The organism is Micromonospora sp. WMMD1274, from assembly GCF_049179035.1.
GTDB lineage: Bacteria > Actinomycetota > Actinomycetes > Mycobacteriales > Micromonosporaceae > Micromonospora > Micromonospora tulbaghiae.
In genome coordinates, this window is record NZ_JBMHMG010000001.1 from 6,986,032 (window position 1) to 7,041,796 (window position 55,765).

A 55,765-nucleotide genomic window follows, 5' to 3' on the forward strand; every position below is an offset into this window, starting at 1 on the left:
CCGCGTGGTACGGATCCGCGTCGTCGAACAGCGCCCGGGCCTGTTCAGTCCGAAGGCGACGGAGAAGGTCGTCGTTCACTCGCCGAGGCTACGAGACTCGCCGGCACCGTGGTGGGTGAGGAGGACACGGTCGCGCGGGGAGCGCGTTCCGGGTGGCGGCTCGCGGATCGCAGCGAGTCCACGCGGTGGCCGATCTCAGCCGGCGTGCGCCACCGGGTGGCGCCGCATCTCCTCCATGAACGGGTAGCGCGCGGTCAGCTCGGCCAGCGTGATGCCGACCCGCCACGCGGCGGCGACCTGCGCGACCTGGAGCAGGTCGGTGGCGTCGCCCCGGGCCTGGACGTCGCCGTCCACCCGAAGGTCGATCATGAAGTAGCGGGCCTGGGAGCCGAGGCTGACACAGACGACGCCCCGGGCGGAGGTCATCTCGGCGCAGGTGAACCGGCTGCGCCCCTGCTCGGGCGCGGTCACCTCGCCGACGTCGAGCTGGTGCGCGGCGGCGGTCGCCACGAGCGCGGGGGCGAGACCGCCGGGCTCGACCAGGTCCGGGTAGAGGCGCACACCCAGTGCGGCCGACACGTCGCTCATGACTGACTCCCACTTCCTCGTGACAGAGACCAGCAGCGCGCAGGTTACGGGTGTGTTTCCGGCACGCACGGCCATCTTTTCCCGTGCGACCGTCCCGGGGCAATAGGAACGCCCGCATCGAACCCCTCCGAGGTAGGCTGCCGCCTCATGGCGCTGATCCGGTGTGACTTCTTCTCCGAGGCGCTCGGCATGGGCACGTCGATGACGGTGCTGCTGCCCGATCGCGGCGCGGCCGGGATCGGCGTGCCGGGCACGGCCGCCGACGGTGACCCGCCGGTGCTCTACCTGTTGCACGGCCTGACCGACGACGACACGGTGTGGACCCGGCGCACCTCGATCGAGCGGTACGTGGCGCCGCTGGGGCTGGCCGTGGTGATGCCGCAGGTGCAGCGCAGTTTCTACTGCGACGAGGCGCACGGCAACCGGTACTGGACGTTCCTCAGCGAGGAGCTGCCCGAGGTGTGCCGGTCGTTCTTCCGGCTGTCCAGCCGCCGGGAGGAAACGTTCGTCGCGGGCCTGTCGATGGGCGGCTACGGGGCGGTGAAGTGGGCGCTGCGCCACCCGGACCGGTTCGCGGCGGCGGCCAGCCTGTCCGGCGCGCTGGACGTGACGCGCCGCCGCCACCATCCGACCCATCCGGTCGACCCGGCGGTGTGGCACACCGTCTGGGGTGACGGCCCGGTGCCCGCCGACGACGACACGGTGGGGCTGCTGGAGCGCTCCGGCGACGACCGGCCGGCGCTCTACGTCGCCTGCGGCACCGAGGACTTCCTGTACGAGGACAGCATGCGGTTCCTCGACGTGGCCCGGAAACGCGACGTGCCGGTCACCGTCGACTTCGGTCCGGGCGACCACGACTGGGCGTACTGGGACGCGCGGATCCAGGACGTCCTGGCCTGGCTGCCGCTGCGCACGCGCTGACCGGTGTGCGCGGGCGCTGAGTTGGCTCAGACGCCGACGGTGCCGTCGATCGCCTCGCGGATCAGGTCGGCGTGCCCGTTGTGGCGGGCGTACTCGTGCAGCATGTGCAGCATGACCAGGCGCAGCGAGACGTCCTCGCCCCAGCGTGCCTGGTGACCTGTCACGTCGAGCGACTCGGCCTCCCGCTCGATGCGCCGGGCGTGCTCGATCTCGCGCTGCCACGCCTCGAACGCCTCCGCCGCGTCGGCGTCGCGGGCGTCGTACGCCTGCTGGAAGTCGCCGCTGTCCGACCACACCAGCGGCACGTCCTCGGCGGCGATGACCCGGCGGAACCAGGTGCGCTCCACCTCCGCCATGTGCCGGACCAGACCGAGCAGCGACAGCGTGGACGGCGGCGACGCCGGCCGGCGCAGCTGCTCGTCGGTCAGCCCCTCGCACTTGAGGGCCAGCGTCGCCCGGTGGAAGTCGAGGAAGGCGCGCAGCGACTCCCGCTCGCCGGCGAGCAGCGGCGGGCCGATCCGTTCGGTCTCCATGAGCGCCGAGCCTAGCCGCAATCGATCATGGTGGAACGACCGCGTCACCGCAGCGACGAACCGGCCACCGGGAAGTCGAACCAGGTGTCCGGGTACGGCTCGTCGACGTACCGGTAGTGCCACCACTCCAGCGGATAGTTCTCGAAGCCCTGCGCGGACATCAGCCGGCGCAGCAGGTCCCGGTTGCTCCGGGCGGTGTCGCTGATCCGTGCGTCGGCGGTGTGGGCGCGCGGGTCGAAGCAGTCGAACCCGGTGCCCATGTCGATCGAGTCGTCGGCGAAGCGGCGGCCGGCCGGATCGGTGCACGGCACGAGCGGCCGGCCGGGCGTGTACGCGGGCTGCGCGGCGGCGGAGACCGGGACCAGGGTCAGGTCGACGGTGCTGCCCCGGCTGTGCGCGGTGGGGGCGCCGATGTAGCCGTCGGCGAACAGCCGGTCCTTGGGTACGCCGGGGTAGAACTCCCCCTTCATCCGCTGCTCGGCGGGGAGTTTCGCCCAGGCGACGAAGTCGTCCGCCGCGCGCTGCGGGCGGTAGCAGTCGTACACCTTGAGGCTGTGCCCGCCGGCGAGCGCGGCGGTCTGCACCCGGTGCAGCGCCTGCGCGGCCGGGCGGGTGAGCAGGCAGCGCGGTTCGGCGTACCCGTCGATCGGGCGGCCGACGAAGTTGTGCGGGCCCGCGTACCGGATGTCGGTGCGGACGGTGGGGTCGACGGTGGTGAGGTCCACGAAGTCCGCCGGGGCGCGCGGGCCGGTCGGCGTGGGTGACGGCGGCGCGGACGGCGACGGGGACGGCGCGGGCCGCTGGCAGGCGGCGGCGAGCAACGCGGCCGCGACGGCCAGGACCGCCGTCGCGCGTCTGCCGGTGCCCACCCGCCGTGTCTACCAGCCCGGGCGGGCCGGCATCGGCGGAACCGGTGGTCAGCCGCCCAGCACGGTACGGAGGAAGTCGACAGCGGCGGCGTCGTCGTCGATGCCGCCCGCCTCGTGGCCGTTGAACCGCCACACCGTCAGGTCCTTGTCGCCCCGGTACTCGTGGTAGGCGGCGTAGACGGTGGACGGCGGCGTGATCTCGTCCATCAGCGCGACGGAGAACCGGGCCGGCACCGTGGCGCGGCGGGCGAACGCGACGCCGTCGACGTAGCCGAGCGTGCGCAGCGCCTGCTCCTCGCGGTCCCGGTGCACGGCGAGGTAGTCGCGGATCTCCCGGTACGGCGTGGCGTCGGTGATCGTGATCGCGCGCGGGATGTCGCAGAGGAACGGCACGAGCGCCACCGCCGCGCGCACCCTCGGCGCCAGCGCGGCGGCGGCGAGCGCGGCGGCGCCGCCCTGGCTGTGACCGAGCACGGCGATCCGGTCCGGGTCGACCGCCGGCAGCTCGCACGCGGCGTCCACGGCGCGGACCGCGTCGGTGAGGAAGCGCCGGTAGTAGTACCGGTTCGGGTCCTCGATGCCCCGGGTGGCCATGCCCGGCGCCTGCGGTCCGCCGGCGGCGACGTCGGGTGTGTCGCCGCGGCTCCACCCCGAGCCCTGCCCGCGCGTGTCCATCTGGAGGTGGGCGAAGCCGGCCGCGGACCAGAGCAGGTTCTCCAGCGCGTGGCCGCGCCCGCCGCCGTACCCGACGTACTGCACGATCGTGGGCAGCGGTCCGGCGGCGCCGCGCGGCACCCGCAGCCAGGCGCGGATCGGCTGTCCGGCGAAGCCGGGGAACGTCACGTCGAAGACGTCTACCCCGGTCAGCGGCGTCGGCAGCGGGGTCGCCGACACGGGGTCGCCGCACGAGCGCGCCTGTGCCAGAGTGTCAGCCCAGAAGGCGTCGAAGTCCGGAGGCTCGTGCAGGTCGCTGCGGTGGGTACGGAGTTCGGCCTCGGTCAGGTCGGTGAACACGCCTCGGATTCCTCGTCCTTCGTCGGGGGTGGACGGCGAGCCGTCGAAGATGGCGGGCGTATTTCCGGAAGGTTTCCGCAACTCGTGCGAACGCTAGGGCCGGTCCGGCCTGTCGTCAAGCCCTCGGCGTACGGCAAGATGTGCGTGGGGCGGGACGGTCTACCGGTCGGTTCCGGCAGCCGGCGAAGGGAACACGGGTGAGCGCGGACGACGAGCGCAGGGTGACCATCACCGCGATCGCACGGGAGGCCGGCGTCTCGGTCCCGACCGTGTCGCGCGTGCTCAACGGGCGTTCCGACGTCGCGCCGGACACCCGGGAACGGGTCGAGGAGCTGCTGCGCCACCACGGCTACCGGCGCCGGGGCAGTCGTACGGTGCGCCGGGCGGACCTGGTCGACCTGGTCTTCAACGACCTGGACAGCCCGTGGGCGGTGGAGATCATCCGCGGCGTGGAGGACGTCAGCCACGCCGCCGGGGTTGGCACCGTCGTCTCGGCGATCCACCGCGAGTCCAGCTCCACCCGGCAGTGGCTGCACAACCTGCGCGCCCGCGCGTCCGACGGCGTGATCGTGGTGACCTCGCACCTGAGCCCGGCCGTGCAGGCCCAGCTGCGGCGCCTCAACGTGCCGGTGGTGGTGGTCGACCCGGCGGCCGGCGTGGCCGCCACGGACGTGCCGGCGATCGGCGCCACCAACTGGACCGGCGGCCTGGCCGCCACCGAGCACCTGCTCAAGCTCGGCCACCGCCGGATCGGTTTCGTGGCCGGCCCGCCGCACCTGCTGTGCAGCCGGGCCCGGCTGGACGGCTACCGGGCCGCGCTGGCCGCCGCCGGAGTCGCCGCCGACGACCGGCTGGTGCAGCCCGGCGACTTCTACCACGCGTCCGGCTTCACCGCCGGTGGCGCGCTGCTCGACCTCGACGACCCGCCGACGGCCATCTTCGCCGCCAGCGACCAGATGGCGTTCGGGGTGTACGAGGCGGTGCGCCGCCGCGGGCTGCGGGTCTGCGACGACGTGAGCGTGGTCGGCTTCGACGACCTGCCCGAGGCGCGGTGGGCGTCACCGCCGCTGACCACTGTGCGCCAGCCGCTGGTGGAGATGGGCCGGCTCGCCGCGCGCACCGTGCTGCGGCTGGCCCAGGGCGACGAGATCGACTCGCCCCGGGTCGAATTGGCCACCGAACTCGTCGTACGGGACAGCACCGCCGGGCCCGCCTGCCGCTGATCCGGGCCGCTCCTTTCAATCCTGTTCCGGAATTTCCGGCTCCCGCAGGACCGACCCCGTCGACATGGCGACGGCGGCGGCGTGGCGGCGACGCCGGGCCAGCAGCAGCGCTCCCCCGGCCGTCAGCACCACGCCCACCGCCACAGTCACGCCCGCGCCCGGCCGCGGCCCGGGTGCCGCCCCGCCGCCGGTCAGACCGGCACGCCCGGCCAGGGCCGAGGCCGCCCCGCCCGCCGGAGGCGCGGACCGGTCCAGCTCCCCCGGCTCGACCAGCCGTCCCACCGAGGCGTCGCGGGGCTGCGCGAACCCCCAGTCCAGCAGCGCCGCGCCCTGCTGCCAGCCCCGCTGCGTGGTCACCTCGGCGCCCAGCAGCGTGACCACCAGGCGCCGTCCGCCGCGCTCGGCCGCCCCGACGTACGTGTGCCGGGCCAGGTCGGTGAAGCCGGTCTTACCGCCGAGCGCGCCCGGATAGTGCTCCAGCAGCATGTTGTCGTTGGCGATGGCGAACGCCTTCGCCCGCTGCGCCGGCTGGGCCGGTATCTGCGCGGACCGGGTGGCGGCGTACCTGCGGAACGCCGGGTCGGCGAAGCACGCCCGCGCGATGAGCGCCAGGTCGTACGCGCTGGTGAACTGCCCCGGCCCGTCCAGCCCGGACGGGGTGACCGCGTGCGTCTGCCGGGCGCCGAGCCGGTGCGCCTCCTCGTTCATCGCCCGTATCCCGCCGGGCAGCCCGTCCGGGCCGCCGCCGAGCCGGGCGAGCGCGTTGGCCGCCTCGTTGCCGGAGCGCAGCAGCAGGCCGAGCCAGATCGTCTCGATCCGGTAGCGCCCGCCCTCGACCAGCCCGGCCGCCGAGCTGCCCGGTTCGACAGCCAGGTCCCCGGCGGTCACCGTGACCTCCCGGTTCGGGTCCAGCCGGGGCAGCATGGTGGCGGCAAGCAGCAGCTTCTGCACGCTCGCCGGTACGCCGTACTCGTGCGGGCCGCAGCCGCCGAGCACCGCGCCGCTGTCCAGGTCCGCGACCACCCAGGAGGTGGCGGTCACCGCCGGTGGCGCGCTCGACGCGGGCGGGACGACCAGCCCGGCGGTGTCCAGCGCCGCGCCGCCGACGGCCCGCGCGGCCGGGTCGGGCGCCGGCGGCGGCTGCGGCGGCCGGGTCGACGGGGCCGGCACGTTCGGGCAGGGCGGCGCGGCCGGCAGCCGGCGTACGGGCGCGCGGACGGCGGCCGCCGCCGGTGTCGCCGGCGCCGGCAGCAGCAGGGCGGCGGCCAGCGCCACGAAGGGTCCCCAGGTCCTCATGACCCGGACGGTAGCCACGCCGACCCGAACGGGTCACCGGCTCCGGGATTCGCGTTCCGGCGCCGGGACCGCGCGGTAGGGTGCCGCCCGCTCAGGCGCGGCGGCGTCCCCGCCTGCGGGCGCGGCCCCGGCGGGCGGCGAGCACCGCCGCCACCCCGCCCACGGTGAGCGCGAGCAGGCCGGCGACCGGCACGATCACCCGCCAGTCCCCGTCGCCGATGCGTTGCAGCGCCGTCCCGGCCGGCCCCCGCCACGGCGGGGAGGTGGTACGGGTGGGCTCGGCGGCCGCCGCCTGCCGGGGCTGCGCCGCCTCGGCGTCCCGCTCGCCCGGCTCGACCAGCCGGCCGACCGAGGCGTCCCGGGGCAGCCGGAAGCCCCAGTCGAGCAGCTGGGCGCCCTGCTGCCAGCCGCGTACCGGGCGGGCCTCGGCGCCGAGCAGCGTCACCACGAGACGGCGTCCGTCCCGCTGCGCGGCACCGACGTAGCTGTGCCGGGCCAGCTCGGTGAAGCCGGTCTTGCCGCCGAGCGCGCCGGGATAGCGGTAGATGAGCTGGTTCTCGTTCTGGATCTGGAACCCGCCCTTCTTCAGCGCGGGCTGGGCCGGGATCTGCGTGCGCTCGGTGAGCGCGTACCGGCGGAACGCGGCGTCGGCGAAGCAGGCCCGCGCGATGAGCGCCAGGTCGTACGCGCTGGTGAACTGGCCGGGACCGTCCAGGCCGGACGGTGTGACCGCGTGCGTCTGCCCGGCGCCGAGCCGGCGGGCCTGCTCGTTCATCTCGGCGACGCCGGCCTGTGCGCTGCCGGCGCCGAGGCGGGCCAGCATGTTCGCGGCGTCGTTGCCGGACTGGAGCAGCAGGCCCAGCCACAGCGTCGCCACGCTGTAGCGGCCGCCGACGAGCAGGCCGACGGCCGAGCTGCCCGGCTCGATGTCCAGGTCGGCGCGGGTGGCGACGGCGACCTGCTGGGGGTCCAGCCGGCTCAGCATGGTGGCGGCCAGCAGCAGTTTCTGGGTGCTGGCCGGGGTGCCGGGGACGTGTGGGCCGCACGCGCCGAGGACCGCGCCGGTGTCCAGGTCCGCCACCAGCCAGGTGGTGGCGGTGACCGCCGGGGGCGCAGGGCTGCCGGGTGGCATGACCAGCCCGGTGCCGGCCAGCGCCTCGCCGCCCACCGCCGCCTGTTCGGGTGTCGTGGCCGGCGGCGTCGGGCGGGGCGGCCGGCTGACCTTCGGCGCGGGCAGGCGCGGGCAGGGCGCGGTCGCGGGCGCGGCGGGGGCGGCGGGTGTGGTGGCCGGGGCGGCGGCGGCCGGGGCGGGTGCCCCGGCGGCGAGCAGGGTGACGGCGGTGGCGGCGGCCAGGACCCGGGCTCTCATGAGAAGGCACCCTACCGAGCCCGATGATCAGGTCCGGACGGCTCACCGGTGTCGTGACGCCGTGCCGATCGGGCGGTCCCGTTCGGTGACCGGCGCGGGTGTCAGCGCACGCCGCGCAGCCACCACCGCTGCCACGGTGTCTCCACCGCGCGCCGGTGATAGTGGGACCGGACCCAGGCCACCGCCCGCGCCGGCGGCAGCCCGTCCAGGACGGCGAGCGCGGCCAGCGCGGTGCCGGTGCGCCCGACGCCGCCGTGACAGGCCACCTCGACCCGCTCCCCCGCGTACGCGCGCCGCCGCGCCTCCCGCAGCGCGTCCAGGGCGTCGGCGCGGTCGGACGGGATCCAGAAGTCGGGCCAGCGGACCCGCCGGGCCGGCCACTCCGGCTCGGGACCGGGCGCCAGCAGCAGCGCGAAGTCGGCGGGCGAGGCGGGCGCGGCGACCTTGCGCCCGCGGACGGTGGCGCCCCCGGGCAGCGTGAGCAGGCCGGCCTGATCGGTCCACGGTGTCGCGTCCATGGCTCATTGTGTCGTGTCGCCCGGACACGTGAGTGCCCGCCGGACGAGGTCCGGCGGGCACTCACGATCGAGCCGGGTCGTCCCCGGCGCGCCCCGGATCAGCCGAGGCGACGGCGGCGCCAGGCCATGGAGGCCAGCAGCAGCACCGCACCGGCGGCGGCGAGGCCCCCACCGAGCTTCAGCGGCGTGCCGATGCTGTCACCGGTCACCGGCAGACCGCCGTGGTGCGGCGACTTGGTCGGCCGCGGCGGCAGGACGGTGCCGGTGGCGCTCGCGATCCGCCCGGACGTCAGGCCGGTGGCGGTGAACGTGTACCGACCCGGCCGGGTCGGCCGGTAGGTGACGGTGAAGTTGCCGTTGGCGTCGGCCGTCACGGTGAACGTGGTCGGCGCCGGCTGCGGCTGGGCGCGGTTGGGCGTGTAGGCGACCGGCGCCATCGCCACCGTGCTGCCGTCGCTGCGCCGCGCGGTCCCCTCGGCCGGGGCGGCCGCGGGCAGACCCGAGATCGCCACGTCGATCCGCACCGTCTCGTTCGGCGCGAAGTTCGAGCCCCGCAGGGTGAACGTCTCGCCGAGCCGGATGGTGGTCGGTGAGACGGTCAGCGACGCGACCTCGGGCGGGTAGACCGGGGGCTGCGGCTGCGCCGCCCCGGCCGCGGTCGGCACGGCCGCTACGGCCAGGCCCACCGTGAGCGCCATGATGATGCGGGATAGCCGCATGATGGATTCCCTCCTACTGTTCACAGCTTGGTGCGTTGACTACTTGGGTGGTCCATGGGGTGACGGTGGGCGTGTGCACCAGCTCGGCCGTCCCGGCGCCGGTCTTGCCGGTGAGCACCGTGACGTCGAGCGTCCGGGTCTGTCCCGGGCGGGCCTCGACCTTCGCGACCGCCACCTGGCGGCGGCCGTCGGTGCCGCTGCCCATCGCGGTGTCCTGTCCGTCCAGCCGGCCGGTGAGGACGGCGCCGCCGGTGGGCGTGTGCACGGAGACGAAGGTGCGTGCGGTGTACTTGTCGCCGGCCAGAGCCAGTCCGGTGACCGACTTGCTCAGGCCCGACTTCGGGGCGGTGGAGTGCACCGTGACCTTCAGCCGCAGCTCGCGGCGTCCGTCCGGGTGGCATTCGCCGACCGTCACGGTGGCCGAGAACCTGAGGTAGTAGCCGAGCTTCGCGCCGCTGCCGTCGTTGAGGAACACGCCGACGGTCGGCACGGTGTCCTTCTCCGGAAGCTGACCGGCCAGCCGGCTGCCGGCCAGTGCGCGTTGCTCCTCAGATCGGACACTCCAGAACAATATCCGACGCTCATTGATTGAACGGGTAAAAACGGTCAAAAGTGCGCGTGGGTCTACCGTCTTGGTGAACAGGGTGTCGAAGACGCCCGAGGCCGCCTTGGTGAAGTACTCGTCCTGGTCCTTCGTGTCCAGGTCCCGGTACGAGTCACTGAGGAGCGTGCGGACGGCGGTGGCGGCGCCGAGCGCCGGCCCGTCCGGCACGTTCACCGGACCCACGACGCCGAGCAGGTACGACAGGACCACCGGGTCCACAGCCAGCACCCCGTCCACAGTGGTGCCGGTCCGGCGACGCACCATGTCCCGGTAGAGCGCGGCGGCGGCCGGGAAGTCCGGGTTGAGGTTCACATCCGCCGGATAGATGCCCGGCAGATCGCCCCAGAGCCGCTTCGCCTCCGCGTCGATCTTGAGTGGCGGGTCGAAGAACCGCAGGTCGGACGAACTGCCCTGCTTCACGAGGCGGATCCGTCCACCCTCGGCGCGCAGGACGGCGTACGCGCCGAACATGCCGCCCGTGGCGCGCAGCTCGGCCGGGTTCTGCGAGACCAGCAGATAGCTGCGCGGTCCGTCCGCGCCGAGAAGTGGCGGCAGCAGCCGCGCGCCGCGATCAGCCGCGGAGGTCAGCTCGCCGAGCTGGTCCAGCTCCGCGCGCAGCGCGGTGACCGCGTCGCGTACCTGCGTCACGAGGTCGCCGGTGGGCACCTTCCGCAGCCGGTCGGCGGTCGTGCGCACCGCCTGGTCGGCGGCGGAGACCTCGGCCGAGACGGCGCGCAGGCGGGCCAGGTCCAGCTTGCCCTGCTTCGGCACCAGCGAGGCGAGGTCGACGCGCAGCAGCGTGGGGAACGCGAGCCGGGCGAGGTCGTCCACCGCCACCGAGATCTGCCGTACCGCGGCCAGGTTGTCCCCCGCGTACGGGGTCTGCTGGCCCACCCACCACACCGGATCCCCGGTCTCGCCGCGGGCGGCGGCGGCCTGCTCCTGCAACGCGGCGAGCGTGCGCTGGGCCCGGGCCACGTCGCCGTCGAGCACCTGGGCGCTGAGCTCCCGGGCCAGTCCGGCGGCGTTGACCAGGTGGGCGCGGGCCTGCCAGCCCCGGAACGCCACCCAGCCGCCGGCGCTGAGCAGCACCGATACGACGACCAGCCCGGTCAGCAGGATCCGGCGGACCCGGGCGCGCCGGCGCCGACGCGAGCGACGCCGCCGGACGGGCGTGGCACCAGGTCCGGTCACGGATTCCCCCTACCAGTCGGTCGAATCGGACACAATTCGCGATCGAGTGCTTTTTAGCACGGGAAAGTGCCTGTTCGAGGTGTTATCCGACTCTCTGATGAATTAGCCGCTGTGTGCGAGTTTTGTTCGGTTCGACGTCCGCTCGGCCGCCTCGTGCAGCAGCGCCTCGATCCGGTCCACACCGGCCCGCATCGACATGTCCCGCAGGTACGCGTCGCGGCCCCGCCGGCCCATGTCGATCCGGGCGGCCGGCGGGATGGCGGCGGCCAGCCAGAAGCGGTCGGCCAGCGCCGCCCAGTCCTCCGGCGGGCAGGACAGACCGGCGCGCGCCCGCTCCACCACCTCCGCCGTCTCCCCCGCCGCGGAGGCGACCACCGGCGCGGCGCAGGACAGCGCGGCCTGGAGCTTGTCGGGCACCCGGCCACGCAGCTCCGGCAGGTCGCGCTGGGCCACGAGCTGGTAGTCGGCGGCGGCGTAGAGCTGCGGCATGTCCACGGCGGACCGTCGTTCCAGGAACCGGACGTTGTCCGCGCCGAGGTCGGCGGCGAGCCCCCGGACCCGCCGCTCCTGCGGGCCCGATCCCACGAGCACCAGGTCCATCCGGTCGCCGAGCGCCGCCGCCGCGCGGACCGCCGTCTCCAGATCCTGGCGGGCGCCGATCGTGCCGGCGTGCATCACCACGCAGCGGTCGTCCCGGCGGACCAGCCGCCGCACCGCCGGGCCGGCCTGGGTGGGGCGGAAGATGCGCTCGTCGGTCCAGTTCGGCGCCGTGCGCACCCGGCCCGGGTCGGCCCCGCCGGCACGGACCAGATCCGCCATGGACGGCGAGCCGACCGCCACCACCGCCGCCTCCCGGTAGAGGCGACGGGTCGCGGCCTCCAGCCGCGCCGGCCGCCCGCCGTCCCGCTCGGCGCGCCCGTCCCGCCCGGTCCACACGTCCTGCACGTGCAGCACGGTGGGCGTACGGCCGAGCAGCCGCAGCAGCCCGGTGGCGGCGAACGTGACCGCCGGGTGGCCGTAGACGTAGAGCACGTCGACGTCGCGCAGCAGTCCCCGGCCGGCGAGCGCGGCACTGCCGGCGAAGGACAGCCAGCTCGTGGTGCGGGCGCGGGCGGAATCGTCGCCCGCGGCGTACCGGGGCACCCGGCGCACGGTGAGCCGCTCGCTGTGCGTCTGGTGCCGCCAGCGCTGCCGCCAGCCGGGATAGACGTGGCCGCCCGGGTAGTCCGGGAAACCGGTGAGCACCCGTACCTCGTGGCCCCGGGCCACCAGTTCCTCGGCCAGGCTGCCCGGGACGAACGCCGGCTCCGGCGGGAAGTGGTAGGTGAGGATGCCGACCCTCATGGCCGCCCTCCCGGCGCGGCTTTCCGGACGGCCGGGCGCCGCACCGCGTACGATTCCCGCATCCCCTCTGCGTCCGGCCGCGACCGCCGGAAGAACGCCGTCGCGGCACCCTCCGTCGCGACCGTGCCGACGAGAGGGGTGCAGATGGTCGACGAGGTGCTCTTCGTCTGCCACGCGAACATGTGCCGGTCACCGATGGCGGAGTTCATCGCCCGCCGGATGCTGGCCGGCCTGCCGCTGGCGGTGGCCAGCGCGGGGACCGACGCGATCGACGGGGCCGCGATGCACCCGTACGCGGTCGAGGTGACAGCGGCCACCGGCGCGGACCCGGCCGCCTTCCGGACCCGCCGGCTGCGCCCGGAGCACCTGACCGGAGCGGCGCTGGTGCTGACCGCGACCCGCCGGCAACGCTCGGCCTGCACCGCGCTGGCGCCGGCCGCGCTGACCCGGACGTTCACGCTGCGGCAGTTCGCCCGGCTGGCGGCCGAGGCCCGCCCCGCCGAGGCGGAGGCGGACGCGGGCACGCCGTTGCGGGCGGCGGTGTCGGCCGCGGTCCGCGCCCGGGGGCGGCTGCAACCCGCCGCCCCCGACGCGGAGGACCTGCGCGACCCGATCGGCGGCTCGCCGGCCGACTTCCGGCGCTGCGCCGAGGAGATCGAACGGTCGATCCGGCCCGTGCTCGCGCTCATCGCGAAAGCCGGGTGAGTTCCTGCGTCCGGTCGCCCACGGCCTTCGCGCCCCGCCGGGAGCCGGCCCGGTCGGCCGGCACGGACGGCGCCGCGGGCGGCACGACCACCTTGTACGCCTCGTACTGGTAGGCGTCCGACTTGGCCACCTTGGCCATGTTGAGCACGCAGCCGAGCAGGCGTACCGAGACCGAGCTGAGCGCGTGCGCCGCCGCCGCGACCTGGCTGCGGGAGGTACGCCCCTGCTGGGTGACCAGGAGCGCGCCGTCGGCCTGCACGGCCACCACCACTCCGTCGGTGACCGCCAGCAGCGGCGCGGTGTCGATGACCACGATGTCCGCCGAGTCCCGCAGCGCGACCAGCAGGTCCGCCATGGACTTGGAGCCGAGCAGCTCGCTCGGGTTGGGCGGGGTGGCGCCGCTGGGCAGCACCAGCAGGGACTTCTCGCCCCAGCGCTGCACCACGTCACCGACCTGGACGTCACCGACGAGCACGTCGGTGAGGCCGACGCCGCCGTCGAGCCCGAGGTAGTCGGCGACCTTGGGGCGGCGCAGGTCGGCGTCGATCAGCAGCACCCGCCAGCCCGCCTCGGCCAGCGCGATGGCGGTGTTGCAGGCCATCGTGGTCTTGCCCTCGCCCTGCAGCGCGCTGGTGACCGCGATGACCCGGGCCGGCTCGTGCACGTCCACGAAGCGCAGGTTGGTGCGCAGCTTGCGGACCGCCTCGGCCCGGGCGGAGGTGGCCGCGTCGCCGACGATCAGCGGCGCCGACCGCGCGCCGGTCTCGTACGGGATCTCGCCGAGCAGCGGACTGCCGGTCACCCGTTGCAGCCCGGCGCCGTCGCGCATCCGGACGTCGGCCACGCCGCGCAGCACGGCCAGCCCGACGCCGGCGAGCAGGCCGAGCAGGCCGCCCAGGACCAGGTTGCGGGTGGGCTGGGGCGAGACCGGGTTGGAGGTGACCCGGGGACCGCTGACCACCTCGATCTTGATCGGCGGGGACTTGCCGTCCGGCGGCGTCTCGACCTTGCGTACCAGCTCGGTGAACTTGGTCGCGAGCATCTCGGTGGTCTTCAGCGCCCGGGTCTGGTCGGTGTCGGTGATCGTCGCCTTGAGCAGGACCGTGCCGGTCGTGGCGGTGGTGTGGATCCGGCTGCGCACCTGGTCGGCGGTGAGGCCGAGCGGCGCGTCGGCCACCACGCTCTGCGCCAGCCGGTCGCTGGTGAGCAGGTCACCGTAGGACTTCACCCGCTGCTGGAGGAAGAGGCTGCCCTGGTAGGCGTCGGTGACCCCCTGGCTGGGCGTGGTGACGAAGAACGTCACCGAGGCCTCGTACCGAGGCGCCGTCCGGACCGTCACCAGCGCGGCGGTGCCCAGGCCGAGCATCACCGTCACCAGCACTATCCACCAGTGGCGTCGGACCAGGCGCAGGTAGCCGAGAACGTCCATCACGCTCCCCCTCGCGACACGCCGGTCTGCCGATGAAACTGCACGAAAGCCCCCTAAAAACCCCAGTCGCCGTGCCAGGATCGAATCGCCTATTCACGACGTTACGTGACTGGACGACAGTAAACGACCGAACAGGCACAGACGGTCTAATCCTTTCAATACGGATAGGACACAGAGGGCAGCCCATGGATCGTGACGCGATCACAGCCGTTCGACCCCCCGGCCGGATCACCCACCGCGCCGCCACCCTTTCCCTGTTAACGCTGGACACGGCCGCGTGGTGCGGAGGTTTTCTCGGCGCGGCCTGGACGCGGTACGAGTTCGACCTCACCGCCGCCGCCAGCGCCCGTACGCTCGGCCTGGCACTGGCCTGCGCCGCGCTGTACGCCGCGCTCACGCTGCTGCGGTCCCGGCTCTACGGCCGGTATCCGATCGGCAGCGCCGGCGACGCCCAGGGCCTGGCCGTCACCGTCGCGCTCGTCACCGCCGTCGGCTTCGTCGCCGTCCTGCCGTGGACGCAGCACCCGGTCCCGGCCAGCACGCCGCTGGTCGGCGGTGCGGTGGCACTCGTGGTGATGGCGGCCGCCCGGGGACTCTGGCGGGCCCACGCCGACCGCCGGCCGCCCGCCGCCCGGCACGCCGAGCGCTGCCTGATCTACGGCGTGGACGCCGCGAGCGAGCGGCTCGTCCGGGTGCTGCTGCACGACCCGGACAGCAGCTACCGGCCGGTGGGCCTGCTCGACGACGCGCCCGACAGCCGCGGCCTGCGGCTCGAGCGGCTGCGCGTGCTCGGCGGCCGGGAGCAGATCGCCGCCGCCGTCCGGGCCACCCGGGCGAGCACCGTCATCTTCTCGATGAGCGGCTCCGACCCGCAGCTGCTGCGCGACGTGCGCACCCGCACGCTGGAGGCCGGGGCGGCGTTCAAGGTCCTGCCGCCGGTACGCGAGGTGCTCGACCGTCCGGTGGCCGCCACCGACGTCCGCGACCTCCAGCTCACCGACCTGCTGGGCCGCGCGCACCGGGTGGCCGAGCTGAGCGTCGAGCGCGGCGGGCTGGCCGGACGCCGGGTGCTCGTCACCGGCGCGGGTGGCTCGATCGGCTCGGAACTGTGCCGCCAGATCGCCCGCTGCGAGCCGGACGAGCTGATGATGCTCGACCGGGACGAGTCCGCGCTGCACGCCCTGCAGATGTCCCTGTACGGGCGCGCGCTGCTGGACGGGCCGGAGCTGATCCTGGCGGACATCCGCGACGCCGAGGGCATCGCCCGGGTGATCGCCGACCGGCAGCCCGACGTGGTGTTCCACGCCGCGGCGCTCAAGCACCTCACGCTGCTCCAGCGCCACCCGGGCGAGGCGATCAAGACCAACATCCTGGGTACGCTGAACGTGCTGGAGGCGTGCCGGGACGTCGCCGAGTTCGTGAACATCTCCACCGACAAGGCGGCCAACCCGGCGAGCGTCCTCGGCTACTCCAAGCGGATCACCGAGCGGCTCACCGCGTACCAGGCGCAGCGGCTCAACGGCCGGTACCTGAGCGTCCGGTTCGGCAACGTGCTCAGCAGCCGCGGCTCGGTGCTCACCGCGTTCCAGGCGCAGATCCGGGCCGGGGTGCCGATCACCGTCACCCACCCCGACGTGACGCGGTACTTCATGACCGTGCAGGAGGCGGTGCACCTCGTTCTCCAGGCCGCGACGATCGGCCGGGGCGGCGAGGCGCTGGTGCTCGACATGGGCGAGCCGGTCCGGATCGCCGACGTGGCACGCCGGCTGGCCGCCGAGGCGGACCGCCCGGTGGAGATCGTCTTCACCGGTCTGCGCCCGGGCGAGAAGCTGCACGAGCACCTGTTCGGCGCCGACGAGGTGGACAGCCGGCCGCTGCACCCGCTGATCTCCCACGTCCCGGTGCCCGAGCTGGACCCGGACGAGATCCGCGGGCTCGACCCGTACGCCGACCCGGACGAGCTGATCAAGCGGATGGCCGCGTTCTGCGACCCGGCCGGGGTGTCCCTGCCGGCGCTGCCCGGACAACGCTGACGCGCCGGCCGATGGGACGCCCCACCCAGGTGGTGAGACGGGCGTCCCATCGGTCGGCTCGGCTCGCCGCCGGTGGCGGCACCCGTTAGGGTTGGTTCCGGTGTGCCGGGAAGCCTGGTCGGCGATTGTTCCGCCGACCCCAGCTTCCGAACGGACGCCGCATGCCCCAGCACCCCCCGCACCGGTCCCGCCTGCTCTCCCGCCGCTCCTGGCCGGAGGCCCGCTTCCTGGCCGACGTGCTGCGCACCGAGACGGTCGGCGGCGGCCTGCTGCTGCTCGGTGCGGTGCTCGCCCTGATCTGGGCCAACTCGCCGTGGCGCGCCGCGTACGCCGAACTGAGCCACTGGGTGCCCTGGCCCGGCGGCGCCGGCCTGCACCTGGACCTGGACCTGCGCACCTGGGCCGCCGACGGGCTGCTGGCGATCTTCTTCTTCGTGGTCGGGCTGGAACTCAAGCGCGAGTTCGTCGCCGGTGACCTGCGCGACCCCCGGCGGGCCGCGCTGCCCGTGATCGCCGCGCTCGGCGGCATGATCGCGCCCGCGTTGATCTACCTGGCGGTGACGCTCGGCGCCGGCGGCGCCGGCCTGCGCGGATGGGCCATCCCCACCGCCACCGACATCGCCTTCGCGCTCGCCGTGCTCGCCGTGGTCAGCTCCCACCTGCCGCAGGGGCTGCGCGCGTTCCTGCTCACCCTCGCGGTGGTCGACGACCTGTTCGCGATCACCATCATCGCGGTGTTCTACACCGCCGACTTCCAGCCGCTGCCGCTGCTCGGCGCGCTGTTGCCGATCGCCGCGTTCGGGCTGCTCGTGCAGCGCCGGCGGACCTGGTGGTGGGCGCTGATCCCGCTGGCGGTGGTCGCCTGGACGCTGGTGCACGCCTCCGGCGTGCACGCCACCGTGGCGGGCGTGCTGCTCGGTTTCACGGTGCCGGTGCTGCGCGGCCGCGACGGCGCGCCCGGCCTGGCCGAGCGGCTGGAGCACCGCTGGCGGCCGGTCTCCGCCGGCCTGGCCGTGCCGGTGTTCGCCTTCTTCGCCGCCGGGGTGACGCTGGTCGGCGTGGACGTGGGCGGCGTGCTGACCAACCCGGTGGTGATCGCGGTGGCCGCCGGGCTGGTGCTCGGCAAGGTGATCGGCGTGTTCGGGTCGACGTACCTGCTCGCCCGGTTCACCCGGGCCGAGCTGGACGAGGAGATCACCTGGGCCGACCTGCTCGGCCTGGCGCTGCTGGCCGGCATCGGCTTCACCGTGTCGCTGCTCATCGGCGAGCTGGCGTTCGGCGCCGGCAGCCCGGAGGAGGACGGCGTCAAGGTGGCCGTGCTGCTCGGCTCGTTGATCTCCGCCCTGCTCGCCTCGGTGGTGCTGGTCCGCCGCAACCGGGTCTACCGGCGGATCAGCGAACGGGAGAGCCGGGACGCCGACGGTGACGGCATCCCGGACGTCTACCAGGAGGGCCCGGCCTGAAGCCGGCGCGGCGGGTGCGACCAGCCGGTCACACCCGCCGCACCTGCCACGCGGTTACGCCTCAGCTCCGGCGCTCGGCCGGGCGCGGCTCGCGCTTGCGCTCCGGTTCCTCGAGCGCCTCGGCGGCCGGGCCGGTGAGGTCGTCGCCGGGCACGGCCACCTGCTCGGCGCGGTCCTGCTCGTCCTCGCGCCCGCCCGGCGGCGGCTCCGGCGCGGTGGCGCCCCCGGCGAAGCCGTACTCGTTGGGCTCGTCGTGCCTGCTCATGGGCGGAACCTCCCGGTCGTGCCGATTCGTCCTCCGCCGGGCGGTCACCGCCACGGCGCTCACCCGGCTACTTACCCACCGAAGCGGTCTCCGATCATCGGGCGCGGCCGCGGTCGGCTCAGGTCAGCTCGGAGACCGCCTCGAAGATCAGCCAGAGGCCGCAGATGGCGAACAGCACCGCCGCGCCGTAGCGGATGGTCCGCTCCGGCAGGTGCCGGCCGAGCATCCGGCCCACCAGGATCGCCAGCGCGTCCGCGGCCACCATGCCGAGCGTCGACCCGAGCCAGGTGCCGAACCAGCCGTACTTGGTGGCCAGCGTGATGGTGGCGAGCATGGTCTTGTCGCCCAGCTCGGCCAGGAAGAACGCCACACCCACGGCGATGACCGCGGACCGGCCGCCGCGCTCGGCCTTGCGCTTCTCCTCCTCGGTCAGCCTGTCGCCGCGCAGCGTCCACGCGCCGAAGCCGAGGAACGCCAGACCGGCGATCAGCGAGATCCAGTCGGTGGGCAGGGCGGCGTTCAGGCCGTACCCGATGGCCACCGAGGCCAGGTGGACGACGGCGGTGGCGATCGTGATGCCGATGAGCACCGGCACCGGTTTGAACCGCGTGGCGAACGTCAGTGCCATGAGCTGGGACTTGTCGCCCAGCTCGGCGACGAAGATGACGCCGAAGCTGACCACCAGCGCGACGAGGAAACCCTCCATGTGAACCTTCCCGATCAAGCCGGGAGGAGGAACGGGGGCGCCCTCGACCCGGCTGCGACAGCCTGAGTCGAAGGTCTCGCCCGCCCCGGAGACCGGGGCCGCGTGGCCGGATGCGGAACGCACCAGTGTGTCGACCACGACATTGGGGGCTACTCCCCTTCGCGCCGCCCAGCCTAGCCGATCATCGGCGGGCCCGGTCACCAGGTGTGGGCGGGGCCACGGCGGCGCTCAGTCGGCCCGCGCCAGGCTCACCCCGAACAGCCCGTCCGGGTCGGTCCAGAACGCCCGCCGGTCGAACCCGGCGGCGGTCAGCTCGGCCGCGATGCCCTCCGGCCGGAACTTGGCCGACACCTCGGTCCGCAGCTCCTCACCGGCGGCGAACGCCACGTCGGTGTCCAGGACCCGCACCCGGGTCGGGTGCTCGGCGCGCAACCGCATCTCGATCCACTCCCGCCGCGGATCCCAGACCGCCACGTGCCGGAACGCGTCGACGTCGAAGTCCGCGCCCAGCTCGCGGTTGATCACCCGGAGCACGTTGCGGTTGAACTCGGCGGTCACGCCCGCCGCGTCGTCGTACGCGGGCACGATCACGCCCGGGTCCTTGACCAGGTCGGTGCCGACCAGCAGCCAGTCGCCGGTCTCCAGCGCCGCGCGCATCGCGGTGAGGAACTCGGCCCGCTCCACCGGCAGCAGGTTGCCGATCGTGCCGCCGAGGAACGCCACCAGCCGTCGGCCGCCGGTGGGCAACCGGTCCAGGTGGCGGGTGAAGTCGCCGACGATCCCCCGCACCCGCAGCCCCGGGTACGCGGCGGCGATCTGCTCGGTGGACGACCGCAACGCGCTCACCGAGACGTCCAGCGGCACGAACGTGCCCAGGTCACCGTGGCGGGTGAACGCGTCGAGCAGCAGCCGGGTCTTCTCCGACGAGCCCGAGCCCAGCTCGATCAGCGTCTTCGCGCCGGTCATGGTGGCGACGTCGTCGGCGTGCGCGGCCAGCACCGCCCGCTCGGCCCGGGTCGGGTAGTACTCCGGCAGGCGGGTGATTTCCTCGAACAGCTCGCTGCCCCGGGCGTCGTAGAACCACTTCGGCGGCAGCCACTTCGGCGTCGCGGCCAGCCCGACCCGTACGTCCTCCCGCAACCCACGGTCGAGGTCCTGCTGCTCCAGGTGGATCTCCAGCGGCTCCGCGCTCATCGAGTGTCCTCTCTTGCGGTGGGTACGGATCGTCAGGCGGCGCTCGTCTCCCGCACGTCGAGCCCGCCCGTGGTCGCCACCACGAGCCGGCCGTCCGGCACGGCCCGCCAGGCCGGGTCGTCGTCGAACGGTTCGGACGCCAGCAGCACCGAGTCCGGGCCGCGGCGCACCGACAGCGCGTGCCCGGCCGTGCTCGCCACCACCGTCGTACCGTCGGTGAGCAGCAGGTTCAGCCGCGAGCCGGGAGCGGCGGCGGCGACCGCCGCGACGGTGTCCGCCACCGCCTCGTCCGGCGGCGCGCCGGCCCGCAGCCGGTGCCGGACCAGCGCCCACAGCAGCGCCGAGTCGGTCGGCACGTCGAGCGTGATCAGGTCGCGGACGGGCAGGCCGGCGGCGAGCGGGACCAGGCTGTCCGGCCAGCCCCGCACCACGCCGTTGTGGCTGAACAGCCACCGCCCCTCGGCGAAGGGCGCCGCGGCGGTCTCGTGCAGCGGCATGCCGACCGTGGCGGAACGGACCGCAGCCAGCACCGCCCGCACCCGCGTCACGGCGGCCAACTCCGGCAGCGTCGTGTCGCTCCACATCGGCTGGGCCCGCCGGTAGCGGACCGGGTCGCCGTCGTCCGGGTACCAGGCGACGCCGAAGCCGTCAGCGTTCATCGTGCCGCCGCCGCGCATGTCACGCGGCGCCCACGACTGGCGCAGCAGCCCGTACGGCGGGTCGAACAGCAGGCTGCCCAGGAGCACAGGTGGACCGAGGTACGCGAGGTGACGGCACATCGGGCCGGCTCACTCCTCCGGGCCGGCGTCACGGGCGCAGCGGAACCCGCTGAAGATCTGTCGCCGGATCGGGTAGTCCCAGTTGCGGAACGTGCCCCGGCAGGCGGACCGGTCGGTGCCGAACGAGCCGCCCCGCAGCACCCGGTGGTCGTCGCCGAAGAAGACCTCCGAGTACTCCCGGTACGGGAACGCGGTGAAGCCCGGGTGGCCCCGGAACGGCGAGGAGGTCCACTCCCACACGTCGCCGACGAGCTGGTGGACGCCCAGCGGCGAGGCACCGGCCGGGTACGCGCCCACCGGCGCCGGCCACAGGTGCCGCTGCCCCAGGTTGGCGTGCTCGGTGGTGGGGTCCTCGTCACCCCACGGGTAGCGCCGGGACCGGCCGGTCGCCGGATCCCAGCGGGCCGCCTTCTCCCACTCCGCCTCGGTGGGCAGGCGCTTGCCGGCCCACGCCGCGTACGCCTGCGCCTCGTACCAGCAGACGTGCACCACCGGCTCGTCGTCGCGTACCGGCGACCAGCGGCCGAACCGGCGGTACGCCCAGCCGTCCCCGTCGCGCCGCCAGTGCATCGGCGCGCTCAGGTCCGCCTCGACGCGGTGCCGCCAGCCCGCCTCGCTCCACCAGCGCGGCTCGTCGTACCCGCCGTCGGCGATGAACGCCCGGTACTGACCGTTCGTCACCGGGGCGGCGTCGATGACGTACGCGGGCAGGTCGACGGTGTGGGCCGGGCGCTCGTTGTCCAGCGCCCACGGGTCGGTGGAGGTGCCCATGGTGAACGGCCCGGCCGGCACCCGTACCTCCCCGCCGACCCGGGCGCGGGGCTCCGGCGGGGGCGGCGCGTCGAGCACCGGGGCGCCCGCGCGCAGCTGGTGGGTGGCGAGCATGGTCTCGTCGTGCTGCTGCTCGTGCTGCACGATCATGCCGAACGCGAACCCGTCGGCGACCAGGGGACGCTCGGTGAAGCGGATGCCGTCGAGCAGGTCGAACACCTTGTCCCGCACCGTGCGCACGTACGCGCGGGCCTCGGCCGGCGGCAGCAGCGGCAGCGCCGGCCGGTCCTTGCGCGGCTGCTTGAACGCGTCGTAGAGGTCGTCGATGTCGTGGCGCACCGGGTCACGGCCGCCGACGTCGCGGACCAGCCACAGCTCCTCCTGGTTGCCGACGTGCGCCAGGTCCCAGACCAGCGGCGACATCAGCGTGGAGTGCTGCCGGACCAGGTCGTCGTCGTCCACCGCGTCGGTCAGCAGCGCGGTACGGGCCCGGGTGCGCTCCAGTTCCGCGGCGATCCGGTCGCGTAGTCGCTCGGTGGTGGTCACCGGTGTCCCCTCTCCGCGGCGGCGCGGTGCCGCCGGATCGCTCTCCGGGTCTCGTCGTGGATGCCGGCCGGCAGGCCGAGCCGGGGCAGGGCCGTCAGGGCCAGGTCGAACAGCGCCGCCGCGGCGGTCGCCAGCGGGCGCTCGGCGAGCCCGCACCGGGCCGCCGCGCGCCACCGGTCGGCGACCGGTGCGGCAGCCGCCAGCGCGTCCCGGGTGGTGGCCGGGTCGGCGAAGATCGCCGCCAGCACCGCCAGCGGCACCGTCCACTCCGGGCCGGGCTGGGTGTCCAGGTAGCGCAGTTCGAGGTAGCCGCGCGGGCGTACCGGCGGGAACAGCGTGCTGAGGTGGTAGTCCAGGTCGTCGGTGGTGGGCGGGCGGGGCAGCGCCCCGGCCAGCCAGTCGGCGAACGTGACACCGGGCGGCGCGGTCCAGTCCGGGCCGTCGTCGCGGACGCAGAGCAGCGGCGCGGCGAGCGCGTACCCGGTCCAGGCCGCCACCGGGTCCTCGCCGGCGCGCTCGGGCGACCAGACCGGACGGGTGCGGGCCGGGTCGATGGCCAGCCAGGTGGCCATCCGGGCGGAGGCCCAGCCGGTACGGCGCCCCGCGTGCCGGTCGGCGGTGGCGAAGGCGGCGAGCAGCGGCGGGCCGACGGCGTGTGCGGTGGCCCACCGCTGCGCCAGATGGTCCGGCTCGCCCGCGTCCAGGCAGACCTGGAGGCCGGCGGTGCTGTACATCATCGCCCGTCCCGCCGGGCCGCGGCGGTCGAAGGCGCATCGCATGGCCCGGTAGCGCGGGGTCTCCACGACCGGCCGGGGGAGGCGCCACGGGTCGATGCCGCTGCGGCCGAGCACCAGGCCGGCGGCGTCCAGGCGGGCCCGCAGCTCGGCGACGTCGGCCTCGGTGGCCAGGATGAGCGCGGCGACCGACGATCGCGGTGTCGCGGAGATCTCCACCTGCCCGCCGGGCTCCACGGTCACGGCGCCGCCGCGCCGGAGCTCGTCGGCCGGGCTGGTGGGGTCGAGGGTCACGGGGCTGTGCCGCCCCAGCGCCTCGCGTAGTCGCTCGCGGTCGACCGGCCGGGCCGGGTCCGCGGCGTCGTGCACGGTCCATTCCAGTTCGACGCCGACGAGTGCGGGTGGCCCGGTCTTGAAGCAGATCCGGGCCAGGTGGCCCCGGGCTGCCTCCTCGTCTCCCAGGACGACTGCCCGGTCCAGATCCGGCGACATCACCATGGGACGGCTCCTCCTCGGCGATGGGCGACGACGTCGTCGCGACGCGCCCGGCCGGGACGGCACGGGACGCCGCCCCACCATCCTCTGTCTAGCAGACGAGTTCCGCTTGCCCGGAGAGATGAATTTTTGTCCGGAATCTGATTGCGCGGTGGCGGTCAGTCGTCCGTCCGCGGACCCGGGCGCTCGGGCTCCGGGTCGTCGTGCGGGTCGTCCGCCGGAGCGCCGACCAGGTTCCGGCAGTAGCTCTCCACCTGCTCGGGGCCGCCCGCGGCGGCCACCAGGTCGGCGAAGCCCGGCTTGGTGAGCGCCTTCTCCCGCTGCCGCTCCGACTTGGCCAGGTAGGCACGGCAGTGGCCGGCCATGCTCGCCCCGCCGGCCGGGGGTGCGGACGGCCGGGCCTTGGCGCTCGGCGTACCGGAGGGCACCGGCGTCGGCGCCGGTGGCGACGCCGCTCCGGACGCGTCGCCGGCGGGGGTGCTCGGTGCCGGCCGCGACGGCCCGGTGACGGCGGGGCCGGTGGGTCCGGCTGTCGTCGCGGGCGGGAGCACCGGCTCGGGGTTGCTGTCCAGGCGTACGGCGGCGAACGCCACCCCGGCGACCGCCGTGGCGGCCAGCCCGGACAGCGCGGCGGCGATCCGCAGGCGCCGGCGCGGGCGCGGCGCGGCCACCGCTGCCGCCGCCGGTGCGGCCCCGGCCGCCGCGCGGGCCGCCCGGAAGGCGGCGAGCGCCCGCTCCTCCCCGGCGACCTCGCCGGGGGCCGCCGGTCCGGCGGCGGCGGACAGCAGCCGGCTCAGCGGGTCGGCGTCGGCCCCCGGCGGCGTGCCGGCGCGCGCGGCGTCGAGCAGGCGGTCGGACTCCGCCCGGTCGGCGTGCCCGCCGGACCGGCGAGCGTGCATGCCGTCGTCTCCCCTCACGTCAGCCCTCCGCCGGCTCGGCCTCGGGCGCGTGCGGCACCTGGCGGTCGGTACGGGGACGCGGCGCGACGGCGTCCCGGGCGTCGTCCGGCGCGGCCTGCGCCGCCGAGCGCTCCAGCATCGCGGCCAGCCGGCGCAGGCCCCGGTGTGCGGCGGTACGCACCGCGCCGGCCCGCCGGCCCAGCACCCGCCCGGCGGTCTCCGCGTCCAGGCCGATGACGGCCCGCAGCATCACCGCCTCGGCCTCGGCCGGCGGCAGCGTACGGATCAGCGCCAGCGCGCTCTCGGTGGCGATGGCCTCACCCGCCCGGTCGGCGGTGTCGACGTCGGCGGCCAGGTCGTTGAGCGCCTGCACGGGCACCGGCACGGAGGGACGCCGCCGCTGCCGGCGCAGATGGTCCATGGCCCGGTTGCGGGCGATCGTGACCACCCAGGCGCGGAACTCGCCGCCGGTGAACGACGGCAGGTCACGCGAGATCTGGAGCCACGCCTCCGAGGCCACGTCCTCGGCGTCGGCGCCGACGAGCGCGGTCAGGTAGCGCAGCAGCGCGGGTTGCAGGCTGCGGTAGAGGAACCGGAACGCCTCCTCGTCGCCCGCCTGCGCCCCGGCGACCGCCTCGTTCAGCTCGGCCGTCACGCTCGCCGTCCCGTGACGGCCCGGCGCCGGACGTCGACGGGCGTCGGTGACCACACCGCCATCCGCACTCGGCCCCCCGGTGAGCTGATCAGGCACGCGCACGAGGGTGCGGTGCCCCTTGGACACTGCCGCGCGGCATCGGGCGTCGGCGGGACATACCGTACCGGCGTCCGGGGGCGGCCGGGAGTCGGGCCGACACGGGGACCGGCGAGCTGCGTCGGCAAGCCGTCGGAGGCCGGAAAAACAGAGAGAAATGTCTACCCCTGGCACCGGCGTGTCGGGGTAACACTCAGGACGACCTCGACGCTCCCCCGGACGGATCACCGCCGGCACGGCGGACCGGGAGCGCGGGGGCGCGTGACTTCCTGGCCGATCGTACCGGGTCGATCACGATCAGCCGATCGGCGTCCCGGCTGCCGCACACCCGGCCGAACGGCCCGCCGAACCGGCCCCGGATATCGCGGGAAATACTTCGCGCCCGCAGTGGGTACGGTATGGGGGTGCTGTCCTCAGACGTCGTACTCAGCGGTCGGTACCGCCTGGATGACCGTGTCGCCACCGGCGGCATGGGCGACGTCTGGCGTGCCACCGACCTGGTCCTCGGTCGCCCGGTCGCGGTGAAGGTACTGCTTCCCGCCCTGGTGTCCGACCCCGACTTCATCGCCCGGTTCCGTTCCGAGGCCCGGATCATGGCCTCCCTGCGCCACCCCGGCGTGGTCCAGGTCTTCGACTGCGGCGAGGACGACCTGCCCGGCGGCGGCCGGGCCGACTACCTGGTGATGGAGTTCGTCGCCGGTGAGCCGCTGTCGCGGCGGATCGAAACCGCCGGGCAGCTCGAGGTCGCCGAGACCATGTCGATCGTGGCCCAGGTGGCGCAGGCGCTGCACGCGGCGCACGGCCGGGGCATCGTCCACCGGGACGTGAAGCCGAGCAACCTGCTCGTGCAGGACGACGGCACCGTGGTCCTGGTCGACTTCGGCGTGGCCCGCTCGACCAACGTCACGAGCATCACCAGCACGAACGCGGTGCCCGGCACCGCCCTCTACATGGCGCCGGAGCAGGCCGCCGGCCGGCCCGTCTCGGGTGCCACCGACGTGTACGCGCTCGGTGCCGTCGCGTACTGCTGCCTCACCGGCAGCCCGCCGTTCACCGGCGACAACCCGCTCCAGGTGGCCGTACGCCATCTCGACGACGAGCCGCCGGAGCTGCCGGCGGAGATCCCGGCGTCGGTGCGGGAGCTGGTGTCGCGGGCGCTGGCGAAGGATCCGGCCGACCGCTACCCGAGCGCGGCGGCGATGGCCGACGCGGCGCGGGCCGCGCGTACCGACTCGCCGACGGCGACGGTGGCGCTGCGCGGCGCGGCGGGTCCGGCGCGGTCGAGGGACGACCAGCCGGCGGTCCGCCCGGGCGCCGCGGTGGCGACGTCGCGGCGGCGGAGCCGGCGCGGCACGCTCGTCGGGGCGCTGGGCGCGGTGCTGGTGGCGATGGGGGCGCTGGGCGCTCTGGTGGCGGCCGCGAACGACACCGCCGAACCGGCCACGAAGATCGACAAGACCGCCCCGGCGGTGGCGCCGAGCGAGCAGGCCGCCGAGCCGGTCGTCGACGAGCCGTCGGCGGACGACGACTACACCTACCGACCGGTCGGTCCCGGCGACAGGCCGTCGGCCACGCCCTCGGTGACGCCGAGCTCCTCCCCGACCCCGTCGGCGCAGCCGAGCGTGACCGACGAGCCGGCCCCGACGGACGAGCCGAGCAGCACGCCGTCCAGCGCGCCGACGACGACGGCGCCCACCACGCCGCCGGCGCCCGACCCGACCACCGCCGACCCCGGCACCGGCACCGGCGGCGGGGACACCGGCGGGCAGCCGGTCACCCAGCCCTGACCCACGGCATCCACGAGCCGGCCCCGCCCACGGCGGAGCCGGCTCGTGCGTGTCCGGGACCGGGCGGTCAGTCCGCGCCGAGCGACGCCACGACCGGCCGGGCCAGGGCGCGGCGGGCCGGCAGGACCGAGGCGAGCAGCGCGGCCACCACCGCCACGGCGACGATCAGCCCGATCCGTCCCCAGGGCAGCACCAGCGTGAAGTCACCGCCGATGCGGGCGACCACGGCCGTCGCCCCGGCCGCCGTCCCGGTGCCGAGCGCGATGCCGAGCAGCGTGCCGACGAGCGCGGTGAGCACCGCCTCGACCGCGAGCACGCCCCGCATCCCGGCCCGGCTCAGTCCGACCGCGCGCAGCACCGCCGTCTCCCGGGTGCGTTCCACCACGGACAGGCTGAGCGTGTTGGCGACCCCGACCAGCGAGATCACCACGGCCAGGCCGAGCAGCGCGGTGACGAACCCCAGCACCAGGTCGACGGTGCCGGTGAGCATCTTCTTGTACGCGGCCTGGTCCATCACGTTCACCGTCGGGTAGCGGGCCAGCACCGACTCGACGGCGGCCCGGGCCGCGTCGACGCTCACCCCGGCGGCCGGGTCCACCTCGGCCAGGTAGCCGCGCTCGGCCGGGAACATGGCGGTGAAGTCGGCGTCCAGCACGTCCACCAGATGCCCGGCGGGCACCGGGCTGCCGGCCAGGACCGGCTCCTCGTCGGCCACCACCGCGGCGATCCGGAACGGCCGCCCGGCGAGCGTGATCGTGGAGCCGGCCGTCCAGCCCCGGGCGGCGGCCAGTTCGCGGTGCACCAGCACCGCTCCCGGCCCCAGATCCGCCGGGTCACCGGCGTCCACGGCGGACAGCGTCCGCCGGACCAGCGCCGGATGCGCGGCGCGCAGCTGCATGTCGCCGACCACCCGGCTGCGCTGCTCGTGCACCACGCCCAGCTCCGGGCGGGCGGCCAGTTCGCCGGCGACCGTGGCCGGCAGGTCACCGCCGATGCCGGTGACGAGGAAGTCCACGCCGATCCGGGCGTCCACCGCGCGTTCGATGCCGGACTTGACACTCGCCGCGCCGACCACGAAGGCCGAGACCAGCCCGATGCCGATCACCATGGCCGTCGCGGTGGCGGCGACCCGGCGCGGGTTACGCACCGCGTTCGACACCGCCAGCCCGCCGGTGGCGCCGAACGCCGCGCGGAACGGCCCGCCGAGCACCCGTACCAGCGCCGGCACCAGCACCGGGCCGAACGCCACGATGCCGCCGAAGGCCAGCAGCCCGCCCGCCGCGACCAGCACCACCTGGCCGGTGGCGCCGGCGCCGGCCAGCGCCGCCACACCGGCGGCGAGCGCCAGCACGCCGACCGCCAGCCGGATCCGACGGGCCGGGCGGACCGGGTCGACCGCCGCGTCGGTGAGCGCCGCCACCGGCGCGACCCGGGTGCCCTGCCAGGCCGGCAGCGCGGCCGACGCCACCGTGAGCAGCGTCCCCAGCCCCAGCGAGACCAGCAGCGTACGCGGGGTCAGCGTGAGCCCGCTGCCCAGCGGCACGCCGGTGCCGGCGAGCAGGAGGCCGAGGCCGCCGGCCACCGCCGCGCCGGCCAGCACTCCGACCACGGAGGCGAGCAGGCCGGTCACCGCCGCCTCGGACAGCGTGGCCCGGTAGATCTGCCCCCGGGTGGCGCCGACCAGGCGCAGCAGCGCGGTACGCCGGGAGCGCTGGGCGAGCACGATGGCGAAGGTGTTGGCGATCACGAAGCCGGCCACCACCACGGCGACCGCCGCGAACGTGCCCAGCAGCATCCCGAACTGCCGCAGGTCGCGTACCGCGTCGTCGACTGCCGCGTCGAGGACGGCGTCCCGGTCCCGGACCGTCACGTCCGGCCCCACCACGGCGCGGATCCGGTCGGCCAGCGCCGCCGCGTCGGCACCGGGCCGCGCCGCCACCATGATCCGGCCGTAGCCCTTCTCGCCGCTGACGGTGAGCGCGTCCGGGCCGGTCAGCCCGATGTACGGGCCGCCGACGTCGCGGGAGCTGCCGTCCACGTCGACGGTGCCGACCAGGGTGTACGGGCGGGCCGCGCCGTCCCGCCCGCCGATCGACACCGGTCCGCCCAGTGTGAAGCGCTGCTCGGCGACGGTCCCGTCGTCCAGCACCACCTCGCCGGGGCGCTGCGGCAGCCGCCCGGCCACCACGTCGTAGGACTGGAGGTCCGCCTCGGTGGGGATCGCGGCGAGCACCGCGTACCCGAGCACGGGACGGCCGTCGGTGCCGACCACGCCGGCGGAGCCGGTGAGCTCGCCCGCGGCGGCGGCCACCCCGTCGACGGCGCGTACCCGGTCCACGAGCGCCGGGGGCAGCGGTTCGGTCCCGGCGTACGCGGCCAGGTCGGTGTGTCTGTCGAACTCACCGGCCCGCTCGTACGCCCCGGCGCGCATGCCGTCGACGAACATCAGCGTGCCGGCGACGAACGCGACGCCGAGCACGATCGCCAGCGAGGACAGCAGCAGGCGCAGGCCGTCGGCGCGGACCTGGCGCAGGGTCAGGCGCAGCATCCCGCTCACCGCCCCGCCGGCGCCACGGCCGGGTCGAGCCGGCTGAGCGCGTCCCGGACGTCACCGACTGTCGGCTCGTGCAGCTCGTCGACCAGCCGGCCGTCGGCGAGGAAGACCACCCGGTCGGCGTGCGCGGCGGCGGCCGGGTCGTGGGTGACCATGACGACGGTCTGGCCGAGCGTGTCCACCGCCTCGCGCAGCAGCCGCAGCACCTCCGCGCCGGAGCGCGAGTCGAGGTTGCCGGTCGGCTCGTCGGCGAAGATCACCCACGGCCGGGTGATCAGGGCGCGGGCCACCGCGACGCGCTGCTGCTGCCCGCCGGACAACTCGGCCGGGCGGTGCCCGAGGCGGTCGGTCAGGCCCACCGCGGCGACCACCTGACGCAGCCACGTCGCGTCCGGCCGGCGGCCGGCGATCGCCAGCGGGAGGACGATGTTCTCCTCGGCGGTGAGCGTGGGCAGCAGGTTGAACTTCTGGAAGACGAAACCGATCCGGTCCCGGCGCAGCCGGGTGAGCCGCCGGTCGTCCAGGCGCGTCAGGTCGGCGTCACCGATGTGGACCGCCCCGGCGGTCGGCCGGTCGAGGCCGGCGAGGCAGTGCAGCAGCGTGGACTTGCCGGAGCCGGACGGGCCCATGACGGCGGTGAACCGGGCGGCGGCCAGGTCGAGGTCGACGCCGTCGAGCGCGACGACGCGGGACTGCCCCACGCCGTACTCCTTGCGCAGTGCGCGGGCGGCGAGGGCGACGCCTGTGGTCGGTGGTGCGGACACGGTGGTGCTCCTGTCGGACACGGTCTTTCGGACAGTTCCGACGCTAGGTCCGGCACCGGCCAGTTGATCTCCACCTGGGCGCTCGACCTCGGTGCGACCACGGTCGTCCCCCACCGGGCAAACCCGTACGACCTGAGACGTACGGCCGGTCAGCCGCCGGGCGTGACCAGGCCGCTCTCGTACGCCAGGACCACCGCCTGGACCCGGTCGCGGAGCTGGAGCTTGGCCAGGATGCGGCCCACGTGGGTCTTCACGGTCGCCTCCGCGACGTGCACCCGGGCGGCGATCTCGGCGTTGGAGAGCCCCTGCGCCACCAGCAGCAGCACCTCGCGCTCCCGGTCGGTGAGCTGGGCCAGCCGCGGGTCCGCCGTCGGCGCGGGGCCGAGCTGCCCGGCGAACCGGTCGAGCAGCCGCCGGGTGATCGACGGGGCCACCACCGAGTCGCCCTGTGCCACCACCCGGATCGCGGCCATGAGCTCCTCCGGCGGCACGTTCTTGAGCAGGAACCCGCTCGCCCCGGCGCGCAGCGCGGCGAACGCGTCGGCCTCGGTGTCGAACGTGGTGAGCACCAGCACGCGCGGGCCGCCGCCGGCCGAACCGGCGCAGATCCGCCGGGTCGCCTCCACCCCGTCCATGGTGGGCATCCGCAGGTCCATCACCACCACGTCGGCCTCGACCCGGTCCAGCACCCGCAGCGCGTCCGCGCCGTCGATGGCCTCGCCGACCACCTCCAAGTCCGGCTGGGAGCCGAGCACCATCCGGAACCCGGCCCGCACCAGCGCCTGGTCGTCGACGATCATCACCCGCACGGTCACGCCGCCGCGCTCCCTTCCTCGATGCCGGCCGCCGCGGGCAGTGGCAGCCGCGCCTGCACCCGCCAGCCACCGGCGAGTGTGGGGCCGGCGGCGAGGCTGCCGTCGTACACCCCGACCCGTTCCCGCATGCCGACCAGGCCGTGCCCGCCGGACGGCGCCGGCCGGACCACCGGAGCGCCGCCGCCGTCGTCCACCGCCCGGACCACGACGGCGTCCGCGGCCCAGTCCAGCGTCAGCTCCACCGACGCGCCGACGCCCGCGTGTTTGAGCGCGTTGGTCAGGCTCTCCTGGACCACCCGGTAGACGGTCAGCTCCAGGCCGGGCGGCAGCGCCCGCGGGGTGCCGGCGCCGCCGCAGGTGATCCGCAGCCCGGCGGCACGGAACCGGTCGAGCAACGCGGGCAGCTCCACCAGCGCGGGTCGGCGGTGCGCCGGCTCGGCGGCCGGCTCGCCCGCCGCCGGCAGCGGCTCCGGGCGGTCGGGTTCCCGGAGTACGCCGACCAGCCGCCGCATCTCCTCCAGCGCCGCCCGGCCGGTGTCCGCCACCACCTTGGCCGCCTCCCGGGCGGTGGCCGGATCCCGGTCGAGCGTGAACCGCACCCCGTCCGCCTGCACGATCATCACGGCCATGCTGTGGGCGACCACGTCGTGCAGCTCACGGGCGATGCGGGTGCGTTCCTCGGCGACGGCGGCGCGCGCCTCCGCCTCCCGTTCCCGCTCCAGCGTGGCGGCACGCTCCTCCAGGCTGACCACGTAGAGCCGGCGGGTCCGCAGGTTCAGCCCGGCCAGCCAGACCGCGCCGACGATCAGGGCGTAGAAGAACGCGCCCATCCACCAGGGCCCGGTGCCGGGCGACTGGAGCGCGGCGAGCACCCCGCCGATCGCGGCGACGACCCCGGCGACGATGCCGTCGCGGAGCCGGTCGGCGTACTTGACCACGCTGTACAGGGCGATCAGCACGGCGACGTCGTAGCTGAGCGGACCCCAGCCGGCGATCACCTGAACCAGCGCGAGCGCGGCCACCAGGACGCCCACCGCCGACGGGTGGGTACGCCGGAAGAACAGCACCGCCGCCATCGCCAGGCCGACCGCGGACGCCGCGAGCCCGGTCAGCCCGGCGAAGTACCCGGACAGCACGAAGAACACGACGAGCCCGCAGACGGCGGCGTCGAACGCGACGCCGCGCAGCGGACGACCGAGGATCAGGCGGTTCACGATCCCCCAGCCTAGGCCCGCCCCCCGCCCTCCCCGGCCCGTCCCCGTCCCTCCCCGGCCCGTCCCCGTCGATCATGAAGTTAACGGCGGATGCTGTCCGATTTGCCGCAGCCATCTTCATGATCGACGGGGTGAGGGCGGGTGGGCTGGGGGTGGGGGGTGAGGGCGGGTCAGGGGGTCAGGAGGGCCTGCATGCGGGTGATCTCGGCGGACTGCTCGACCGCTACCGCGGTGGCGAACTCCTGCATCGGCTGGTCGACGCCGACCTTCAGCAGGTCGGTGGACATGACGATGGCGCCCCGGTGGTGGTCGGACATCATCTGCACGAACAGCCGGTCGAACGCCGCGCCGCGCGCGTCCGCGAGCCGCCGCATCGCCTCGGCGGACTGCATCCCGCGCATGCTGCCGTGGTCGTGCCCGGGCACGTCGGCGGGCAGGTCGCGCGTGCTGAGCCAGGCGCGCAGCAGGCCGACCTCCGGGCCCTGCGCGGCGCGGATCCGCTCCGCCACGGCACGGATCCGCGCGTCGGCGGCGCGCTCGGGCGCGAGCGATGCCATCTCCAGGGCCTGCTCGTGGTGCGGGATCATCATCCGGACGTACCAGACGTCGAGGCTGTTCCACCGCGGCGTGGTGGCGCCCCGGACCTGCTCGGCGGCGCGGGTCGCGGCCGGCTCCCCCGGCCGCCCCGGCACCACCACGGGTGGCTCCGACGCGACGGCGCTCGCGCTCGGCTCGGCCACCGCGACCGTTCCGGCAGCCTCCGGGGTACGGGCGTCGTCGTCGCGCCCGGTCAGCGTCAGCGCGCCGACCACCACGAGGGTCACCAGTGCTGTGACGCCCACCCACACTCGCGCCTGCCGGCTGGTCATACGACGCCTCCTCCGGTCAAGGTGACAGCGATCCTATCCATAGACGAAAGTTCCCCAGTGTGACCCAGCTCACATTGATGGGCGTCGTCAATAGGTAAGGTGTGGCGAATCATGACCCCCTTTCGAAGGGTGTTGCCGATGATCAACATCCGCACGTCCCGCATCCGGATCGTCAGCCTGGCCGCCGCCGGCCTGCTGCTCGCCGGCGTGTTCACCGCGCCCCCGAGCAGCGCGCAGGAGATCCCCCGCGCCCAGGCCGCGCCGGCCACCGTGGACAACGCCGTCCCCGGTGTCGACGAGATCTCCAGCAGCCCCAACCTGCGTCAGGTGGCGAACCTGCCGAAGCAGGCGCCGTTCGACACCTCGGCCGCCCTCGGCACCGACATCGCCTTCCAGGGGCGGTACGCGTTCGTCGGCAACTACGACGGGTTCGTCGTCTACGACGTCTCCCGCCCGAACCGCCCGACGATCGTGTCGCAGGTGCTCTGCCCCGGCTCGCAGAACGACATCTCGGTCCACGGCAACCTGCTGTTCCTGTCGACCGACTCCTCCCGCAGCGACGACTCCTGCGCCAGCACCACCCAGCCGGCGTCGGTCAAGGAGTCCTGGGAGGGCATCAAGATCTTCGACATCCGGGACAAGCGCAACCCGCGCTACATCAAGTCGGTGGAGACGGCGTGCGGCTCGCACACCCACACCCTGGTGCCCGGCAAGGACAAGCGGAACGTCTACCTGTACGTCTCCTCGTACAGCCCGCGGGCCGAGTTCCCGGACTGCCAGCCGCCGCACGACTCCATCTCCATCGTCAAGGTGCCGGTGAAGAGCCCCACGACGGCCTCCGTGGTCGCCACGCCGAACCTGTTCCCGGACGGCGGCTACCCGGGCGTCCCGGGCCAGTCGTCGGCCACCACCGGCTGCCACGACATCACCGCGTACCCGTCGAAGGACCTGGCCGCGGGCGCCTGCATGGGTGACGGCGTCCTGCTGGACATCAAGGACCGTGAGGCCCCCCGGGTGATCGAGCGGGTCACCGACGCGGAGAACTTCGCGTTCTGGCACTCGGCCACGTTCAACAACGCCGGCACCAAGGTCGTCTTCACCGACGAGCTGGGCGGCGGCGGCGCGGCCACCTGCAACGAGGTGGTCGGCCCGAACCGCGGCGCGGACGCCATCTACGACATCACCGGCCGCGGCGACGCCCGCAAGCTGGAGTTCCGCAGCTACTACAAGATCCCCCGCGTCAACACGGACACGGAGAACTGCGTGGCCCACAACGGCTCGCTGATCCCGGTGCCCGGCCGCGACATCATGGTCCAGGCCTGGTACCAGGGCGGCATCTCGGTGTGGGACTTCACCGACTCGCGCAAGCCCAAGGAGATCGCCTACTGGGAGCGCGGGCCGCTGGACGCCTCGCAGCTGCGTACCGGCGGCTCCTGGTCGGCCTACTGGTACAACGGCCACATCTACTCCAGCGACATCCAGAAGGGACTGGACGTGCTGGAGCTGCGTGACCCGCGCACCTGGCTGGCCCAGTTCCTGCTGGTGCCCGAGCTGAACGTGCAGACGCAGGCCGGTTACCTGAGCTGGTGACCCGCTGACCGTGGCCGGGCCCGGTGCTCCCCTCGGGGCACCGGGCCCGGTGCGGTCCCGGCACCGGAACGGACACGTGCCGGCGACGATCGACGACCGGACGGCGGTGCCGGGCGACGCCCGGATCCGGGCGCTGCACGAACGCCTCGCGCCGTCCCGCGAGGCGTTGCGCCTCGTCTGGACGCACTGCCGGATCGTGTGCGACATCGCCGGACAACTGCTCGACCGCAGCGGTGTGGACGCGGACGCCGCCGTCGTACGGGCCGGCAGCCTGCTGCACGACATCGGGGTCTACCGCCTCTACGACGCGGACGGGCGGATGGACGAGCGGAACTACGTGCGGCACGGCGTGCTGGGCCACGCGCTGGCGCGGGAGGCGGGGCTGCCCGAGGTGATCGCCCGGTTCTGCTCCCGTCACACCGGCGTCGGGATCACCCGGGCGGACGTCCGCCGGCAAGGGCTGCCGATCCCGGCCGCCGACTACACGGCCGTCACCGTCGAGGAACACCTCGTGATGTACGCCGACAAGTTCCACAGCAAGACCACGCCGCCGTCGTTCGTCTCCGCCGCCTCCTACGCGGTGGCCGTACGGCGCTTCGGCGCGGACAAGGTCGACCGGTTCGCGGCGCTCGTCGAGCGGTTCGGCGAGCCGGACCTGTCCACACTCGCCGCCAGGTACCGGCAGCCGATCGTCTGAGCGGACGTGGTCAGTTGCTCATCGGCAGCCGGTAGTCGCGGGTGCCGCCGCCCGCCGTCACCACCCGCACCTCGCCGCTGCGCAGCCCGTAGGTCACCGACCAGCGGGTGTGCGACTGGCGTACCGCATTCAGCAGCCGCAGCGCCCCGGCCGTGTCGACCACCCCACCGGTGCGGTCCAGTTCCTTCGCCAGCACCCCGTACCTGTGGTCCTGCCGCAGTTCCCGGTCCGGCACACCGACGGCCGGCACGTTCGTCAGCGCCTGCCACGGGCCCTGTCGCCGGTCCACTGTGAGCTTGCCGTCGACGAACTCCACCACCGCGGACGCGCCGGTCGCGTCGGCCAGCAGGTAGTGCAGCGGCGGCCCGCCGTCGAAGTCCAGGTTGTAGCGCTTGAACACGGCGATCGCCTCGTCGACAGTGGCGGCCGAGTCGAGCACCAGGCGCAGGATGCGCACCGAGCCCACCTTCGGCAGGCCGGGCACCGGCTCGGCGCGCGCCCCGTCGTCGGCGGCCAGCCCGACGGCGAGACCGCGCTCGTTCATGCCGTCGAACGGCAGCAGCGGCGCGTCCAGCAGCCGCCGGTCCCCCGTCGGGTCGGCGGCCACGCCCAGGTACGAGATGTCGACCAGCGAGATCGAGGCGTACCCGTCCGGCGGGTCGGTGCGCAGCACCAGCGCGGGGTTCGGCTCCCAGTCGAAGTTGCGGGCGAACACCGGCCGGTCGCGGTCGGCGAGCGCGGCGAACAGCGAGCAGCCGAACGGGCTCGGCGGCGTCGACCCGGCCAGCCCGGCGGTCGGGTCGTAGTCGCCGTCGTACGTCATCTCGTACATCGGCAGGTCGTCGATCTTGCGGAGGCTGGCCAGGGTCCGTTCGACCTGCCCCGGGTCCTGCCGCGAGGCGGTCGGTGAGCCGGCCGCGGCCGGCGGGTCGGACCGGCGGCTCTCCCCGCAGGCCGTGCCGAGCAGGAGCAGCGCGAGCCCGCCGGCGATGAGGGTCCTCCGCATGACAGCGACGCTAGAAGAGGCGTCCGCCGATGTCCATCCGGGACCCGGTCAGCTCCGCGCGACGGCGAACATCCAGCAGCCGTACACGACGTTGCGGCTGTGCAGCAGGTCCACCGCCGGGTCGGCGAACAGCTCCGCGATCACCGCCTCCGGGTCGCCGCCGTCGTGTCGCCGTCCGCCCACGATGCGGCCCCGGCTGTCGTACGCGCGCAGCACCTGCTCGCGTCCGCGCCACCCGGACGGGTACGCCGTCACGTCGTCCGGGCCGGCGCAGCCGGTGGCGTGCGCGAACACCGGCCCCACCTCGCGGTACGGGCCCGGCGGCAGCGGCGGGGCGTACCCGAACAGCAGCAGCGCCTCGTCCGGCCGGGCGTCGCGAAGGCAGCAGCGCAGGGGCTCGCCGCCGGTGGCGCGCCGGTGCTCGGGCGGCTGCCCGGTGGCGTCGCGGCCGGTGCGTCGCAGCTCGGCGAGCGTCCCGGCGGGCAGCGGGTGGATCCGGAACGCGGTGCGGGTGGTCGTCACGGTCCCAGCCTGGCGCGGCGCGGAACGCGGCGCTGGCGGTGATCGGACCTGACATTCGGGTGCCGTGAAAATGAGCACGGAGCGGGCACCCGCCGGCCGGGTCCGGCGCCGACAATGGCCGGATGGACGTCGACGACTACCGGACCCACTCCCCGTACAGCGATCCCCGCCACCACGCGGCGCTGCTCGACGCCGTGCCCGCCGACCTGCCCACCGTCGCGGCGATCGCCCGCAACGTGATCGTCCACTACCGCGCCGGTGGCGTGGAGCTGCCGGACGTCCGCCGGGCCGAGGTGAACCTGCGCTGGATGGACCGCATCCTCGACGCCGACCAGTCCCGGTTCCCGCTGCCGCTGGCCGCCGAGCGCCCGGCGGCCGAGCGGGTCGCCGGCTGCTGCCGGGACCACACGCTGCTCACCGTCGCGGCGCTGCGCCAGCACGGGATCCCGGCTCGCAGCCGGATCGGGTTCGTGAGCTACTTCGTGCCCGGCTGGCACCACGACCACGTGGTCGCCGAGTGGTGGGACGGCGAGCGGTGGGTCTGGTCCGATCCGGAGCTGGACCCGGCCGGCGACCGGCCGTTCGACGGCTACGACATCGACCCGGAGGCGGGGCACTTCGAGTCGGCGGCCCGGGTGTGGCTGGCGTACCGGGCGGGCCGGATCGACCCGGACACGTACGGCGTGGACCCGTCGCTGCCGATCCGGGGCGACTGGCTCGTCCACGACTACGTGCTGCTGGAGCTGGCCCACCGGCACAAGGACGAAGTGCTGCTCTGGGACGGGTTCGGGGCGATGACCGAGGACCTGACCGGCGCCGACCTCACGCTCGTCGACGAGGTCGCCGCGCTGCTGGTGGCCGCCGACCGCGGCGACGCCGCCGAGCGGGAGCTGGCCCGGCGGTACGCCTCGGACGCCCGGTTGCGTCCGGGCCCGACGGTCCACTGCGTCGACCCGGTCTCCGGCACGGCCGCCGACGTCGACCTGCGGCGCTGACCGGAACGGCGGGCGCGCACCGGCTGACCCGCGTGACCGACGGCCCGGCGCTGACCGGGCTCACCCGGGCAGGGGCGCCTCGTCGCCTCGGGTGCGGCGCGGGTTGACCAGCCGGCGGACCATCGGCGCGGCGTTCCAGCGGGCCGCACCGACCAGGTCCCGGGCGTGTTCCAGCACCGTGTAGTCGGGCCGGGCCATGCCCTCCGCGATGGCCCGGTCGAGGTCGTTGCCGCAGCGGGTGAGCACGCTGTCGAAGTCCCGGCGGACCGGTTCGAGCAGGTCGTAGCCGAAGGAGCGGTGCAGCCGGGCGAACAGCGGCTTGTAGAGGCGGGCCCGCTCGTGCAGCCCCGACGAGTACGACATCGGGTTCTTCGGCCGCTGCCGGACGTAGGAGGGCAGCACGTCCGCGAAGGCCCGCCGGACGATCCACTTCTCCTGCCCGTCGCGCAGTTTCACGCCCAGCGGCAGCCGCATGGCCAGCTCGACGACGCTGAGGTCGAGGAACGGCACGCGGGCCTCCACGCCGTGCGCCATGCTGGCCCGGTCCACCCGTTGCAGCTCGGTCCGGCACAGGTTGCGGATCTTGTGCAGGAACAGGCGGCGGGACCGCTCCGGCCCGACCCGGTGGTACATCGGGTACCCGCCGAACAGCTCGTCGGAGCCGTCGCCGGTGAGCACCACCCGTACGCCCAGCTCGCGCAGCCGCCGGAAGATCGGCACGGAGACGACCGCGTTGATGATGTCGCCGTACTCGGTCAGCTCGGAGATGCGGATCGCCTCGCGGACGTCGGCGAGCCGGATGTCGCGCGGGCGCAGCTCGATCACCTCGTGCGGTACGCCGAGGTCGGCGGCGAGCCGCCGGGCGTACGCGACGTCCGGGCTCTCCGGCACGCCGATGGTGACCGCCACGCAGTCGGGGTGCAGTTCCCGGGCGTGCAGCAGCGCCAGCGAGCTGTCCAGGCCGCCGGAGAGCACCACGCCGACGGTGAGGTCGGTGTCCAGCCGGGCGCGCATCGCGTCGGTGAGCGCGACGCGGACCAGCAGGGCGGCCTCGTCCGGGTCGTCGATCACCGGCAGGCCGTCGCCGAGGGTGAGCAGGTCGACGTGCGGGCCGAGCCGGACCGGGCGGCCGGGCTCGACCCAGCCGTGGTGGCCGGGCGCCACCTCGCCGATCGGCGCGCCGTGCCCGACCAGCGCCTTGACCTCGGAGGCGAGGTGCAGGCAGCCGGGCAGGCGGGACCAGTACAGCGGCTTGACCCCGAGCGGGTCGCGGGCCAGGTACGCCCGGCCGGTGTCCCGCTCGACGATCACGAACGCGTACTCGCCGCGCAGCCGGCGGACCGCGTTCCCGCCCCACTGGTGGAACGCGGTGAGCACCACCTCGGTGTCGCCCGTGGTGCGGAACCGGTGCCCGAGCCGGGTCAGCTCGGCGCGCAGCTCGTGGTGGTTGAAGATCTCGCCGTTGAAGCAGAGCAGGTGCCGCTCGTCCGGTGACATCCACGGCTGGACGGACCGTTCCCGGTCCACGATCTTCAGCCGCCGTACGCCGGCGAGGAGGCCGTGTTCCTGCCGGGTCTCGGTGACCTCACCGCGCGGTGCGAGCGCGGCGAGCATCCGCCGGAAGGTGGCCGGATCCGCCTCGGGGCCGATGCTCAGCGCGATCCCGCACACCGGGTCACACCCCCATCTCGGCCTCGTACGCCCGCCGGTACCGGCGGCGGGCGTCCGGGGCGAGGCACACGTGCCAGGCCTGTCCCTCGTCGACCACGTTCACCTCACCGGCGTCCTGACGGGCCAGCAGCAGCCCGGCGAGCGCCGGGCGGGCGCCGAAGCGGTCGTACCACTCCAGTTCGACGTCGGCGGCCCAGCCGAGGCAGTGCCCGCTGGGCACCATCGCGGCGTACCCGAGGCGGCGCAGCCGGTACTGGTGTTCCGCGCTGCGGGCCAGGCTGGTCACCCACAGCGGCGGCGTGCCGTCCGGCGCGACGGCGGTGAACTCCCGGGCCAGGTCGTTGAGGAAGCCGATCATCTCGCGGCGGGCCCGGCGGAACAGCAGTCCGGCGGTACGCGGGGTGGCGTCCGGGCGCAGCCGCCGCCGGACCGCCCGCAGTCCGCGTCCCACCACTGTGGCGGGTTGTTCCTGGTAGCGGAACTCCAGCAGGCCGCGGCGGCGCAGCCATTCCAGGTCGACCAGTTCGGTGCTGGCGCGTACCTGGTCGTCGGTGAGGAACGTCGGGCTGTCCCGCCACCAGAGGACGTCGACGCGGGAGAGCAGGTAGATCCGGACCAGCGCGGTGAGGTCCTGCGCCGAGCTGCGCGCGTTGGGCTGGTAGCGGGCCATCTCCAGCAGCAGCGTCTCCCGGGCGCCGATCAGCCCCTGCGGAGTGGCGTCGAGGACGGCGGCGATGGCCGGTTCGCGCAGCCGCTGGTCGAGCAGCACCTGACGGGCGGTGGTGGACGGCGCGTCGGCGAGCGCGCCCACCTCGACCAGGAGTTCCGCCACCGCCGCCCGGTACGCGGACAGGTCCGGCTCGGCGGCGGCGCGCCTCCCGCCCGCGGGCACCCGCCGGGCGGGAGCGGTGGACGTGACGGCGGGACCGGGCTGGCGACCGGGGCTGCGGCTGGGCACTCGCATGGTCTCCGTCCCCTCTCGGTCAGGACACGGCGTGATTGGGCCTGCACACACCGTAATGAGCCGAGAGGGTGGCGATCGTCCCATCTCCCCCGAAGTGCCCGATCAGGTGGCGGACGGCTGCACCAGCGCCTGCACCTCCTCGTACCCGGGCGGCGCCGGCAGGCCCGCGTCGCGCCCGGCGCCGATCGCGTCGGTCAGGTGCAGCGCGGCACCGAGGGCGGCCCGGAACAGCAGCGATCCGGTGCTGACCCGGGCCACCCCGAGCCGTCCGAGCGCGGCCAGGTCCGGGCCGCCTGGCCGGTGGAGCACGTTCAGCGGCAACCCCACCTCGGCGGCGAGCACGCCGACCAGGTCGTCCGGCGCGCCCGGCACGAACAGGCCGTCGGCGCCGGCGGACCGGAACGCCGCCGCCCGCCGTCGTGCCTCGGCCAGCGGCGACGGCACGCCCAGCCACCAGGCGTCGGTGCGGGCGTTCACGAAGATCTGCGGCAGGGCGGCGCGAACCGCCGCGATCACGGCGGTGACGTGCTCCACCGGGGCCAGGCGTCCGTCCGGGCGGCCGTCCTCCAGGTTCACGCCGACCACGCCGAGCGCGGCCAGCTCGCCCACGAACCGGGCGACCTCCGCCGGGTCGTCGTGGAAGCCGTCCTCGACGTCCACCGTCAGCAGCGCCGGCAGGTCCCGCAGCCGGTACGCCAGTTCCAGCGTCTCGGCGCGGGTGGCGCGGACCGCGTCCGGCCGGCCGGCGGCCGCCGCCACGCCCAGGCTGGTGGTGCCGATCGCCGGGTGGCCCCGGGCGGCGAGCGCCGCGGCGGAGGCGTGGTCCCAGGCGTTCGGCAGGAGCAGCGGCTCGCCGCGCCGGTGCAGGTCACGGAATGCGCGGTAGCGGTCGGTCATCGCAGGATCACCTCGAGTCGGGTCGTCGGGACGTCAGGGGCCGGGACGGCGGGACGGCAGCGGCGGCGCAGCACGCCGACCACGCCGGCGGCCAGGGCGAGCGCGTGCCGCTGCCCGGGGCAGCCGCGGGGGCCGGCGCCGAACGTCAGCGCGGCGTTCGCCCGGCCGGCGCGGAAGCGGTCCGGCTCCGGGAAGGCCACCGGGTCGCGGTTGGCGGCGTCGAACCGCAGCAGCAGCCGCTCCCCCGCGCCCACCGGTTGGCCGCCCAGGCTCAGCGGGCCGGCGGCGACCCGGCGGGTGACCCGTACCGGCGGGTCGAGGCGCAGCACCTCGGCGAGCAGCGCGTCGGTCCCGAGCCCGTCCGGCGCGGCGAGCCCGTGCCGGACGGCGGCCACGATCAGCCCGGCGGTGGCGTCGGCGGCCTGCACCAGCAGCCCGAGCCGGTTCGCTGTCACCTCGGCCGGAGCGGGCGGCGACATGGCCAGCAGCGCCGCCACCGCCCGGTCCGCCCGCCGCACCGCCGCCGGTTCGGCGCCCGGGTGGTAGGCGGCGGCCACCGCCGTCACCTCCGCGACGGCCGCCGCCGGGTCGGCCAGGCCGAGCCGCTCCGCCAGCACCACGAGGGGTACGCGCCGAGCCAGATCACCGGTCACGTCCACCCGGTCACCGCCGTCGTCCCCGGTCGCGGCGCGGTCGAGGATCCGCCCGGTCAGCCGTTCCGCGGCCACACGCAGTTCCCGTGGGTCGAGGGTGTCGAGCGCCGCCACCCCGACGGCTCGCCGCGCGGCATGCCGCTCCGGCGGACTGAACCGGCTCACCGAGGCGCGCAGCCATGCCAGGCCACCCTCCGGCGCCTCCGCGGCGGGCGGCACCACGCAGCGGGGATCGGTCAGGACGGAGACGACGTCCGCGTACCGGGTGACCACCCAGCCGCCGTCGTCCGAGGTCGGCGGCCCGCAGGGCGGTATGCCCGGAGCAGCCGTGATCGTCGGTGAATCCATCGCCCGACCGTAGGGCGCCGACAGTTCGGTCCGGACCGAACGATCCGGCCGGGCACCTCCGGCGGCCCGGCGCGGGCGGGACGGGTGCCGCGGGCGGGTCAGGCGCGGGCGGGACCGCTGTCGCGGGACGCGGGCGGGGCCAGCAGCGCCGGGTCGAGCGCGAGCGCGTCGGCCAGCGCGTCCCGGCCGGACGGCGTGAGCCGTACCGCTCGCCCGGCGCCCCGCACGGTCCAGCCGAGGTCGAGGAAGCGTCCGCACAGCGCCGCCCCGAGCGCGCCGGCCAGGTGCGGGCGCCGTTCGGTCCAGTCCAGGCAGTCGCGGACGAGCGGGCGCCGCGTCGCGCGCAGCGGTTCGACCGGTACGCCGAGACCGGCCAGCCAGGTCACGCCGTTGCCGGTCAGCGCCAGGCCGCCGGAGCGGTCGAGCACGCCGCGGTCGAGCAGGGCGTCGTACACCAGCACGCCGAGCCGTCCGGCCAGGTGGTCGTAGCAGGTGCGGGCGTACGCGAGGGCGACGCCGGCCGACGCGGCGCGCAACGTGCGGGGCGGGGTGGCCGGGGCGGGCGCCCGCGCGGCCAGGTCCTCGACGAGCTGGGCGACGCCCGGGTCGGCGAGGCGGACGTACCGGTGGCGGCCCTGCCGCTCCTCGACGAGCAGGCCGCCGGCCACCAGCCGGGTGAGGTGGTCGCTCGCGGTGGACGCGGCGACCCCGGCGGCGCGGGCCAGTTCCCCGGCCGTCCAGGCGCGGCCGTCGAGCAGGGCGAGGCAGAAGCCGGCCCGGGTGGGGTCGGCGAGCAGCGCGGCGAACCCGGCGAGTCCGCGGCCGTCGGCGCCAGTGGTCATCGGCCCATGCTGACACGGGCACGGTTCGGGCGGCGCCGAACGGTCCCGGGGTTCTTTACAGCACTCTCTCCAACGTTGTAGAAACGGTGGCACCGCACCTCCGTCTACTCCCGAGGGCAGGCCCGATGGGACACCTCCGCCGCGGTGGCGCGCTCGCCGCCGTACTCACGCTTCTGCTCGCCGGCGCGGCCCCCGCGTCCGCCGCCGGGCCCGACCGCTACCGCAACCCGGTCTCCGCCGGGTTCGCCGACACCTTCGCCGACCCGGTCGTGGTGCGCGGCGACGACGGATTCTGGTACGCCTTCGGCACCTCCGACCCGCTGCGCGAGGGCGAGGGCCGCACGCACCGGGTGCCGATCGCCCGCTCCGCCGACCTGGTCGACTGGGCCTACGTCGGCGACGCGTTCGCCCCGGACCAGCGGCCCGCCTACGCCGCGCCCGGTGCCGCGTTCTGGGCGCCCGACGTGCGGCGGGTGGCGGGCCGGTGGGTGATGTACGTGACGGTCACCGACACAGGCGTCTCCGACGACACGTTCGACACCGCCGTGGGCGTGGCCACCGCGCCGAGCCCGGCCGGCCCGTGGACGTTCGCCGACACGCCCGTGGTCGCGCCGCGCCCGGGCGCCGGCGGCGGTTACCTGTGGACGATCGACCCGAGCCAGCTCACCGGTGCGGACGGCCGCCACTGGCTCTACTACGGCAGCTACTACGGCGGCATCTCGGTCACCGAGCTGTCCCCGGACGGGCTGCGCGCGGTCGGCACGCCGACGCCGGTCGCGATCGACAACAAGTTCGAGGGCGCGTACGTGCTGCGCCGCGACGGCTGGTACTACCTGTTCGCCTCCACCGCGAACTGCTGCGCCGGCCCGGCCACCGGCTACTCCGTCCAGGTCGGCCGGTCCCGTGACCCGCGCGGCCCGTTCACCGACCGCGACGGGCAGCGCCTCGACGTGTCCCGGGCCGGCGGCACGCCGGTGCTCACCCAGAACGGCAACCGCTGGATCGGCACCGGGCACAACGCGGTGCTCACCGACCTGTCCGGGCAGGACTGGATCGCCTACCACGCGATCGACCGCGCCGACCCGTACCTGGACGAGCCGTTCGGCGTCAACGAGCGGCCGATGCTGCTCGACCGGCTCGACTGGATCGACGGGTGGCCCACTGTCAACGCGGGCGCCGGTCCCTCCGACAGCGTCCGGCCCGCACCGGTCACCACCGGCCCGATCGACGCCCGTTTCGCCACCGCCGACCTGCGCGGCTGGCGGGCCGAGCACGGCCGCTGGCAGGCCGCCGGCGGGGTGCTGACCGGCAGCGGCACGCTCACCTCACGTACCCGGATCGGCGGCGACCTGCGGGTGGAGACCGACCTGCGGCTGACCGGCGCGACCACCGCCGGGCTGCGGGTGGACGGCGTGGACGTCCGCGTCGGGCGCGGCCGGCTCACGGCGGGCGCCGCGTCCACCGCGCTGCCCGCCGGCCTCGACCTGCGCGACCGGTACAATCTCGCGATCGAGGTACGCGGGCGGCAGCTCGTCGCCACGCTCAGCCCGTCGCGCCTCGGCGACCCGGTCGCCCGGGTGACGGTGCGGCTGCCCCGCCCCGCGACGGGTGAGGTGTCCGTGCGCGCCGAGGGCGGCCCGGCCGAGTTCGACAACGTCAGCGCCGTCCGGCTGTACCGCCCGGCGCGGCACACCGTCCCCTACCCGCGCGTCGGCCCGGTGCTGCGCGGCTACTCCGACGAGTTCACCGCCCGCCTCGACCCGGCCTGGCAGTGGGTACGCCAGGACCCAGCCGCCACCGTGAGCGGCGGCGCGCTGCGCTGGCCGGTGCAGGACGCCGACCTGTCCGGCACCGGCAACACCGCCGGGGTGCTGCTGCGCGACGCGCCGGCCGGCAACTATGTCGCCGAGACGAAGGTGACGCTCGACCTGGGCGAGGACAGCGTGCGCAACTACCAGCAGGCGGGCCTGGTCGCGTACGTCGACGACGACCGGTTCGCCCGGCTGACCCAGGTGGCGATCTGGAACACCCGACAGGTCGAGTACGGCTACGAGCTGCCCTTCGCCGGGCAGCCCGTGTACGGCGGCAGCATCGTCGGCACCCCGGGCACCACCACCTGGCTGCGGCTGGCCCACCGGATCGACCCCGTCAACGGCGAGCACGAGTTCCGGGCCGGATCCAGCCGCGACGGGAAGCACTGGACGTGGGGCGCGGTGTGGACGTTCCCGGCGGACACGACACCCCGGATCGGACTGGTGGCGCACGGCGGCGCGACACCGGCGGTGACCGCGGAGTTCGACTACCTGCGTTTCCACCGCTGACACTCGGGGCCGTCCCCTGTCGTGGGGGCGGCCCCGGCTCAGCCGCCGGAACGCGGGCAGGCGGTGGTCAGCTCGCTGACCGTGCGGGTGTCGCCGTCGTAGCTGCGCGCCGCCACGAACGCACCGGCCGGCGGGTGCGCCCCGGCGACCGCCCGGGCGCGCCGCCGGTCCGCCGCGCCGAACCGCAGCGCCAGGCTCAGGTGTGGCACCCACCGGCCCGGCTGATGCCACGAGTGCCCGCCGGACGCCTCGGCGAGCACGTCCCAGACCGCGCCGTGCAGCGCGACCAGCTGCGGTGTCGGCCGGACCAGCCACACCAGCGGCGCGCTGCCGTCGAGGACCGCCACCCGGCCCAGCCGTACCGGCAGCGGCAGCGCCGCGTCGCAGAGGTCGGCGAGGCGCTGCTCGGCGCCGGGCGGGAACTCCTCGACCGAGGCGAGCGTGAGGTGCGGCCGGTTCGTCGGGTGCGTGTTGCGGGCCAGGCTGGGCAGCCCGGCGGCGGCGAGCCGGTCCCAGGCAGCGCGAACCGCCGCTTCCAGTTCGGGAGAGCAGAGCAGTTCGACCGTCCGCACGTGATCAGGCTAGTCGGCGTCAGCCGCCCGCGACGTCCCGTACGTCAGAGCCAGCCGGCCTCCCGCGCCCGCCGTACCGCCTCCGCCCGGTCGGCGGCGCCGAGCTTCTGCACACAGGCGCTCAGATGGTTGCGGACCGTGCCGGCAGCCAGGTGGGTCCGCCGGGCGATCACCGCCACCGGGGTGCCCAGCTCGGCCAGCCGCAGCGTCTCCAGCTCACGCGGCGTGAGCGGGCACTCCGGCAGGGTGAGCGCGTCGGCCGCCAGCGCGGGATCGACGTAGCGGGCGCCGGAGTGCACCCGGCGGATCACGTCGGCCAGTGCGCCGCCGGGGGCGCCCTTGGCGAGGAACCCGCGCACCCCGGCGGTGAGCGCCGGCCGGAGCTGGGCGGGACGGCCGTGTCCGGTGAGGATCACCGGGGCGCAGCCGGGCAGCGCCCGGGTCAGCTCGGCGGCGACCTCCACGCCGCCGGGCGGCGGCATCTCCAGGTCGAGCACGGCGACATCGGGGCGGTGGGCCAGCGCCGCGTCCAGGGCGCTGCGCCCGTCGTGGGCGTGCGCGACCACCTCGATGTCCGGTTCCAGGTCGAGCAGGGCGGCCAGCGCGAGCCGGATCAGTTCCTCGTCGTCGGCCAGCAGCACCCGGATCACGGCGTCACCGGCACCGTCGCCACCAGGCTGAACACGCCGTCCGCGGCGTGCGCCCGGACCCGTCCGCCGGCCGGTGCGAGCCGGTCGGCCAGGCCGCGCAGGCCGCCGCTGAGCCGGTCCGGCCCGCCGTCGTCGCGGACGCCGTCGTTGCGTACGGTCAGCGTCACCACGCCGTCGGTCCGGGTGATCTCGATCCGGCACCAGCCGGCCCGGCTGTGCCGCAGCACGTTCGTCCCGGCCTCGCGCAGCACTGCGGCCAGGTCGGCGGCGATCGGCGCGGGCACCTCACCGTCGGGCGGGACCACAGTCGTGCGTACCCCGCTGGAACGCAGCACCTCCCCCACCGCGGCGGCCTGCTCGACCAGGTCGACGGCGCGGTAGCCGTGCACCGCCGCCCGGACCCGGGTCAGCGCCGAGCCGGCCAGCCGCCGCGCCTCGGCCGCCTCCCGGGCGGCCCGGCCGGCGTCGCGCGGCGCCAGCCGCTCCGCCAGCTCGGCCTTGAGCGCGATCACCGTGAGGTCGTGGCCGAGCAGATCGTGTACGTCCCGGGCGAAGCGCAACCGTTCCTCGGCCGCGGCCAGCCGCGCCTGGGCGGCCTGCCCCTGCCGGGCCTCGACGAGCAGGTCCCAGAACCAGACCTGCACCCAGGTGAGCGCGGCGATCCCGGCGCCCACCGCGCCGGTGACCAGCAGCGCCGTGGGCACCGGCCCACCCGTCGACCAGGTGACGGCGGCGGACACCGCGAGGACGCCGGCCGCCGCCACCGCCGCGACGACGGGCCGGAACAGCAGCGGCACCATGCCGACCAGGGACGCGCCCAGCCACGCCCAGGTGGGCCAGGAGCCGGCCGCGACCGGGCCGAGCAGCGGCAGGCTGAGCAGCGCCGCCACTGTGAGCGCGGCGTGCCGGCGACGGCGGGCCGGTAGGGGCAGCCACGGCGTGACGGCCGCGTGCAGCACCGCGATCTGGGCCGCGGTGAAGGCGAGCAGCCCGGCGGCGCCGAGCGCGACGCGTACCGGGTCGGGTTCGCGGGTCAGGCCGACCACGGGCAGCAGCACGGTGGTCCACACGTTGGTGGCCAGCGACAGCAGGGTGACCCGCCGGGCCCGGCGCAGCCGGTGGTCGGCGGAGTCGACTGTCATGCCCGCCGATCCTAGGGCGTGCGCCGGCCCGCCCGCGCCTGCGGGATGTCACGGCCGGATCGTGCGTTCCGCACGGTTTCCCGGTGACTGATGCGCCTTCTCCGGTGCGCCCGGCGGCGGCAGGGTCGGGGCATGACGGAGATGACTGTGGTCGTACCCCGGCGGTGGGCCGGGTGGGCGCGGACCCGGCACCTGGCCGGGATGGTGGTGGCGATGGTGGCCGGAATGGTGCTGCTCGGGCCGCTGTGGCAGGTGGGCGGGCGGCTGCTGGGCGGCGCGGCGGTGCTGGCGCGGCCGGACGTGGGCGCGCTGGTGATGGCGACGAACATGGCGGCGGGCATGGCCGCGTGGATGTGGTACCGGGGGGACGGCCGGGCCGCCACCGCGGAGATGTCGGCGGCCATGTACGTGCCGTTCCTGCTGCTGCTCCCGCCCTGGTGGGCCGGGTGGGTCGGGGACGACATGCTGCTGCTCGGCGGCCACCTGCTGATGGTGCCGGCGATGCTGCTGGTGGCGCTGCGGCACCGGCACACGGCCACCGCGCCGCCGCGCCGGCACCCGGTCGCCGCGGCGGTGGCGCGGGGGTGGCCGGCCGGGCTGGGGCTGCTCATGACCGTGGACATGTGGTTCGCGCCCAGCGTCTTCGCGCCCTGGACGCTGCTGGTCCTGCCGGCCGGCTACCTGCTGATCGGCACCTGGCGGCGGCAGTGGGGCGACCGGCGCGCGCTGGCCGCGCAGCTCGCCGGGGCGGCCGTGTGGGGCGGCCTGGCGGTCGTGGCGACGATCGCGTCCGCCGACGTCGCCGGGGTGCTCGTCGGGGTGGGCTGGCTCGTGCACGCGGCGTGGGACGCCTGGTACCACCGCACCGGCGCGGTGGTGCCGCGCGGGTACGCGCTGTGGTGCGCGGTGTTCGACGTCGGGGTGGGTCTCACCACGCTGCTGGCCGTCCTGTCCCGGTGATCCGGCGGGGGCACGGGGCCACGCCGGATCACCCGGAGGGGACGGCACAGGGGTGGCGCGGCGAACGTTTGCCCCGGTCGCCGCGACCGCCGCGCGGCGGTGATGAAAAACTTGTCGCATGACCGCCGCACCGACCCCGACCGACCCCGCCGTTCCCGACGACGCCGAGGACGCCTTCGCCTTCGCCGATCTCGGGCTCCGCACCGAGTTGCTGGGCGCGCTGTCCGCGCTCGGGTACGAGGAACCGACGCCGATCCAGCGGGAGGCCATCCCTCCGTTGCTGGCCGGGCAGGATCTGCTGGGGCAGGCGGCGACCGGTACGGGCAAGACCGCCGCGTTCGCGCTGCCGCTGTTGCAGCGGATGCCGGTCGGCCGGGCCGAGGGCGACCCGGTGTCGCTGGTGCTGGTGCCGACCCGTGAGCTGGCCGTGCAGGTCTCCGAGGCGTTCCACCGCTACGGCAAGGACCTGGGCGCCCGGGTGCTGCCGATCTACGGCGGGCAGCCGATCGGCCGGCAGTTGCGCGCGCTCGACCACGGCGTGGACGTGGTGGTGGCGACGCCGGGCCGGGCCCTGGACCACATCGCCCGGGGCACGCTGCGCCTCGGTGCGCTGAGCACGGTGGTGCTGGACGAGGCGGACGAGATGCTCGACATGGGCTTCGCCGAGGACATCGAGGCGATCCTGGAGCACGCCCCGGCCGGCCGGCAGACGGTGCTGTTCTCGGCCACCATGCCGGCCCGCATCGACGGGCTGGCCCGGCAGCACCTGACCGACCCGGTCCGCATCCGCATCGAGCGGGAGCGGCCGGTCGCCGGGGAGGCGCCCCGGGTGCGGCAGAGCGCGTACATCGTGGCCCGGGGGCACAAGCCGGCCGCGCTGGGCCGGGTCCTGGACGTGGAGTCGCCGACCGCGGCGATCGTGTTCTGCCGCAGCCGCGAGGAGGTGGACCGGCTCACCGAGACGATGAACGGCCGGGGCTACCGGGCCGAGGCGCTGCACGGCGGGATGAGCCAGGAGCAGCGGGACCGGGTGATGGGCCGGCTGCGCGCCGGCACGGCGGACCTGCTGGTCGCCACCGACGTGGCCGCCCGAGGGCTGGACGTCGAGCAGCTCACCCACGTGGTCAACTACGACGTCCCGTCCGCGCCGGAGTCGTACGTGCACCGGATCGGGCGGGTCGGCCGGGCCGGGCGGGAGGGTGTGGCGATCACGCTCGCCGAGCCGCGCGAGCACCGGATGCTCAAGACCATCGAGCGGGTCACCGGGCAGCGGATCGCCATCGACAAGATCCCCACGGTGGCGGACATGCGCACCCGGCGGCTGGAGCTGACCCAGGGCGCGCTGCGGGAGAGCCTGCTGGAGGACGACCTCGACCCGTACCGGGCGATCGTGGAGTCGCTCACCGACGAGTTCGACCTGGTCGAGGTGGCGCTGGCGGCGGTGAAGCTGGCGCACGAGGCGACGTCGCCGGGCTCGGACGACGAGGAGGAGATCCCGCAGGTCCCGGTCCGCGGTCCGCGCGAGGGCCGGCCGGAGACCGGCGGGCGGGGCGAGCGCCGGGGCCCGGGGCGCCCGCGTACCGGCGGGACCACCCAGGTCTTCATCGGGCTGGGCCGCCGGGCCGGGGTACGGCCGCAGGACCTGGTCGGCGCGATCACCGGGGAGACCCGGATCAACGGCCGGGACATCGGCTCGATCGAGATCGCGGACCGGTTCTCCCTGGTCGAGGTGCCGCAGGGGGTGGCCGACGAGATCATCGCCGGGCTGCGCGGCACCACCATCAAGGGCCGCAAGGCGACGGTGCGCCGGGACCGCGACGGCGACGGTACGGGCGAGCGCCGCGACCGGGGCTACGAGCGGCGCGACCGCCGCTGAGCCCGGCGCGACCCGCGGGCGGACACGACGGCGCCCCGGCCACAGTGGGTCTGTGGCCGGGGCGCATCGGTCGTCAGGCCGCGGCGAGCGCCGGACCGTCCAGCGACTCCGTGTCGATCTCGACCGGGCGCAGCGCCAGCGCGAGCACGTCCGCCACGTCGGACAGGGTGTGCACGGTCAGCGCCTCCCGCACCTCGGTCGGCAGGTCGTCCAGGTCCGGCTCGTTGCGCTTCGGGATGATCACCTCGGTGAGACCGGCCCGGTGCGCGGCGAGCAGCTTCTGCTTCACCCCGCCGATCGGCAGCACCCGGCCGGAGAGCGTCACCTCGCCGGTCATCCCGAACTCGGGCCGCACCGGCCGCCCGGTCACCAGGGACGCCAGCGCGGTCACCATGGTGATGCCGGCGCTCGGGCCGTCCTTGGGCACCGCGCCCGCCGGGACGTGCAGGTGGATCCGCCGCCCGGCCAGGGCGTTCGGGTCCAGGCCGTACCGCCGTCCGTTGGACCGCAGGTACGACCACGCGATGTGCGCGGACTCCTTCATCACGTCGCCGAGCTGGCCGGTGAGCGTCAGCCCCGGCTCGCCCTCCATCGTGGTGGCCTCGATGAACAGCACGTCGCCACCGGCGCCGGTGACGGCCAGGCCGGTCGCCACGCCGGGCACGGCGGTCCGCTCGGCCGACTCCGGGGTGAACTTCGGCCGGCCCAGGTAGCGGGCCAGGTTGCCGGCGTCGACGTGCACCGGCGCGGAGTCCGCGGCGAGCGCGACGGCGACCTTGCGCAGGATCTTCGCGAGGGCCCGTTCGAGCTGCCGGACGCCGGCCTCCCGGGTGTACTCGCCCGCGATCAGCGCCAGCGCCTCGTCGGCGACGTCGACCTCGTCGGCGGTCAGCCCGGCCCGGTCCCGCTGCCGGGGCAGCAGGTGGTCCCGGGCGATGGCGACCTTCTCGTCCTCGGTGTAGCCGTCCAGCGCGACGAGTTCCATCCGGTCCAGCAGCGGGCCGGGGATCGCCTCGACCACGTTGGCGGTGGCCAGGAACAGCACGTCGGACAGGTCGAGGTCGACCTCCAGGTAGTGGTCGCGGAACGTGTGGTTCTGCGCCGGGTCGAGCACCTCCAGCAGGGCCGCCGCCGGGTCACCGGAGTAGCCGGCGGCCAGCTTGTCGACCTCGTCGAGCAGCACGACCGGGTTCATCGAGCCGGCCTCGCGCAGCGCCCGCACGATCCGGCCGGGCAGCGCGCCGACGTAGGTGCGCCGGTGGCCGCGGATCTCCGCCTCGTCCCGGACACCGCCGAGGGAGACGCGGACGAAGTTGCGGCCCAGCGCCCGGGCGACCGACTCGCCGAGGCTGGTCTTGCCGACACCGGGCGGGCCGGCCAGGGCCAGCACCGCGCCGGAGCCGCGTCCGCCGACCACGCCGAGGTTGCGCTCCGCGCGCCGGTTGCGCACCGCGAGGTACTCCAGGATGCGGTCCTTCACGTCGGCCAGGCCGGCGTGGTCGGCGTCGAGCACGGCCCGGGCCGCGGCCAGGTCCGTGTTGTCCTGGGTACGCGTGCTCCACGGCATCTCCAGGACGGTGTCCAGCCAGGTGCGGATCCAGCCCGCCTCGGGTGAGGCGTCGCTTGCCCGCTCCAGCTTGCCGACCTCGCGCAGCGCCGCCTCGCGTACCTTCTCCGGCAGGTCGGCGGACTCCACCCGGGAGCGGTAGTCGGCGGAGCCGTCCGGCTCGTCCTCGCCGAGTTCCTTGCGGATCGCGGCGAGCTGCTGGCGGAGCAGGAACTCCCGCTGGGACTTCTCCAGCCCTTCGCGGACGTCGCTGTTGATCTGCTCGGTGACCTCCTGCTCGGCCAGGTGTTCCTTCACCCAGCCGACGAGCAGTTCCAGCCGGGCGGTGACGTCCGGCGCGGCGAGCAGTTCGGTCTTCTGCGTCAGGCTGAGCCAGGGCGCGTAACCGGCCGAGTCGGCCAGCTCGGACAGGTCGGTCATCCGCTCCATCGCGTCGATCACCTGCCAGGCGCCGCGCTGTTGCAGCACGGACGTCATGAGCGCGCGGTACTCGCGGGCGAGTTCCCGGGCGCGGCCCGCCGGTGCGGGCTCGTCGAGTGCGGTCGCCTCGACCCAGAGCGCGGCGCCGGGGCCGGGCACGCCGGAGCCGATACGGGCGCGGGCCAGACCGCGGATGACCGCCGCCGGCTCGCCGCTGGGCAGCCGGCCCACCTTCTCGATCGTGGCGACCACGCCGACGGAGCCGTACTCGCCGTCGATGCGGGGTACGGCCAGGAGTTCCTTGTCGCCGGTGGCGCGCGCCGCGTCGACGGCGGCCTGGGTGGTCGGGTCGAGGGTCACCGGGATGACCATCCCGGGCAGCAGGACGGCGTCGGTCAGAGGAAGTACCGGAAGAGTTGCCATCGAACACCTGCCATCACGTTGGTTGAGCGTGTCTGGCTCAAGTAACAAAACGTGTCCCTTGTTCCGGGTTGTGACCCACGCCACTCCGGAGTGCCTCGTTCCCGCGCCGCGCACCCAATGGCGGCACCGTTTACCGCGACCCGCCGAATGGAAACAGCCGACTATTGTTGCGGAATTACCGCGCGGTAGGTCAAACTCTTAGCCACACCCCGCCCGACACAGGGAGTAATGGCGATGGCAAGGAAAGTAATCACCGTTCTGACCGACGACCTCGACGGCGGAAAGGCCGATCGGACCGTCGAGTTCAGCCTGGACGGCGTGGCGTACACGATCGACGTCTCCGACGAGAACGCGGGCGTCCTGCGCAAGGCGCTGGATCTGTACATCAGCGCTGGCAGGCGGATCGGCCGGGGAGCGACCGAGGTCACCCGCGGCGCCCGCCGCACCTCCCGGCCGAGCACCTCGGGAATGGACCGCGAGCAGAACCGCGCCATCCGGGAATGGGCCGCCAAGAACGGGTTCGAGATTTCCGAGCGCGGGCGCATCCCGGTGTCGGTGGTCGAGGCGTACAAGAACCGCTGACCGTCACCGGTTCACCGTCGGGCATCCCGGGGTCACGCTGAGAAATCGGTGTGGCCCCGATCGGCTTTCTGTGGTCGGCGCTTTTCATCCGGCTGGATACCGCCGGCACGAAATTTCTTCCGGGATCACCTCCCACCGTGCCCGTACGCGGGAACGGCAGCGGCCGCCCGGAGGAGTCCCCCGGACGGCCGCGGCCGTTCGCCGGCTCAGTTGACCCGGATGCGCACCACGTCGATGGCGGGGGTCTGGTTGGCCCGCTCCATCATCGGGATGCGGTGCGAGCCGTCACCGGCCCAGACCGCGCACTGCGCCACGCCCGACTGCGCCAGGCCCGGGATCTGGATCAGCACGTCGTCCGGCTGGTCACCGCCCCGCCCGTCCTCGGTGGCGACGAAGAAGGCCGGCACGTCCTGCGGGTTCGGAGGCTGCCGGGTGCTGCCGAGCATCCGGCAGGCGGTGTGGAAGTGACCGCGTACCAGGCCCTGACCGTTGAGCAGCGAGCTCTCCAGGTAGTAGCCACCCTGGCCGGCGGCGAGGAAGCGGTCGCGCACCAGGTTCTTGGTGGTGACCCGGAGCGTGAACGGCTGGTTGCGCCGCACCTGGTTCGGGAACTGCGTGATCAGCAGCGACGGGTTGTTCGCCGCGGCGCCCACCTCACCGAATGCGGTGCTCACGCACCGGTTGCCGTTCTGGAAACCGTCGTGCGCCTGGAGCTGGCTGCCGGAGCAGTCCTTGGCGAGCACGTTCAGGCCGTTGCCGCCGCCGTTGTTCTGGCCACCGCCGTTGTTGTTCCCACCGCCGTTGTTGCCGCCGTTCTGGCCCCCGTTGTTGCCGCCGTTCTGGCCGCCGTTGTTGTTGCCGCCGTTCTGGCCGCCGCCGGTGCCGGGAGTGTCGGTCAGCGCGCACTGGGCGAGCTGGTCCAGGCCCTGCGGGCGCTGGGCGACCCGGCCGATCGCGGTGGCGATCCGGTTGAGCGCCGCGGTGCGCTTGTCCGCGAGCGGACGCAGGATCGCGTTGTTGATGAAGTCGCCGCCGTTGCGGCCGTCCGCGGCGAGCCGCCGGTTCGCGTCGGCGATCTGCGACTCCAGCAGCGCCAGGGTGCGGTCCACCTCGGCGCGCGCCCGGTCGGGCACCTGCGGCAGCCGGCCGCGGACGTCCGGGCAGGCCACGGTCGGGGTGCCGGCGCCGGCGCCGCCCGCGTTGGTCTGCTGACACTCGGCCGGTGACATCTGGCCGTCGCCCCAGTGGCTGCGGACCCAGCGGCCGTTCTGCCAGGTACGGGTGGTGCTGCCCTGGCCGTTCGGGGCGGTCGCCCCCGGGCTCGCGGGCACGCAGGACGCCGACGCGGCGCGGGTGGTCGTCCGCCGGTCCTGGGCGGACGAGATCTGGGTGACGGCGACGATGCCGCCGAAGACCGCGAGCGTGCCGACAACCGCCAGCAACCGCTTGCTCCGCGCGTTACCGGATGACCGGCGCGCCCGTGTGGACCTGCGCATCGAATTGCTCTCCTTCTCGATCCGGTAGTTGACTGGTGATCCCGGCGGACCGACGAATTCGGGGTGTGAGATCACTGCGACGCTCGGTCGCACGTCAATGGCCGACGATGCCCTTTCCGCACCGTCTCCGCGCCGTCGGCGGCGCGGCGGGGAAGATCTGCGTCCATTCCCGATGAGGTACGGAGCGCCGTCGGCGAAGGTTCAACCGGAGATCGGAAAAAAATCGAAAGTCGCCGTCGTCGCCGGCGAGGACGGTTCAGTCGGCGCAGAGGTGATCGAAGGCGAAGCCGCCGTCGAAGGAGTCCCGCCGCGCGGCCAGCGCACGTACCCGCCGGAGAAGCTCGTCACGGTCCAGCGGGGACGGCGCGGCGGCGTCGAGGTCACGCAGCCGCTCCCCCAGCGCCACCACGGCCAGGTCCTCGGCGAGCCGGCCCGGGTCGACGCCGCAGGAGAAGCCGCGCGCGGTCAGCCGGACCCGCTCCAGCAGGCAGCGGCCGGGCCGCACCTCGGCCCAGGCCCAGCCCTCCGCCGGGCCGCCGGTCCAGCGCACGTGCAGGCCGCGCACGATCGGGTCGGCGATCCGGCCCGCCACGTACGCCTCGACCG

General features: G+C 74.9%; 51 protein-coding genes (2 of these 51 running past the window's edge). 13 read left to right on the plus strand and 38 right to left on the minus strand.

What is annotated here, in order from left to right; genetic code table 11:
• Together ACN27D_RS33055 and ACN27D_RS33060 are read right to left on the minus strand one after the other, a co-directional pair.
• A protein-coding gene (locus ACN27D_RS33055) for a hypothetical protein (protein ID WP_358172005.1) crosses the window boundary here: on the minus strand, window positions 1–79 show its 5' portion. It extends 413 nt beyond the left edge of the window; only the first 79 of its 492 coding nucleotides appear in the window; its start codon is at window positions 77–79; its stop codon lies off the left edge, out of view.
• Window positions 80–195: 116 nt separating this feature from the next.
• Window positions 196–588: a hypothetical protein gene (locus ACN27D_RS33060; RefSeq protein WP_120569714.1), complete on the minus strand. Its 393-nt coding sequence runs from the start codon at window positions 586–588 to the stop codon at window positions 196–198.
• A 147-nt stretch (window positions 589–735) separates the two neighbouring features.
• Here ACN27D_RS33060 and ACN27D_RS33065 point away from each other — a divergent pair, with 147 nt between their 5' ends.
• A complete protein-coding gene (locus ACN27D_RS33065) occupies window positions 736–1,509 on the plus strand; it encodes an alpha/beta hydrolase (protein ID WP_421500888.1) in 774 nt (257 codons plus the stop codon).
• A 26-nt stretch (window positions 1,510–1,535) separates the two neighbouring features.
• Here ACN27D_RS33065 and ACN27D_RS33070 read toward each other — a convergent pair whose 3' ends face one another.
• The 3 genes from ACN27D_RS33070 to ACN27D_RS33080 are packed head-to-tail and all read right to left on the minus strand — an operon-like array spanning window position 1,536 to window position 3,925.
• Entirely contained in the window at window positions 1,536–2,042 is a 507-nt protein-coding gene (locus ACN27D_RS33070) for a DinB family protein (protein WP_421500889.1), read from the minus strand.
• A gap of 44 nt (window positions 2,043–2,086) precedes the next feature.
• A complete protein-coding gene (locus tag ACN27D_RS33075; RefSeq protein WP_121685221.1) occupies window positions 2,087–2,911 on the minus strand; it encodes a M15 family metallopeptidase in 825 nt (274 codons plus the stop codon).
• A gap of 48 nt (window positions 2,912–2,959) precedes the next feature.
• On the minus strand, window positions 2,960–3,925 hold the full coding sequence (locus ACN27D_RS33080; RefSeq protein WP_120569711.1) for an acetylxylan esterase: 966 nt from the start codon (window positions 3,923–3,925) through the stop codon (window positions 2,960–2,962).
• Window positions 3,926–4,122: 197 nt separating this feature from the next.
• Here ACN27D_RS33080 and ACN27D_RS33085 point away from each other — a divergent pair, with 197 nt between their 5' ends.
• On the plus strand, window positions 4,123–5,148 hold the full coding sequence (locus ACN27D_RS33085; protein ID WP_120569710.1) for a LacI family DNA-binding transcriptional regulator: 1,026 nt from the start codon (window positions 4,123–4,125) through the stop codon (window positions 5,146–5,148).
• A gap of 15 nt (window positions 5,149–5,163) precedes the next feature.
• Here ACN27D_RS33085 and ACN27D_RS33090 read toward each other — a convergent pair whose 3' ends face one another.
• From ACN27D_RS33090 to ACN27D_RS33115, 6 genes are all read right to left on the minus strand, one after another.
• Window positions 5,164–6,444 carry a D-alanyl-D-alanine carboxypeptidase family protein gene (locus ACN27D_RS33090; RefSeq protein ID WP_421500890.1) on the minus strand — a complete coding sequence of 427 codons (1,281 nt, stop codon included), beginning with the start codon at window positions 6,442–6,444 and terminating at the stop codon, window positions 5,164–5,166.
• Between the two features lie 91 nt (window positions 6,445–6,535).
• Window positions 6,536–7,813 (minus strand): D-alanyl-D-alanine carboxypeptidase family protein, encoded by a 1,278-nt coding sequence (locus ACN27D_RS33095; RefSeq protein WP_421500891.1) that lies wholly within the window; start codon window positions 7,811–7,813, stop codon window positions 6,536–6,538.
• 101 nt (window positions 7,814–7,914) lie between these two features.
• Window positions 7,915–8,331 carry a protein-tyrosine phosphatase family protein gene (locus ACN27D_RS33100; protein ID WP_091418039.1) on the minus strand — a complete coding sequence of 139 codons (417 nt, stop codon included), beginning with the start codon at window positions 8,329–8,331 and terminating at the stop codon, window positions 7,915–7,917.
• Between the two features lie 98 nt (window positions 8,332–8,429).
• On the minus strand, window positions 8,430–9,050 hold the full coding sequence (locus tag ACN27D_RS33105) for a hypothetical protein (RefSeq protein WP_091418035.1): 621 nt from the start codon (window positions 9,048–9,050) through the stop codon (window positions 8,430–8,432).
• Window positions 9,051–9,063: 13 nt separating this feature from the next.
• The gene (locus tag ACN27D_RS33110; RefSeq protein WP_421500892.1) at window positions 9,064–10,848 is read right to left on the minus strand and encodes a DUF4012 domain-containing protein; all 1,785 of its coding nucleotides are present in this window, start codon (window positions 10,846–10,848) and stop codon (window positions 9,064–9,066) included.
• Between the two features lie 102 nt (window positions 10,849–10,950).
• Window positions 10,951–12,192, minus strand: a complete 1,242-nt coding sequence (locus ACN27D_RS33115; RefSeq protein WP_357826706.1) for a glycosyltransferase family 4 protein — start codon at window positions 12,190–12,192, stop codon at window positions 10,951–10,953.
• Window positions 12,193–12,315: 123 nt separating this feature from the next.
• Here ACN27D_RS33115 and ACN27D_RS33120 point away from each other — a divergent pair, with 123 nt between their 5' ends.
• Window positions 12,316–12,897, plus strand: a complete 582-nt coding sequence (locus ACN27D_RS33120; RefSeq protein WP_358171980.1) for a low molecular weight phosphatase family protein — start codon at window positions 12,316–12,318, stop codon at window positions 12,895–12,897.
• Here the strand turns inward: ACN27D_RS33120 and ACN27D_RS33125 are convergent.
• Window positions 12,878–14,326 carry a polysaccharide biosynthesis tyrosine autokinase gene (locus tag ACN27D_RS33125; protein WP_121683079.1) on the minus strand — a complete coding sequence of 483 codons (1,449 nt, stop codon included), beginning with the start codon at window positions 14,324–14,326 and terminating at the stop codon, window positions 12,878–12,880. The genes ACN27D_RS33120 and ACN27D_RS33125 overlap by 20 nt on opposite strands.
• Window positions 14,327–14,511: 185 nt before the next feature.
• On the opposite strand from ACN27D_RS33125, the gene ACN27D_RS33130 reads away from it, so the two are divergent.
• Together ACN27D_RS33130 and nhaA are read left to right on the plus strand one after the other, a co-directional pair.
• Window positions 14,512–16,359: a nucleoside-diphosphate sugar epimerase/dehydratase gene (locus ACN27D_RS33130; protein ID WP_121683078.1), complete on the plus strand. Its 1,848-nt coding sequence runs from the start codon at window positions 14,512–14,514 to the stop codon at window positions 16,357–16,359.
• Between the two features lie 161 nt (window positions 16,360–16,520).
• Window positions 16,521–17,822, plus strand: coding sequence for a Na+/H+ antiporter NhaA (gene nhaA, locus ACN27D_RS33135; protein ID WP_421500893.1), 1,302 nt, complete (start codon window positions 16,521–16,523; stop codon window positions 17,820–17,822).
• Window positions 17,823–17,883: 61 nt separating this feature from the next.
• On the opposite strand, the gene ACN27D_RS33140 is transcribed toward nhaA, so the two are convergent.
• The 8 genes from ACN27D_RS33140 to ACN27D_RS33175 form a co-directional block, all read right to left on the minus strand.
• Window positions 17,884–18,087, minus strand: coding sequence for a hypothetical protein (locus ACN27D_RS33140; RefSeq protein ID WP_091418011.1), 204 nt, complete (start codon window positions 18,085–18,087; stop codon window positions 17,884–17,886).
• A 118-nt stretch (window positions 18,088–18,205) separates the two neighbouring features.
• Entirely contained in the window at window positions 18,206–18,793 is a 588-nt protein-coding gene (locus ACN27D_RS33145; protein WP_013286559.1) for a TMEM165/GDT1 family protein, read from the minus strand.
• Between the two features lie 228 nt (window positions 18,794–19,021).
• On the minus strand, window positions 19,022–19,987 hold the full coding sequence (egtD, locus tag ACN27D_RS33150) for an L-histidine N(alpha)-methyltransferase (RefSeq protein ID WP_358171975.1): 966 nt from the start codon (window positions 19,985–19,987) through the stop codon (window positions 19,022–19,024).
• Window positions 19,988–20,019: 32 nt separating this feature from the next.
• Window positions 20,020–20,766: an ergothioneine biosynthesis protein EgtC gene (gene egtC / locus ACN27D_RS33155; RefSeq protein ID WP_421500894.1), complete on the minus strand. Its 747-nt coding sequence runs from the start codon at window positions 20,764–20,766 to the stop codon at window positions 20,020–20,022.
• 9 nt (window positions 20,767–20,775) lie between these two features.
• Complete coding sequence (gene egtB, locus ACN27D_RS33160) at window positions 20,776–22,083, minus strand: ergothioneine biosynthesis protein EgtB (RefSeq protein ID WP_421500895.1); 1,308 nt, start codon at window positions 22,081–22,083, stop codon at window positions 20,776–20,778.
• Window positions 22,080–23,315: an ergothioneine biosynthesis glutamate--cysteine ligase EgtA gene (egtA, locus tag ACN27D_RS33165; protein WP_121683075.1), complete on the minus strand. Its 1,236-nt coding sequence runs from the start codon at window positions 23,313–23,315 to the stop codon at window positions 22,080–22,082. The genes egtB and egtA overlap by 4 nt, the downstream gene beginning before the upstream one ends.
• A gap of 155 nt (window positions 23,316–23,470) precedes the next feature.
• Complete coding sequence (locus ACN27D_RS33170) at window positions 23,471–24,229, minus strand: hypothetical protein (RefSeq protein WP_421500896.1); 759 nt, start codon at window positions 24,227–24,229, stop codon at window positions 23,471–23,473.
• 1 nt (window position 24,230) lies between these two features.
• Window positions 24,231–24,866: an RNA polymerase sigma factor gene (locus ACN27D_RS33175; RefSeq protein ID WP_421500897.1), complete on the minus strand. Its 636-nt coding sequence runs from the start codon at window positions 24,864–24,866 to the stop codon at window positions 24,231–24,233.
• Window positions 24,867–25,366: 500 nt separating this feature from the next.
• Between ACN27D_RS33175 and ACN27D_RS33180 the strand changes: the two genes are divergently transcribed.
• Entirely contained in the window at window positions 25,367–26,749 is a 1,383-nt protein-coding gene (locus tag ACN27D_RS33180; protein WP_233586128.1) for a serine/threonine-protein kinase, read from the plus strand.
• Window positions 26,750–26,816: 67 nt separating this feature from the next.
• On the opposite strand, the gene ACN27D_RS33185 is transcribed toward ACN27D_RS33180, so the two are convergent.
• From ACN27D_RS33185 to ACN27D_RS33205, 5 genes are all read right to left on the minus strand, one after another.
• On the minus strand, window positions 26,817–29,297 hold the full coding sequence (locus tag ACN27D_RS33185) for an ABC transporter permease (RefSeq protein ID WP_421500898.1): 2,481 nt from the start codon (window positions 29,295–29,297) through the stop codon (window positions 26,817–26,819).
• A 5-nt stretch (window positions 29,298–29,302) separates the two neighbouring features.
• On the minus strand, window positions 29,303–30,067 hold the full coding sequence (locus ACN27D_RS33190; protein WP_357826733.1) for an ABC transporter ATP-binding protein: 765 nt from the start codon (window positions 30,065–30,067) through the stop codon (window positions 29,303–29,305).
• 149 nt (window positions 30,068–30,216) lie between these two features.
• The gene (locus tag ACN27D_RS33195) at window positions 30,217–30,882 is read right to left on the minus strand and encodes a response regulator (protein ID WP_013476617.1); all 666 of its coding nucleotides are present in this window, start codon (window positions 30,880–30,882) and stop codon (window positions 30,217–30,219) included.
• Window positions 30,879–32,096 carry a sensor histidine kinase gene (locus ACN27D_RS33200; protein WP_421500899.1) on the minus strand — a complete coding sequence of 406 codons (1,218 nt, stop codon included), beginning with the start codon at window positions 32,094–32,096 and terminating at the stop codon, window positions 30,879–30,881. The genes ACN27D_RS33195 and ACN27D_RS33200 overlap by 4 nt, the downstream gene beginning before the upstream one ends.
• A 170-nt stretch (window positions 32,097–32,266) precedes the next feature.
• Window positions 32,267–32,965, minus strand: coding sequence for a DUF305 domain-containing protein (locus ACN27D_RS33205; protein WP_421500900.1), 699 nt, complete (start codon window positions 32,963–32,965; stop codon window positions 32,267–32,269).
• A gap of 138 nt (window positions 32,966–33,103) precedes the next feature.
• Between ACN27D_RS33205 and ACN27D_RS33210 the strand changes: the two genes are divergently transcribed.
• Together ACN27D_RS33210 and ACN27D_RS33215 are read left to right on the plus strand one after the other, a co-directional pair.
• Window positions 33,104–34,555, plus strand: a complete 1,452-nt coding sequence (locus ACN27D_RS33210) for an LVIVD repeat-containing protein (protein ID WP_120569691.1) — start codon at window positions 33,104–33,106, stop codon at window positions 34,553–34,555.
• 76 nt (window positions 34,556–34,631) lie between these two features.
• Window positions 34,632–35,252, plus strand: a complete 621-nt coding sequence (locus ACN27D_RS33215) for an HD domain-containing protein (protein ID WP_421500901.1) — start codon at window positions 34,632–34,634, stop codon at window positions 35,250–35,252.
• 10 nt (window positions 35,253–35,262) lie between these two features.
• On the opposite strand, the gene ACN27D_RS33220 is transcribed toward ACN27D_RS33215, so the two are convergent.
• A complete protein-coding gene (locus ACN27D_RS33220; protein ID WP_421500902.1) occupies window positions 35,263–36,258 on the minus strand; it encodes a carcinine hydrolase/isopenicillin-N N-acyltransferase family protein in 996 nt (331 codons plus the stop codon).
• A 48-nt stretch (window positions 36,259–36,306) separates the two neighbouring features.
• Window positions 36,307–36,780 carry a DUF1203 domain-containing protein gene (locus ACN27D_RS33225; protein WP_421500903.1) on the minus strand — a complete coding sequence of 158 codons (474 nt, stop codon included), beginning with the start codon at window positions 36,778–36,780 and terminating at the stop codon, window positions 36,307–36,309.
• Window positions 36,781–36,902: 122 nt separating this feature from the next.
• Between ACN27D_RS33225 and ACN27D_RS33230 the strand changes: the two genes are divergently transcribed.
• A complete protein-coding gene (locus tag ACN27D_RS33230; protein ID WP_421500904.1) occupies window positions 36,903–37,775 on the plus strand; it encodes a transglutaminase domain-containing protein in 873 nt (290 codons plus the stop codon).
• Between the two features lie 60 nt (window positions 37,776–37,835).
• On the opposite strand, the gene ACN27D_RS33235 is transcribed toward ACN27D_RS33230, so the two are convergent.
• The 5 genes from ACN27D_RS33235 to ACN27D_RS33255 form a co-directional block, all read right to left on the minus strand.
• On the minus strand, window positions 37,836–39,446 hold the full coding sequence (locus tag ACN27D_RS33235; RefSeq protein ID WP_120569686.1) for an asparagine synthetase B family protein: 1,611 nt from the start codon (window positions 39,444–39,446) through the stop codon (window positions 37,836–37,838).
• A gap of 4 nt (window positions 39,447–39,450) precedes the next feature.
• Entirely contained in the window at window positions 39,451–40,410 is a 960-nt protein-coding gene (locus tag ACN27D_RS33240; protein ID WP_358171944.1) for a hypothetical protein, read from the minus strand.
• Window positions 40,411–40,512: 102 nt separating this feature from the next.
• On the minus strand, window positions 40,513–41,307 hold the full coding sequence (locus ACN27D_RS33245; protein WP_358171942.1) for an isocitrate lyase/PEP mutase family protein: 795 nt from the start codon (window positions 41,305–41,307) through the stop codon (window positions 40,513–40,515).
• Window positions 41,304–42,308: a cytochrome P450 gene (locus ACN27D_RS33250; protein WP_358171939.1), complete on the minus strand. Its 1,005-nt coding sequence runs from the start codon at window positions 42,306–42,308 to the stop codon at window positions 41,304–41,306. The genes ACN27D_RS33245 and ACN27D_RS33250 overlap by 4 nt, the downstream gene beginning before the upstream one ends.
• A gap of 98 nt (window positions 42,309–42,406) precedes the next feature.
• Window positions 42,407–43,150, minus strand: a complete 744-nt coding sequence (locus tag ACN27D_RS33255; protein ID WP_393379830.1) for an ArsR/SmtB family transcription factor — start codon at window positions 43,148–43,150, stop codon at window positions 42,407–42,409.
• A gap of 125 nt (window positions 43,151–43,275) precedes the next feature.
• Here ACN27D_RS33255 and ACN27D_RS33260 point away from each other — a divergent pair, with 125 nt between their 5' ends.
• Complete coding sequence (locus ACN27D_RS33260; protein ID WP_421500905.1) at window positions 43,276–45,471, plus strand: family 43 glycosylhydrolase; 2,196 nt, start codon at window positions 43,276–43,278, stop codon at window positions 45,469–45,471.
• Window positions 45,472–45,509: 38 nt separating this feature from the next.
• Here the strand turns inward: ACN27D_RS33260 and ACN27D_RS33265 are convergent, their stop codons facing one another.
• From ACN27D_RS33265 to ACN27D_RS33275, 3 genes are read right to left on the minus strand one after another with little or no spacing between them, the layout of a single operon-like run.
• Complete coding sequence (locus ACN27D_RS33265; protein ID WP_184686197.1) at window positions 45,510–46,043, minus strand: 2'-5' RNA ligase family protein; 534 nt, start codon at window positions 46,041–46,043, stop codon at window positions 45,510–45,512.
• 44 nt (window positions 46,044–46,087) lie between these two features.
• On the minus strand, window positions 46,088–46,693 hold the full coding sequence (locus tag ACN27D_RS33270) for a response regulator transcription factor (RefSeq protein WP_120569680.1): 606 nt from the start codon (window positions 46,691–46,693) through the stop codon (window positions 46,088–46,090).
• Complete coding sequence (locus ACN27D_RS33275) at window positions 46,690–47,835, minus strand: sensor histidine kinase (protein ID WP_358171930.1); 1,146 nt, start codon at window positions 47,833–47,835, stop codon at window positions 46,690–46,692. The genes ACN27D_RS33270 and ACN27D_RS33275 overlap by 4 nt, the downstream gene beginning before the upstream one ends.
• A 132-nt stretch (window positions 47,836–47,967) precedes the next feature.
• Here ACN27D_RS33275 and ACN27D_RS33280 point away from each other — a divergent pair, with 132 nt between their 5' ends.
• The gene (locus ACN27D_RS33280) at window positions 47,968–48,795 is read left to right on the plus strand and encodes a hypothetical protein (protein WP_358171927.1); all 828 of its coding nucleotides are present in this window, start codon (window positions 47,968–47,970) and stop codon (window positions 48,793–48,795) included.
• Between the two features lie 118 nt (window positions 48,796–48,913).
• Window positions 48,914–50,671 (plus strand): DEAD/DEAH box helicase, encoded by a 1,758-nt coding sequence (locus tag ACN27D_RS33285; protein WP_252449144.1) that lies wholly within the window; start codon window positions 48,914–48,916, stop codon window positions 50,669–50,671.
• Window positions 50,672–50,744: 73 nt separating this feature from the next.
• Here the strand turns inward: ACN27D_RS33285 and lon are convergent, their stop codons facing one another.
• The gene (gene lon / locus ACN27D_RS33290) at window positions 50,745–53,081 is read right to left on the minus strand and encodes an endopeptidase La (RefSeq protein ID WP_358171924.1); all 2,337 of its coding nucleotides are present in this window, start codon (window positions 53,079–53,081) and stop codon (window positions 50,745–50,747) included.
• A gap of 234 nt (window positions 53,082–53,315) precedes the next feature.
• Here lon and ACN27D_RS33295 point away from each other — a divergent pair, with 234 nt between their 5' ends.
• Window positions 53,316–53,663: a histone-like nucleoid-structuring protein Lsr2 gene (locus tag ACN27D_RS33295; protein ID WP_421500906.1), complete on the plus strand. Its 348-nt coding sequence runs from the start codon at window positions 53,316–53,318 to the stop codon at window positions 53,661–53,663.
• 206 nt (window positions 53,664–53,869) lie between these two features.
• Here ACN27D_RS33295 and ACN27D_RS33300 read toward each other — a convergent pair whose 3' ends face one another.
• Both ACN27D_RS33300 and ACN27D_RS33305 read right to left on the minus strand, forming a co-directional pair.
• Window positions 53,870–55,159, minus strand: coding sequence for a hypothetical protein (locus tag ACN27D_RS33300; RefSeq protein ID WP_358171922.1), 1,290 nt, complete (start codon window positions 55,157–55,159; stop codon window positions 53,870–53,872).
• A gap of 256 nt (window positions 55,160–55,415) precedes the next feature.
• Window positions 55,416–55,765 carry the 3' portion of a hypothetical protein gene (locus ACN27D_RS33305; protein WP_421500907.1) on the minus strand. 517 nt of this gene lie beyond the right edge of the window, so the window shows 350 of its 867 coding nt (coding positions 518–867); its start codon lies off the right edge, out of view; its stop codon occupies window positions 55,416–55,418.

What these genes read in the sequence shown, in the direction of transcription:
- egtC (WP_421500894.1), bottom strand. Translation starts at nt 20,766, where the DNA reads ATGTGCCGTCACCTCGCGTACCTCGGTCCACCTGTGCTCCTGGGCAGC.
- ACN27D_RS33255 (WP_393379830.1), bottom strand. Translation starts at nt 43,150, where the DNA reads ATGACCACTGGCGCCGACGGCCGCGGACTCGCCGGGTTCGCCGCGCTG.
- ACN27D_RS33280 (WP_358171927.1), top strand. Translation starts at nt 47,968, where the DNA reads ATGACGGAGATGACTGTGGTCGTACCCCGGCGGTGGGCCGGGTGGGCG.
- ACN27D_RS33205 (WP_421500900.1), bottom strand. Translation starts at nt 32,965, where the DNA reads ATGACCAGCCGGCAGGCGCGAGTGTGGGTGGGCGTCACAGCACTGGTG.
- ACN27D_RS33060 (WP_120569714.1), bottom strand. Translation starts at nt 588, where the DNA reads ATGAGCGACGTGTCGGCCGCACTGGGTGTGCGCCTCTACCCGGACCTG.
- egtA (WP_121683075.1), bottom strand. Translation starts at nt 23,315, where the DNA reads ATGGTGATGTCGCCGGATCTGGACCGGGCAGTCGTCCTGGGAGACGAG.
- ACN27D_RS33245 (WP_358171942.1), bottom strand. Translation starts at nt 41,307, where the DNA reads ATGACCGACCGCTACCGCGCATTCCGTGACCTGCACCGGCGCGGCGAG.
- egtD (WP_358171975.1), bottom strand. Translation starts at nt 19,987, where the DNA reads ATGAGCGCGGAGCCGCTGGAGATCCACCTGGAGCAGCAGGACCTCGAC.
- ACN27D_RS33240 (WP_358171944.1), bottom strand. Translation starts at nt 40,410, where the DNA reads ATGCGAGTGCCCAGCCGCAGCCCCGGTCGCCAGCCCGGTCCCGCCGTC.
- ACN27D_RS33275 (WP_358171930.1), bottom strand. Translation starts at nt 47,835, where the DNA reads ATGACAGTCGACTCCGCCGACCACCGGCTGCGCCGGGCCCGGCGGGTC.
- ACN27D_RS33295 (WP_421500906.1), top strand. Translation starts at nt 53,316, where the DNA reads ATGGCAAGGAAAGTAATCACCGTTCTGACCGACGACCTCGACGGCGGA.
- ACN27D_RS33095 (WP_421500891.1), bottom strand. Translation starts at nt 7,813, where the DNA reads ATGAGAGCCCGGGTCCTGGCCGCCGCCACCGCCGTCACCCTGCTCGCC.
- ACN27D_RS33260 (WP_421500905.1), top strand. Translation starts at nt 43,276, where the DNA reads ATGGGACACCTCCGCCGCGGTGGCGCGCTCGCCGCCGTACTCACGCTT.
- ACN27D_RS33140 (WP_091418011.1), bottom strand. Translation starts at nt 18,087, where the DNA reads ATGAGCAGGCACGACGAGCCCAACGAGTACGGCTTCGCCGGGGGCGCC.
- ACN27D_RS33285 (WP_252449144.1), top strand. Translation starts at nt 48,914, where the DNA reads ATGACCGCCGCACCGACCCCGACCGACCCCGCCGTTCCCGACGACGCC.
- ACN27D_RS33090 (WP_421500890.1), bottom strand. Translation starts at nt 6,444, where the DNA reads ATGAGGACCTGGGGACCCTTCGTGGCGCTGGCCGCCGCCCTGCTGCTG.
- ACN27D_RS33065 (WP_421500888.1), top strand. Translation starts at nt 736, where the DNA reads ATGGCGCTGATCCGGTGTGACTTCTTCTCCGAGGCGCTCGGCATGGGC.
- ACN27D_RS33105 (WP_091418035.1), bottom strand. Translation starts at nt 9,050, where the DNA reads ATGCGGCTATCCCGCATCATCATGGCGCTCACGGTGGGCCTGGCCGTA.
- ACN27D_RS33185 (WP_421500898.1), bottom strand. Translation starts at nt 29,297, where the DNA reads ATGCTGCGCCTGACCCTGCGCCAGGTCCGCGCCGACGGCCTGCGCCTG.
- ACN27D_RS33220 (WP_421500902.1), bottom strand. Translation starts at nt 36,258, where the DNA reads ATGCGGAGGACCCTCATCGCCGGCGGGCTCGCGCTGCTCCTGCTCGGC.
- ACN27D_RS33145 (WP_013286559.1), bottom strand. Translation starts at nt 18,793, where the DNA reads ATGGAGGGTTTCCTCGTCGCGCTGGTGGTCAGCTTCGGCGTCATCTTC.
- ACN27D_RS33125 (WP_121683079.1), bottom strand. Translation starts at nt 14,326, where the DNA reads ATGGACGTTCTCGGCTACCTGCGCCTGGTCCGACGCCACTGGTGGATA.
- ACN27D_RS33250 (WP_358171939.1), bottom strand. Translation starts at nt 42,308, where the DNA reads ATGGATTCACCGACGATCACGGCTGCTCCGGGCATACCGCCCTGCGGG.
- ACN27D_RS33130 (WP_121683078.1), top strand. Translation starts at nt 14,512, where the DNA reads ATGGATCGTGACGCGATCACAGCCGTTCGACCCCCCGGCCGGATCACC.
- ACN27D_RS33230 (WP_421500904.1), top strand. Translation starts at nt 36,903, where the DNA reads ATGGACGTCGACGACTACCGGACCCACTCCCCGTACAGCGATCCCCGC.
- nhaA (WP_421500893.1), top strand. Translation starts at nt 16,521, where the DNA reads ATGCCCCAGCACCCCCCGCACCGGTCCCGCCTGCTCTCCCGCCGCTCC.
- ACN27D_RS33115 (WP_357826706.1), bottom strand. Translation starts at nt 12,192, where the DNA reads ATGAGGGTCGGCATCCTCACCTACCACTTCCCGCCGGAGCCGGCGTTC.
- ACN27D_RS33070 (WP_421500889.1), bottom strand. Translation starts at nt 2,042, where the DNA reads ATGGAGACCGAACGGATCGGCCCGCCGCTGCTCGCCGGCGAGCGGGAG.
- ACN27D_RS33100 (WP_091418039.1), bottom strand. Translation starts at nt 8,331, where the DNA reads ATGGACGCGACACCGTGGACCGATCAGGCCGGCCTGCTCACGCTGCCC.
- lon (WP_358171924.1), bottom strand. Translation starts at nt 53,081, where the DNA reads ATGGCAACTCTTCCGGTACTTCCTCTGACCGACGCCGTCCTGCTGCCC.
- ACN27D_RS33300 (WP_358171922.1), bottom strand. Translation starts at nt 55,159, where the DNA reads ATGCGCAGGTCCACACGGGCGCGCCGGTCATCCGGTAACGCGCGGAGC.
- ACN27D_RS33210 (WP_120569691.1), top strand. Translation starts at nt 33,104, where the DNA reads ATGATCAACATCCGCACGTCCCGCATCCGGATCGTCAGCCTGGCCGCC.